Origin of the sequence: Stenotrophomonas mori (assembly GCF_023556335.1) — a bacterium.
Classification (GTDB): Bacteria; Pseudomonadota; Gammaproteobacteria; order Xanthomonadales; family Xanthomonadaceae; genus Stenotrophomonas; species Stenotrophomonas mori.
This window is the reverse complement of record NZ_JAIKTS010000001.1, coordinates 226,297-280,821: the sequence shown is the minus strand read 5'-3', so window position 1 is coordinate 280,821 and position 54,525 is coordinate 226,297. Positions and strand designations below refer to the sequence as shown.

Genomic DNA, 54,525 nt, shown 5'->3' with positions numbered 1-54,525 from the left:
AGCGCGATCACCGCCTTCTGCCCGAGTCCCCGCGGCGTGGCACGCCAGAGCACGTGCACCCACAGCCCGGCAAAGGCCAGCCAGGCCCCTGCCCAGGCGAACCGGTGGAAGCCGTGCCAGCGCCCATCGCGGGAAAAGCACCAGGCCTGCACCAGCATCGCCACGGTGGCGCACAGGAACGCCGTCTGCGCCGCCAGCGCATGCACCGCGATGGCCAGCACCGGCGCGCGCCCGGGCAGCCAGCTGTCGCCGATCGCCACCGCGGCCAGCCCCAGCGCTCCGGTGCAGAACAGCGCCAGCGGCAGGCCGCGCCGCGCCGGCCCCTGCGCCTGCACGTGCAGTGCCACGGCCAACAGCACGATCGCCGCGGCCAGCAGGCAGTACACCGCCCGCAGCCACCCCCCGTGCGGGCCGTGCAGGTAGAGGCTGAGCGTGGCATGGACCCAGTCCAGGTCGGTGCGCGCGACCTGCAGCCAGAGCGCGGTCGCGGCGAACAGCACGACCGCGGCCAGCGCCGTCAGCGCGGCCAGGCGCACGGACGTCCAGGCAGTCACGGGAGGGGCATCGGCCACGGGCGGCTCCAGGCGTCCGGCAGGACCCGCATTATCACCGCGTACACCGGCGCGGCCTCAGTCCGCGGCGTCCGGGTGCCGCTGCTTCCAGGCCGCCAGCGCCTGCCGGTAGCGCACCAGCTCATCGGCGTACAGGTCCAGCACGCACAGCGGGCAGCCACTGCCGCAGCATTCGTTGGGGCCCGGCTCCTCCGGCGGCACCGGCCGCGGGTCCGGATCGGGAATCTGGCTCGGAGTCATCACGTCGGCGGCACGGCCGCCAGCAAAACAGGGGGACCGTGGATTCTAGGCCATGCCGGCCACGGCCCCCGCCACCGCCCCCCGCACACGGCCGGCACCGCCGCCGCAGGCACCGCTCTCAGGCGGTGATCCGGCGCAGATTCGCGCGCGCCTGCGCGTCGTAACGCACATGGAAGAAATCACTGAAGAAGATGCGCGGCTGCGCCAGCACGCCCTTGAGGAAACGGCGCCGGTTGCGCCGGAACAGGAACCCCGGAAGCGTGCCGCGGTATTCCTCGGCGATGCCGCGGTCATAGGCATCGAACACCGCGTCCGGCGCGCCGAGGATGGCCATGTCGCTGTCCAGGAACAGGGCCGCATCGGCATCCAGTTCATCGCCACGCAGGCGGCCATGGCGTGCGGTCAGTTCGATCAGCGCCGCCACCCGGTCCACGTCCACGCCGGCACCGGGCAGCCAGTGCGCGATCGCGGTGCGCGCCATCCGCGCCGAGCGCAGCTCGTTGTCGCCGCGCCCGGCCTCGTACACCGCGTCGTGGTACAGCATCGCCAGCGCCACTTCGCGCGGCTGCCGCCAGCCGGGACCGGCGGCGACCTCGCGGTGATGGCGCAGCAGCGCCTGCACGTGGCCGAAGTTGTGGTAGGCGCGCGGCGGCTGCCGGTGCGCGGCTTCGATCTCGGCCAGCTGGCCCGGCGGCAGGGTCAGGGGAATCAGGTCCATGCGGCCATCTTCGCAGGCCGCAGCGGGCATGCAAACGCGGCACTCAGCCCAGCGGGAAACGCCCTTCCAGCTGGTAGCGGGTCTGCCCGAGGTAACTGCGGATCAGCACGAACTCGCGCACCAGCCAGCGCATCGGCTGCACCGGCTGCGGCGGCAGGCGCCGGCTGTCGTAGAGCAGGGTCAGGTGCGGGGTGAAGGCAGGCTCCGGGCGCAGGCCGAGGCCCTGCAGCCCGCGCGCCAGCGCCTGGTGCAGGCCCTGCAGCAGGTCCGCACCGTGTGCGCTGCGCAGCACGAACGGGTGCTGGCGGTTGCCGGCGAAGCTGCCCACCTCGTCGAAGCACACCTCGAACGCCGGCTGCCGCACCCGCGCCGCCGCCTGCCGTGCCTTGGCCAGCAGGCTCGGTGGCAGGCCGGCGTAATCGCCCAGGTGATGCAGGGTGACGTGCAGGCGCTCCTGCGCCAGCGGACGCCCGCCCAGGCCGTGGTCGCCGCGCAGCCCCTCGGCCAGCTCGGCGATGCGCCAGGCCGTGGCCGGATCCGGCATCACCGCGAAGAACAACCGCTCGGTGGGGATGTCGCCACCGAAGCCCAGCGACAGCTGCGCCTCGGCGGAAGGGGTGAACTTGGTCATGCTCGAAGGAAGCGCCGGCGGGCGCTCGCGTACCGGCGTATCGCGGGTCCGGCCCGCCTGGGGCGCGGATACTAGCAGACACCGGCCGGTGCGGGGCCGTCCCGCCGCCGCCCCCTGGCGAAAACATGACCAGTGCCGCGCAACCGCCGTGGCACAAGCGGTGCACGGAGTTATCCACATCTTTGCCAAGCGGCCGTCCACACCTTCTGTGGATGGCCGCCTCCCGGCCCGGAAGGGCGGCGGCCGGCACCGGCGGCGGCGGAGAGCGGCCGGCCACCGCCGGCGTCCGCGGGGCGTTCCTGCCCGGGCGGACAGGCCGCACGGGATGGCCGTGCGGCGGCGCCTGGGCCGGCGGCAATCAGGCCTTGCGCAGGAAGCAGGTCTTCAGCACCAGGCCCTTGATCTTGTCCGAATTGCCTTCGATGTGTTCGGCGTCGTCCTCGACCAGGCGGATGTTGCGGATCACCGTGCCCTGCTTGAGCGGGATCGACGAGCCCTTGACCTTCAGGTCCTTGATGACGGTGACGGTGTCGCCGCCGACCAGCACGTTGCCGTTGCTGTCGCGGACCACCAACGTGGATTCGCTGGCCTCGCCCGGCGTCCATTCGTGCGCGCAGTCGGCGCAGATCCACAGCGCGCCATCGGGGTAGACGTTCTCCGAGGGGCACTGCGGGCAGGAAGTGATGGGCATGGCGACTCCGTATTCAGGGTGGGACAGACCGGCCATTGTAGCCGCCCCGTCCCCGCGCCCCGGCGCGCGCCGGGGCGCCGGCAACGCAGGCCGCCCTCAACGGCGACCGAGGTCCACCCGCACGCTGCCCGAGTGCGAGCTGATGCTGATGTCGCCATCGCCGCTTCCGATGCGCGCATCCAGGCTGCTGCCCGGGCCGTAGCGGGGGCGCTCCACCTGGCCCACGTCGGACCGGATGCTGCCGCTGAAGCTGCTGGCCTTCAGCTGCGCCGAGGTGTCGGCCGGCAGGCCGAGCGTGATCGGCGCGCTCACCGTCTGCAGGCTGATGCGGCCACCCGGCCGCAGCCCCTGGCTGCGCACGCCAAGACTGCCGGACACGCTCTCGGCATTGAGCCGCTGTACCCCGCCCAGCGCCAGAGTGATCGCACCGGACACCGAATTGGCCTCGACTTCGCCGCCACTGCCACCGTCGGCGGTGATCGCACCGCTGACCGTGCGCAGGCTCAGCCGCGGGGTGCGCAGCTGCGAGCGGATCGCACCGCTCACCGTGGCCAGGGTGCCGTCGGTGGCGGTGCCGGCGGCCTCGATGCCGCCGCTCACGGTGCTGGCCTGGAGGCGGCGCAGATCGACCGCGGCGATGTCCAGCGCCGCGCTCACCGTATCGGCCTGCAGCTCGCTGCCCCGCGGCACCCGCAGTTCCAGCGTCGCGCCGCCGCTGCTGCGGCCGTTGCGGGGATACACCACCTTGAACTGCACGCGGTTGGCGCTGCTCTGCACGTCCAGCCGTTGGCCTTCGCCCAGGCTGCCGGTGAGGCGCACCTCGTCGCGGTCCCAGCCACGCACCGCCACCGAACCGGCGACGTTGCTGATCTCGACCCGCCCGCCGCCGGACAGCGCGCGGCGCTCGTCGACCGTGCTCTGGGCCAGCGCCGGCGCCAGCGGTGCCAGCAGGACGGCTGCCGCCAACAGCGACCGTAGGGAAACCCTCATGATGCGCGCTCCTTCAAGTAGATGATTCGGTGACGGCAAGTCCCTGCCGGGTGAGTTCCAGGCGCAGCGCATAGGTGCGCCGCAGTTGATCGAGCAGGAAGGCGGCCTCCGGGCTCTGCGCGATCGCCGAACGGATGCTGCCGGCGCTGGCGTCCAGCTCGTGCAGCGCCGGGACGTACTCGTCCGCGACCCGCTCCGGCGGAATCGCCGCCAGCGCGCCGTGGTAGGCATGGGCGAGGACGTCGGCCTGCTGCTGCAGCGACGGCGCCTGCGCCAGTGGCGGTGCCGGTGCCGGCGGTGCCTGTTCGTGCGTCCACCACCCGGCCCCCAGCAGCAGCGCGCCCACGGCCGCGGCGGCGGCGAGTGCGAACGGGCGACGGCGCCGCCGCGCGGGTGGCGGTACCGGCGGCCGTTCGCACTGCGCCTGCGCCATCGCCGTGGCGATGTGCTGCCAGGCCGCGGCCGGTGGCTGGCGCTCGCGTGGCAGCGCGCGCAGGCGCGCGGCCAGAGGATCGTGGATGTCGTCGTGGTTCATGCGGTTTCTCCCAGGCGCGCGCGCATCAGCGCCCGCGCACGGTGCAACTGGGCCTTGGAGCTGCCGACGGCCATCCGCAGCTCCTCGGCGATCTCCTGGTGTTTCCAGCCTTCGATGTCATGCAGCACCAGCACCGCACGGGCGCGGGGCGGCAGGGTCTCCAGGGCCCGTTCGAGGTCCATCCCGGTGGCCCGGCAGCGCGTGGCCGCGGGCATCCGCTCCAGCGCTTCCATCGCCTCCGCGCCGGCATCCAGCGCCTCGAACGGGGCACTGGCGCGCAGCTCCATCAGCGCCGTGTTCACCGCCAGCCGGTGCAGCCAGGTGCCCAGCGCGCTCTCGAAGCGGAACTGCGGCAGCCGGCGCCAGGCCAGGATGAAGGTGTCCTGCAGCGCATCCTCGGCGCGCGCGGCGCTGCCCCCGCACAGCCGCCACAGCAGCGCATACAGGCGCGGCGAGTGGCGGCGATAGATGCACTCGTAGGCATGGCGGTCGCCGCCGGCGGCAGCGCGCGCCAGCGTGGCGTCATCGGCGGCCGGCGGCGAAGGGGCGGTGGCGGTCACGGTGGCATCGAGCATACCCATTGGATGCGCCCCGCGCCGAAAAGGTTTAAACCGCCCGCACCGCAGGCCACGGAACGGCTGACAGCCACGCCGCGGTAGCCGACAATCAGCGCTTGGCCACGTCCCTCCCTGTTCCCATGCTCCGACTTTCCGCCCTGCTGCTGGGCACGCTCCTGGCGGCGGCCGGCTGTGCCGGCGTCCCCGCCCGGGCCCCTGCCGACAACGCCACCGCCACCGACACGGGGCTGCCGGCCAAGGCCGAGCAGCCGCTGCTGCTGGTGTCCATCGACGGGTTCCGCAACGACTACCTGGAACGCGGCCTCACCCCGACCCTGGACGCCCTGGCCCGGGACGGCGTGCGCGCCGCCTACATGCGGCCGTCCTATCCGTCGATCACCTTCCCCAACCACTACACCCTGGTCACCGGGCTGCGCCCGGACCGGCACGGGGTGATCGCCAACTTCATGACCGACCCGACCCTGCCCGGGGTGCGCTTCAGCATGTTCGACCCGGCCACGGTGGGCGATGCGCGCTGGTGGAACGACGGCACCCCGCTGTGGACCCGCGTGCGCATGCAGGGCGGCCGCGCCGCGGCGATGTTCTGGGTCGGCTCGGAAGCGCCGGTGCACGGTGCGCGCCCGGAATTCTGGCGGCCGTTCGACATCAAGGTCAGTTCCGCCGAGCGCGTCGCCCAGGTGCTGGAGTGGCTGGCCCTGCCGGCCGCCGAGCGCCCGCACTTCACCACCCTGTACTTCGACCGGGTCGACAGCATGGGCCATGCCCATGGGCCCGACTCCCCGGAGCTGGACCAGGCGCTGGTCGAGGTGGACCAGGCCCTGGACCAGCTGATGCGCGGCATCGATGCCCTCGGCCTGGCGCGACAGGTGAACCTGGTGGTGGTCTCCGACCACGGAATGATCGCCACCGGGCCCGAGAAGGAGGTCTTCCTCGACGACCTGGTGGACGTGGGCCGGCTGGACTTCACCTGGACCGGCGCCTATGCCGCGTTCAACGCCCTGCCCGGCGGCGAAGCCGCCGCCCGCCAGCTGCTGGGACGCCATGCGCACATGCAGTGCCTGCCGCGGGAACAGATACCGGCACGGTTCGACTATGGCCACCACCGCCGGGTTCCGGCCTACATCTGCATCGGCGAACCCGGCTGGCAGATCACCACCCGCGATGCGATGCAGCGCAAGGGCCACCGCCTGCTCGGCGAGCACGGCTACGACAACCTGCTCCCGGAAATGCGCGCACCGTTCATCGCCCATGGGCCGGCGTTCCGCCGCGGGGTGGTGATCCCGCCAATCGACAACGTCGACGTGTACCCGCTGCTCGCACGCGTGCTCGGCATCGACGCCGGCGACCACGACGGCGACCCCGCACAGACCGAGGCCGCCCTGCGCCCCTGAGCGCCGCGGCGCCGCCGACCGTCCTCCCGCAAGGAACCCGCCTGATGAAGAACTACCTGCCCGAATGGATGCACGCCTGGATCGGCCTGTTCGACACCGCGCTGATCATCCTGCTGATCCTGCTGGTGGCCTGGCTGCTGCGGCGGCTCACCCGACGGCTGCTGGCACGCCTGGGCACCCACTACACACTGCCGCCGCAGGTGGAGGTCGCCGCCCGCCGCCTGTCCAATTTCGTGATCTGGAGCGCCACGGTCGTGGCGATCCTGGACCAGCTGGGAATGTCGCCGACCATCCTGTGGACGGCGTTCACCGGCTTCGCCGCGGTCGGCGCCGTGGCGTTCTTCGCCGCCTGGAGCGTGCTGTCCAACATCTTCTGCGCGCTGCTGATCTTCACCAGCCGCCCGTTCCGCCTCGGCGACCGCCTGGAGGTACTGGAAAACGGCGAGAAACCCGGGCTGAAGGGTCTGGTGATCGACATCAACCTGGTCTACACCACGCTGCAGGAAATCGACGGGCCGGCCGAAGGCACCCTGATGCAGATCCCCAACAGCCTGTTCTTCCAGCGCGGCCTGCGCCGCTGGCCGCTTGGCGCGGCGCTGCCCGGCCAGGTCCAGGGCGACGGCTGAGCCCCCGGCCGCCGCGGACCACCGGCCACGCCGCTAGCGCAGCTGGCTGTCCTTGCTGCCACGGCGGTTGTAGCCGCTGTGCGCCGACTCCTCGGCGTCCAGCGCCTGCTGACAGGCCACGCACAGCCGCACCCCCGGCACCGCGCGCCGCCGTGCCTCGGGTATCGGCGCGTCGCATTCCTCGCACCGGCTCAGGCCCGGCCCGCTCGGCAGGCGGCTGCGTGCCCGCTTGATCGCGTCCTCGACGGTGGCGTCGATCTGATCCTGAACGGCGGTATCGCCCGCCCAACCGGTGGCCATGGCTGGCTGCTCCGTAGTGACCCGCGGCCAGCCTAGCGCAATCGCCCGCGCGCCGGTACACGGCGCCGGCGCGCGTTCACCACACCAGGTCGTCGGGCACCACGAACTGCGCGTAGTACGCGTCGTCCTCGGCGTTGCCGGTGGAGGCCTGGGCATCGTCAGGCTGCCCGTGGTCGAGCACGATCAGCGCGGCATCGCGCTCGCGCACCTTCTCGGCAGCCAGCCTTGGCAGCAGTTCGAAGCCGTCGCCGTGGCGGACAACCACCAGCATGCCCGCGGCCAGCTGCGTGCGCAGGGCCTCGTCCACCAGCAGGGTGCGGATCGCGGCGCCGTCGCTGAAGCGGTACTCCAGTTCGCCGCGGCGCGGCACCCTGCGGTCGGCGACGATCTGCCGCGCCTGCGCGCGCAGCTCCTCGGCGCGGCGCTGGGCGTTGCGCTCGGCCGCGAGCGCGCGGTCGCGCTCGGCCTTTTCCGCACGCGCGCGCTCGGCCTCGCGCTGGCCTTCGCTGGGCTCGGCCGGAGCGCCCTTGGCATGCCGCGCCTTGTTCTGCTCGCGCGCCACCTGGGCGACCTGCGACTTCTTGACCAGGCCGGCCTTGAGCAGCTGCTCCTGCAGGGGATTCGCCTTCGCCATCGTTCATGCCACGTGATCGGATCGATGCTGCCATGATACCGGCCCGCCCTTGTCCGCGCCCGCCGATGCCGCCCCTGACCTACCTCGCCGGCTACCCCGACCACCTGCAGCAGCGCGCCCGCGAGCTGCTGGCGCAGGGCGTGCTGGGCGAGACCGTGCGGCGCCGCTACCCGCAGGCGCATGCGGTGCGCAACGACCGCCAGCTCTACGACTACGTGCAGGCGCTCAAGGAGCGCCACCTGCGCCAGTCGGTGCCGCTGGGCAAGGTGTGCTACGACAGCAAGCTGCAGGTGCTCAAGCACGCACTGGGCCTGCACACCGCCGTGTCCCGCAACCATGGCGGCCGGCTCCGCGCCAGCCGCGAGATCCGCATCGCCAGCGTGTTCCGCGACGCGCCGGCGGAGTTCCTGCGGATGATCGTGGTGCACGAACTGGCGCACCTGAAGGAGGCCGAACACAACAAGGCCTTCTACCAGCTGTGCCTGCACATGGAGCCGGACTACCACCAGCTGGAGTTCGACCTGCGCCTGTACCTGACCGCCCTGGAACACGACGCGGACTGACGCCGGCATCGCTCCCCCGGCGCGGTGGCGCTACACTCGCCGCCCGCCGTCCCCGCCCGTCCCCATGACCCCGCCCATCCGCCTCGACAAGCACCTCGCCGCACAGCTGCAGTGCTCCCGCGCGCAGGCCCGCCACTACATCGAAGGCGGCTGGGTCAGCGTGGACGGCGTGGTGGTGGAAGCGCCGCAGACCCTGGTGGCCGGGGAAACCGTCACCCTTGCCGCCGGGGCCGCCAGCGAGCCGGCCGAGCCCGCGACGCTGCTGCTGAACAAGCCTGCCGGCTGCAGTGATGCGGAACTGTCCGACCTGCTGCGCGAGGACCGCCGCTTCGCCGACGACGCCTCCGGCATCCGCCTGCTGCACCGGCATTTCCAGCGCCTGGAGGTGCCGATGCCGCTGGACCCCGATGCCTGCGGCCTGCTGGTGCTCACCCAGGACTGGCGCGTGCGCCGCCACCTGCTCGAGGCCGGAGCGGCACTGGAGCAGGAATACATGGTCGACGTGGAAGGCGAAGCCGGCCCCTGGGCGCTGCCCCGGCTGGCCCACGGCCTGGACTACCGGGGACGCGCCCTGCCCGCCTGCAAGGTCAGCTGGCAGAGCGAACAGCGCCTGCGTTTCGCGATCAAGGACGTGCATCCCGGCCAGTTGCGGCACATGTGCGCCGACGTCGGCCTGCACGTCACCGGGCTGCGGCGGCTGCGCATCGGCCGCATCGGCCTGAACCGGATGCCGGATGGCCACTGGCGCTACCTCGCTTCCGGCCAGCGCTTCTGAACCACCCCCCGGCGCAGCCGCCCCGCCGGGGCGGATCGCCGGCCAGGCCCTGCCGGGCGAGGCCCGGCACTACCCGGCAACGACGCCTCCCCGTTCCGCAGCACGGCCCCCCGCCCCGCTGGAACGCTCCCCGTCCGACCGGCGCGACAACAGCCGCGACGGCCAGCCCCCCCCTCCCGGAACGACCGGCATCGCGGCGGCAGGCAACGATTGCCCGCACCCGCGCGACGCCCACCCGCGCCCGGCCGTAGCTTGGGGCCCTGCCCCGCTGCGACATTCCCCACCCGATCGGGTCCGTGGGCTGCAACAGCACGCACGGCAGGACCACCCCGGCCACCCCCAACCAAGAACGGCCGGCACCGACCACATGGGAGCCAGCCGCGCCTAGCCGTAGAGCGGGGCCACGCCCCTCCGGCGCCGGCCGGCGTCTCCCGGAGCCTGCCCTACGACAGCAGCCGCAGCAGGGCCGCCGCCGCCGCGCCGGCCAGCACCACCGCCAGGAACGGCAGGCGCACCGCCAGCGCCAGCGCCGCGGCCACCAGCGCCCCCAGCCGGGCGTCCAGGGCGATGCCCGGCCCGGCAGCCACCGCGTTCATCGTGGTCAGCGACGCCAGCAGGCCGATGGTCAGGGTGCCGGCCACGCGGCCCATGCGCGGCGACGCCATCCAGCGCACCGGCATCAGGTAGCCGCAGAACTTGATCGCCCAGGCCGCCACGCTGGCCAGCAGTACCCATCCCCACATCGTCATCGGCGCACCTCTTCGTGGTGCCCGGCCGCCACGCCGGGCGGTGGGCCGGCGGTGGCCGGGTCGCGCACGCATCCGCCCCAGACCGCGGCGACCGCGGCCGCCAGCAGGATCGGCACGCCGGCGGGCGTCCACGGCAATGCCAGCACCGTCACCAGCGCGCAGACCACGGCGATGGCCACCGGTTCGCGGGTGCGCAGGCGCGGCCACAGCAGGCCCAGGAAGGCCGCCACCGCGGCGCCGTCCAGGCCCCAGCGGCGCGGATCGCCCAGGGCATCGCCCAGCAGGGCGCCGGCCAGGGTGAACAGGTTCCACAGCAGGTAGACGCCCAGTCCCGCGGTCCAGAAGCCGCGGCGCTGCTCGTCCGCGTCGGTCTGGCTGGTGGCCGTGGCGGTGGATTCGTCGATGGTGATCTGCGCCGCCAATATCCGTCGGCCGCCGCGCGGCCGCAGCAGGCGGTTGATCTGCGCGCCGTAGACCGCATTGCGGATGCCCAGCAGCGTGGCCGCGCCGAACGCCGCCGCGCCGGTGCCGCCGGCACCGACCACGCCGATGAAGGCGAACTGCGAGCCGCCGGTGAACATCAGCAGGCTCAACGCCACGGTCTGGCCCACGCTGAACCCGGACGCCACCGCCAGCGCACCGAAGGAAATGCCGTACAGGCCGGTGGCCAGCGCGATGGACAGGCCGATGCGCATCGCCGGCGTCAGGCGCGCCGCGCCGGCCATCAGCCGCGTCCGCGCGCGTGTTCGGCGGCGGCCACGAACACCACGTCGGTGGAGGAGTTGAGCGCGGTCTCCGCCGAGTCCTGGACCACGCCGACGATGAAGCCGACCCCCACCACCTGCATCGCCACGTCGTTGGAGATCCCGAACAGGCTGCAGGCCAGCGGAATCAGCAGCACCGACCCGCCGGGTACGCCGGACGCGCCGCAGGCGCCGACCGCGGCCACCACGCTCAGCAGCAGCGCGGTCGGCAGGTCCACCGCGATGTCCAGCGTCGTGACCGCCGCCAGCGTCAACACCGAGATGGTGATCGCGGCACCGGCCATGTTGATGGTCGCGCCCAGCGGGATCGCCACCGAATAGGTTTCCTCGTGCAGGCCCAGCTTGCGGCACAGCTCCATGTTGACCGGGATGTTGGCCGCCGAGGACCGGGTGAAGAATGCGGTGACGCCGCTGTCGCGCAGGCAGCGCAGCACCAGCGGATACGGGTTGCGCCGCGTCACCGCCGCCACGATCAGCGGGTTGCCGACCAGGGCCATGAACAGCATCGCCCCGACCAGGACGCACAGCACGTGCAGGTAGTTCTTCAGGGCCGCCAGGCCGGATTCGGCCAGCAGCGCGGCGATGATGCCGAACACGCCCAGCGGCGCCAGCCGGATCACCATGCGCACGATCCAGGTGATCGCTTCGGACAGGTCGCCGAGCATCGCCCGGGTGCCGTCGCCGGCCCGGCGCAGTGCCAGGCCCAGGCCGACCGCCCAGGCGAGCAGGCCGATGTAGTTGGCGTCCAGCAGCGCGTTCACCGGGTTGTCGACGACCTGCATCAGCAGCGTCCGCAGCACTTCGCCGATGCCGCCCGGCGCGTTCAGGGCGGCGTCGGCCGGCGCCTTCAGGATCAGCGTGCTGGGAAACAGGTAGCTGGCCAGCACGCCCACCAGGGCGGCCGCGAGCGTACCGACCACGTACAGCAGCAGGATCGCGCCGAGATGGGTCTTCTGGCCCAGCCGGTGGTTGGCGATGGAGGCAGCCACCAGCACCAGGACCAGCAACGGCGCCACCGCCTTGAGCGCCGACACGAACACCGTGCCGAACAGGCCGGCGGCACGTGCGCCCTGTGGCCACAGCAGCGCCAGCACGATACCGGCGAGCAGGCCGATGACGATCTGCAGCACCAGGCTCGGGGCGCGGAAGGAGGTCGGAGAAGGATTCATCGGCGGGCTCGCTCGGGACAGGAGGCGATTCTCGCCCGGCCGCCGCATTCCCACACCCCCGGAACGTCATGCCCGGCGCTACGCCGGCGCACGCACTAGCGGTCGGCCTTCTCCAGGCGGATGCCCAGTGGCCCGGTCAGCGCCCCGTCGGCGCCGATGGTGAACTCCAGCGCATGCGCCTTCTGCGGCAGCGCCACCCTGAGCGTGTCGCGGTCGCGCACGTAGGTGGTCTCCTGGGCAATCCCCATGGCCTCGATCCGCACCGTGCCGGCGGCGGCGAAGTGGTAGCGGGTGACGCCCATGCTGTCGGTGTAGACGCCGCTGACGCCCGGACTGCAGGCCGCCAACAGGCATGGCAGAGCGACGAACAGGTACTTCTTCATCCTTCCCCCGGAAGCGGCGGACCGTGGCCGGCCGTCATGGCCCTCCCCTGCCCGCCGATTCTGCCACAGGCCGGCCGCCGCCATCGGTGCCTCAGCCCGCCGGGGAACGCCCGCGGCGCGGTGCCAGCCACAGGGCGAAGAACAGGCCCGCGCCCAGCGCCAGGCCGGCGCCGCCGGCGAAGGCCGCGGCCAGGCCGAACCGGGCGGCCACCGCACCGGCGAGCAGCATGCCGGCGCCGACGCCGACGTCCAGCGCACAGAAATAGGTGGCCACCGCGGTGCCGCGCTGGGCGTGGCTGCCGAGGCCGACCATCATCGTCTGGTACGCCGGGTAGACCACGCCGAATCCGAAGCCGGCCAGCAGCCCGGCCAGGTAGTAGGTGCCCGGCGTACCGGCGGCGGCCATCAGGCCCAGGCCGGCAACGATGGCCGCACTGCCCCCATGGGTGGCGGCCACCACCCGGCCACCGTCGATCAGGCGCCCGGAGAACGCCCGCGAGACCATCATGCCCAGCGCCATCAGGGTGAAGAAGATGCCGGTGTTGGCCGCGCCGAGCTGCTTGCCGTGGATCGCCGCGAACGCCAGCAGCATGCCGTAGCCCAGGCCGATCACGGCCAGGTTCAGCGCCAGCGGGATGCCGGGCAGCAGCAGGAAGCGGTCCAGCGACAGTACCGTGGCGGCCCCGGCCCGCGGCTTGCGCGGCGAGCGCACCAGCGTGGCCACCAGCAGGCCGGCCATGCCGGCGCCGAGCGCGGCCTTGAAGATCACCGGGAACGGGTAGCGGTCCATCAGCCACAATCCGGCCATCGGCCCCAGCGCCATCGCCAGGCTGCTCATCAGCCCGAAGAAGCCGATGCCCTCGCCACGCCGCGGCGACGGGACGATATCGATGGCCTGGGTATTGGCCGCGGTGCCCATCATCGCGAACGTCAGCCCGATCCCCCAGCGCACCAGCACGTAGGCCAGCACGGTGTGCGCCAGCAGGTAGCCGGAGGTGAACAGCACATAGGCGGCCAGCGCCACCAGGTAGACGTGCTTGGCGTTGAAGCGGTCGACGACGAAGCCGGAGAACGGACGCACCAGCAGCGCCGCGATCACGTAGCTGGACAGGATCACGCCGACGGTCGCCTCGCCGACCCGCAGCTGTTCCAGAAGGTGGAACGGCAGGGTCGGCATCAGCACGTAGAACGACATGCCCATCAGGAAGTTGGCCAGGCACGCCAGGACGAACCCCGGCGTCCACAGCCGCGGCCGTGGTGCGTTCATCGGCAGCCGCCTGCGCGGCGTTGCGCGCGGCCTGCGGCCGGCTCGCCCTGGCGGGCGCGAGGCGCTAGCCTGTCGCGCCCCCACCGCGGAAACCCACGACGATGAAACTGCAGCTGGCGCTTGAATGGTTCCTCAACCCCGATCATCTGCCCATGATCGCCGGGATCGAGCAGGGCTGGTACCGGGAGGCGGGGCTGGAGCTGGAGCTGCTGGCGCCGGACGACCATTACGACGGTCTGGCCGCCACCGTGGCCGGCGAGGTCGCGTTCTCCTGCAACGAGCCGCTGCACATGATCGACGAGCACCGTCCCGGGCTGAAGGCGCTGGGCTGCTTCTTCGAGACCGACGGCGGCATCGTGCTGCACCGCGACGCCGGCCGGCGCCTGCTGCAGGGCGGCACGGTGCGGCTGGCCTCGCCGGTGGCCGGCGGCGTCACCGACGCCATCGCCGTGGAGATCCTGGCGCGCTGGTGCCGCCAGCGCGGCGCCGCGTTCGCGGCGGACCAGGTGGTGATCGAAAGCGCCGGCTTCGCGCACCTGGACAACCTGCGCGCCGGCCATGACGGTGCCTGGCTGTGCTTCGCCAACTTCGAGGGCGTGGAGGTGCGCGAGCACGGCATCGATGCGGACTTCATCGCGACCGGCGAGGTCGGGCTGCACAACTTCTCGGCGCTGGAGCTGTTCACCGGCGAGCGCTTCTTGGCCGGAAACGCCGAAGTGGTGCGGACCGTCGGCGCGCTGATCGCCCGCGGCGCGGCGTTGTGCCGCGACGATCCGGCGCTGGCGGCCCGGCTGTGGTACCGCCACACCGGCGAGCGGCCGACGCCGATGATGGACGCGATCATCGCCGACACCTGCCCCCGCCTGGTGGCTCCGCTGCACCGCGACGCCGAGCGCTGGCGCGGCATGTGGCGCCAGTTCGCCGACCTCGGGCTCAGCGCAGTGGACGCTGCCGGCTACGACGCCTTGTACCGCTGAGCGGGCCGGCCGGCCCGGCCGTTCGCGCGCCGGGCCGAGGGCCGGCGTGCGGCCGCTCAACCCACGCCACGCAGCGCCAGGGTCAGCGCCAGCACGCTGAGGATCACGGCGATGGTGCCGTCCAACACCCGCCAGGTACCGGGCTTGTCGAACAGCGGCGCCAGCAGGCGCGCGCCCAGGCCCTGCGCGGTCAGCCACAGTGCGCTGGCGGTGACCACGCCGGCGGCGAACGCGGTGCGTGCATGGCCGAAGTTGTCGGCGATCGACCCGACTACCACCATGTCCAACCAGAAGTGCGGGTTGACCACCGAAAACCCGGCCGCGGCCAGCATTGCCGCGCGCCGCGAGGACTCGGCGCTGTCGTCCAGGTGCATGCCGCCACCGCCGGCCACCGCCCGCCGCGCCGACTGCAGGGCGTACCAGCCCAGGAAGGCGATGCCGCCCCACAGCAGGCCGGTGGTCAGCCACGGCAGCTGCTCGGTGAGCGTGCGCAGGCCGGCGACGCTGGCGAAGATGAAGGCCGCGTCGATGGCGAAGCAGGTGGCGATCACCGGGATCACGTGCTGGCGCAGGATGCCCTGGCGCAGGATGAAGGCGCTCTGTGCACCGACCACGGCGAACAGACCGATGCCGGTACCGGCGCCACTGAGCCAGGCGCTGCCGGCGCCCTGGGCGGCTACGAGGGAAAACATGGGAGGACTGCCTGTAATACGAGAAGGGGGAACGCAGCGGGTGCGTCGACGGCGGCGATTATTGCACTGCAACATCAGAAAGTAGAGCTAAACTTCTTAAACCCTCATTAGCAGGACTTAATCATGCGCATCGACCATGCCCAACTGCGCGCCCTGGCCGCGGTGATACGCGAGGGCAGCTTCGAGCGCGCGGCGCTGGCGTTGAACGTCACCCCCTCGGCGGTCTCGCAGCGGATCAAGGCCCTGGAGGAACGGGTCGGCAAGCTGCTGGTCAAGCGCTCCACGCCGTCGGAAGCCACCGCCGAAGGCCTGGTGCTGGTGCGGCTGGCCGAGCAGACCGCGCTGCTGGAGCGCGACGCCTTCGAGCGGATCGGCCTGTCCGACGCCGATCTGCCGCGGGCCAGCATCCCCGTGGCGGTGAACCACGACAGCATGGAAACCTGGTTCCCCGAAGCCGCGCTCGCCTTCGCCCGGCACAGCAGCACGCCGCTGGACCTGTACAGCGAGGACCAGGACCACACCGCGGCGCTGCTGCGCCAGGGGGCGGTGCTCGGGGCCGTCACCACCCTGTCCGAGCCGGTGCAGGGCTGCCAGATCCATCCCCTGGGCAGCATGCGCTATGCCGCCACCTGCACCCCGGACTTCCATGCCCGGCATTTCGCCCGCGGGGTCACCGCGCAGGCGCTGGCGCAGGCGCCGGTGCTGGTGTTCAACCGCAAGGACGACCTGCAGGCCCGCTACGCGCAGCGCCTGACCGGTTCGCAGCAGCCCCTGCAGGCCCCGACCTGGTGGATTCCCTCCACCCGCGCCTTCGTCCATGCCAACCTCGGCGGCCTGGGCTGGACCATGAACCCGCTGCCGCTGGTGCGCCGCCACCTGGAGAGCGGACGCCTGGTGTACGTCAAGCACCGCGCATGGGAGGACGTGCCGTTGTACTGGCAGCACTGGAAGGGCGAGGTCAAGACCATGGCCCTGCTCACCCGCGCCGTGGTGGAGGCCGCCGCGACCCTGGTGCGCCGCCGCCGGGCGGCCTGAGCCACGCGGCGGGACGGCGCGCGCGGCGCCGGTTCCATGATGTACATCGCCGCCGCCCGCGGCGTGACCGGCTCCGCAGGAGACCGCGCCGGCAGGCGGCCGGACGCGGCGCCGAGCGGCATGCCGGCGGCTATCCGGACGCAAGGAGCCGCGACATCCCACGGCTTACTCCGAGAGAGCGGCAGATCCTGCAGCTGATCCCCCGCCACGCCACGGTCGCACAGCAGGCCGTGCTGCTCGGCATCCGCCCCTGCACGGGGTGTCCGCGCGCAGCGGCCTGAACCTGGCTCTCAGAGCAAGGACAACAGTTTCTCCATCAGCGGCAGCGCATCGGGCATCGGGCATCGGGCATTCACAAGATGCTCGGCGAGGCCGGCGGCAAGGGGTCGTATGTCCGCACCAGCGCCACCAAGAGCACCGACAAGCATCTGTGGCCAAGCGAATCCAACTGCCTGCCCAGCAGCCCGGCGCCGGTCGCCTCCAGCTTCGCCCCCGTTCGATGGTCACCGGCTGCTGCCACGCCGGATCGCGCGGATCGGCGCCTACCGGCTGGTGTTCAGGGTGGCCGGGGGCGGCACCGGGCCGGTGATCGAACAGCGCAGCTGCACGTCCGCCCATTACCGGACGTTCTGCACCCTCGACCATTGAACCGCCCCCCGGACGCCATCCGGCGTCCGGGGGAGCACCGCCGGGCGGCTCAGGCCGCCAGCGCGAAATCCAGGCCGCCCCGCACCGCTGCCACCTGCGCGGCATCGCACTGCGCGGGCGTGGCCCGCGGGCTGTCCGGATAGACCTCGGTGGTGGTGGTGAAGCGCGCGCCGGTGATGCCGGCGCACAGGCCCAGCGCCTGCAGCGGGTACTCGATGACCCCGTGGGCGACGACCGGCGAGCCGATGATCCGCCCCTGCGCATCCGGCGGCGCGATATGGGTGACCCCGGCCACCGCGGCGATCACCGCCTGCTGGAACGCCGGCTGGCGGTTCTCGGTGTCGTCCACCAGGTAGAAGCCGTCGGGGATCTCTCCCGGCTCGAACGGCTTGCCGTCGCGCGCGGCCAAGGCCGGGCGGAACTCGCTCTCGTCGGTGTCGGTGGTTTCGTGCAGGTCGATGTGCATCAGGAAACGCCCGCGCAGCGGCGCCACGAGTGCCATCAGCGCGGCCGACTCCGGCGCCGGGCTGGCGGGGACGAAGTTGCGGTTCGGGTCCAGCGCCAGGGCATTCCAGCGCTGGATGCGCTCATAGCCCCACGGGCTCACGCACGGAGCCACCAGCAGGTTGCAACGGCCGGCGTAGTCGTCCGCATGCCGGTCGACGAAGGCCAGCGCGCCCTGGACGCCACTGGTCTCGTAGCCATGCACGCCACCGGTGACCAGCGCCACCGGCAGTGCGTCGTCCCAACCGCGGCTGCGGATCGCCAGCAGCGGGTAGCGCCCCTGCGGATATTCCAGCTCGCCGTAGGCGGCCACGTCGAAGCGTCCGCGCAGGGCATCGATCTTGCCCAGCACCTCCCCGGCATAGCTGCGCTGTACGGCCTGGCGTGCCAGCCACTGCGCCCTTTCCGGCGCACCCCATGGCTGGCCCGGGGTCCCGATGGGATAGAAAGCGGCGGTCATGACGGCTCCTCGTGGCGGCGGACAAACGCGCACTCTACACCGCACGGCATTCCGGCGAATGCGCCCGCGGCGGCTCCCGCCGGCGCGCGCGCCTCCGCGCGCGCGGAACGGCCTCAGTGCCCGGCGTCGCCGCGCAGCTCGCCGATGTCCGCGTCCTTCTGCTGCCAGAGGCCGTTCATCCACTGCTGGAAGCGGATGCGGAAGGCGCGGTCGGCCTGGTAGTCGCCGCCGGCGAGCTCGGCCGGAATCGGCCGCTGCCGCACCCGCACCTTCACTTCCGGGATGCGGTCGGCCATCAGGTCCAGCATCGACGGGATGCCGTGCGGGTAGACCACGGTCACGTCCAGCAGCGCATGCAGGCCGGTGCCCATGGCGTCGAGCACGAACGCCACGCCGCCGGACTTGGGCTTGAGCAGGTGCGCGAACGGCGAGGCCTGGGCCGCATGCTTGGCCGGCGTGAAACGGGTGCCCTCGACGAAGTTCATCACGGCCACCGGCATGTCGCGGAACTTCTCGCAGGCGCGCCGCGTGACCTCCATGTCGCGCCGGCCCAGCTCCGGGTTCCGGGCGATCTGGCGGCGGCTGTAGCGGCCCATGAACGGGAAATCCAGCGCCCACCAGGCCAGGCCCAGCACCGGCACCCAGAACAGCGAGCGCTTGAGGAAGAAGCGCAGCAGCGGGATGCGCCGGTTGAACACGTTCTGCAGCACCAGGATGTCCACCCAGCTCTGGTGGTTGGCCAGCACCAGGTAGTGGCCGTCGCGTGCCAGCGCGGTGTCGCCGTCGACCACCAGGCGGGTACGGGTGAAGGCGCCCATCATGGCGCTGTTCACCCCGATCCAGCTCTCGGCCAGCCCGGTCAGCAGCGGGTTGCAGGCGCGCCGCACCGCACGCAGCGGCAGCAGCGCCTTGAACAGTGCGACCGCGAACAGCGGCAGGCAGTGCAGCAGCGTGTTGAGCGCGATCAACAGCAGGATCGGGATGATGCGGAACCATTTCATGGAGGAATAACTCGCGAAGTCCGGGCCGGTCGCCGCCCTCGGAAGGCGGCACAGGGTAGCAGAGGCCGGGGCGCGGCCGGCGCCGGCGCGCGCCATTCCAGGCCCGGCCGGCGCGGCCAGGGCGGCCATCCCGCTCTGCTACCCTGTGGCGATGGATCATCCCGCTGCCCCCCCGCCCGCTCCCGCCCCGTTCACGCCGATGGCGCAACGCTTCCGCGGCTTCCTGCCCGTGGTCGTGGACGTGGAGACCGGCGGCTTCGACTGCAGCCGGCACGCGCTGCTGGAAATCGCCGTCATCCCGCTGGAAATGGACGAGACCGGCCAGCTGCTGCCCGGCCAGACCTCGTGCGCGCACGTGGTGCCGGCCGACGGCACCGACATCGACCCGAAATCGCTGGAAGTCACCGGCATCGTCCTGGACCACCCGTTCCGCCTGGCCAAGCCCGAGCGCGAAGCGCTCGAGCATGTGTTCGCGCCGGTGCGCGCGGCACTGAAGAAGCACAACTGCCAGCGTGCGATCCTGGTCGGGCACAACGCCCATTTCGACCTGGGCTTCGTCAACGCCGCGGTCGCCCGCAGCGGCCACAAGCGCAATCCCTTCCACCCCTTCAGCGTCTTCGACACGGTCACCCTGGCCGGCGTCGCCTACGGCCAGACGGTGCTCGCACGGGCGGTCCAGGCCGCCGGCTTCGACTGGGACGCCAGCCAGGCGCACAGCGCGGTGTACGACACCGAGCAGACCGCGCGGCTGTTCTGCCAGATCGTCAACCGCTGGCCACGCACCTAGCCGTCCCGGCTCCGTGCCGCCACCCGGCCGGCCAGCGGCTCAGCGGCGCGGCACGCTCCAGGCCGGCGTCCGCCAGGTGACCACCGCCTCCAGCCCGCCGCCACCGTCGGACGGCGCGCGCAGGACCAGCCGGGCGCCGTTCTTCTCGGCCAGGGTACGGGCGATGGTCAGGCCCAGCCCGGCCCCACCGGTCTGGCGCGAACGCGAGGTCTCCAGCCGCAGGAACGGGGTGAACACCGCTTCCAGCTCATCCGCGGCGAGCCCCGGGCCATGGTCGCGGATGCACACCTCCACCTGGCCGTCGCGCACCCGGGCGTCGATGCGCGCCGATTGCGCGTACTTGACGGCGTTGTCCACCAGGTTGGAGAACAGCCGGTGCATGGCCAACGGCCGCAGCAGCAGCACCGCGCCGCAGCCCTGCCCGAACACCACCTCGTGCCCGGCCTCGGCCGCGTCCTCGGCCACGCTCTGCAGCAGCGAATCCAGATCCAGCGCGACCCGCTGTTCGGCGCTCTCGGCGCTGCGCGCCAGCTCCAGGCCCTCGCGGATCAGCGCCTGCATCGCCGCCAGGTCGTTGACCAGGCGCTCGCGCAGCGGGACGTCGGCCACGTTCTCCAGCCGCAGCCGCAGCCGCGTGAGCGGCGTCTGCAGGTCGTGGGTGATCGCCGCCAGCATCTGCGTGCGCTCGCCGAGGTGGCGCTGCAGGCGCTGCTGCATGGCGTTGAAGGCCTCGGCCGCGCGCCGCACCTCGCGCGGCCCGGCCACCGGCAGCGGTTCGCGCTGCAGGTCCTGGCCCAGCTCGGTGGCCGCGTCCGCCAGCCGCTGCAGCGGTGCACAGGCGATGCGCGCCACCGCGTAGGCCAGCGCGGCGATGGCCAGTGCCAACAGCGACAGGAACAACGGGTCGAACGCGAAGCTGCCGCTGCGTGCCACCGAGGGGTACTGCAGCGCCAGCTTCAGCGGCGTGCCGTCGCCAAGCTCCAGCTCCACCAGCCGGCAGCGCGGCGGCAGGTAACCGGCATCGCGGCGGCGCGCCGGCGGCGGCGCCGACGTCCGTTCCGGCGGCGGCAGGAATTCCGGGAACGGCGGCAGGCAGGCACGGAAGCTGGTGGCGCGCACCCGGGCGCCGGCGACCGACCCTTCGCGCTCGGCGAGGATCTGCATCAGGCCGGTGTCGGCCTCGCCGACCCGGAAGGCCCCCTTGACCTCGCGCACGTTGGCGCCGCCGACGGCCAGCAGCCGCGAGCGCAGCTCCGGGTTGGCGTCGAGCAGGTTGACGAACCCCTGCAGGCGGTCGGCGATGCGCGCCAGGTTCTGGCGTTCGAAGTCCTGGCGGCGGTGGGCCTCGGCCAGCAGGGTCACGCCGACCGCCGCGGCCATCATGCCCAGCAGCAGGATCACGAACAGGCGCCCGGCCATCGACCCCAGGAAGGTCCGCAGCCGTGTCATTCCAGGTTCACCGCGGCGGCGAACACATAGCCCTCGTTGCGCACCGTCTTGATCGGCCCGCCGGCGCCGCCGGCATCGCCCAGCTTCTGCCGCAGCCGGCTCACCTGCAGGTCGATGGCGCGGTCCTGCGCCTCGTACCGGCGGCCGCTGCTCAGCGCCACCAGCTGCTCGCGCGACAGCACCTTGTTGGCATGGCCGACGAACACCCGCAGCAGCCGGAACTCGGCGCCGGACAGCATCACCACCCGCCGCGCCGGGTCCACCAGGTGCCGCCGTTCCAGGTCGAACACCCAGCCGGCGAAGGCCGCCCGCCGCATCGCCAGCGGTTCCAGGTTGGCCGGCAGCGCCTCGGCCCGGCGCAGTACGTTGCGGATGCGCGCCAGCAGCTCGCGCGGCTCGAACGGCTTGGCCAGGTAGTCGTCGGCGCCCATCTCCAGGCCCAGCACGCGGTCGATCGGCTCGGCGCGGGCGGTGAGCATGATCACCGGGGTGTTGGAGCGCGCGCGCAGGTCCCGGCACAGCGCCAGGCCGTCCTCGCGCGGCAGGTTGAGGTCGAGCACGATCAGGTCGACGTGCTCGCGCGCCAGCACCTGGCGCATCTGCGCGCCATCGCCGGCGGTGCTCACCGCATAGCCGGCGCGGCCGAGCTGCTCGGCCAGCAGGGTACGGATGTCGCTGTCGTCGTCGACCACCAGCAGGCGGTGCATGTCCGGAGTGTCCTTCATGGGCCGATGATCCATGCTAACGGAGCGCGCCGCGCGCCGGGCATGTATCGCACTGTATCGAAACAGGCGCCCGATACCGGCCGCTACACGCACCCGCGCGGCCGACACATACCGACACACGCCGTGCGTTGAGCGCACCGGCGCCACCGGCCACACTGTCCGCCGACGCCGCACCCGCGGCCGCCACAGAGTGCGAGACCCCATCGTGAAGCCGTTCCTGCCCACCTCCCGACGCAACCGCCTCCTGCTTGCCGTCCTCGCCGTCGCACTGGCCGGCGGCGCCATCGCCTGGAGCCTGCGCACGCCCGGCGCGCCCTCGCTGGCCAGTTCGCCGGTGGTCCGCGGCGACCTGGAACAGACCGTGGACGCCACCGGCGTGATCGACGCCTACAAGCTGGTCAGCGTCGGCGCCCAGGCCTCGGGCCAGATCAAGTCGCTGAAGGTGCAGCTGGGCGACGTGGTGGCCGAGGGCGACCTGATCGCCGAGATCGACTCCACCACCCAGCAGAACAGCCTGCTCAACGCCGAGGCCGCGCTGGAGAACATCCGCGCCCAGCGCGCGGTGCAGCAGGCCACCCTGCGCGAGGCCGAGCTGGCCTTCCAGCGGCAGACGCAGATGCTGGCCGAAGAGGCGACCTCGCGCGCGGACTTCGACAGCGCCGAGGCCAAGCTGGCCACCGCCCAGGCGCAGACCCGCGCCCTGGACGCGCAGATCCGCCAGCGCGAGACCGAGCTGGGCACCGCCCGCGCCAACCTCGGCTACACCCGCATCACCGCACCGATCGACGGCACCGTGGTGGCGGTGGTGGCCGAGGAAGGCCGCACCGTCAACGCCATGCAGTCCGCGCCGACCATCGTCAAGCTGGCGCGCCTGGACCTGGTGACGGTCAACGCCGAGATCTCCGAGGCCGACGTGGTCAAGATCACCCCGGGCATGCCGGTGTACTTCACCATCCTCGGCCAGCCCGACCGCAAGTACCGCGCCACCCTGCGCACGGTCAATCCGGCCCCGGCCTCGATCAGCTCGGACAGCACCGGCAGCAGCACCTCCTCGTCCAGCTCCAGTTCGGCGGTGTACTACAACGCGCTGTTCGACGTCGAGAATCCCGACGGCACCCTGCGCATCGACATGACCGCGCAGGTCTCGGTGATGCTGGCCGAGGCCCGCAATGCGCTGCTGATCCCGACCGTCGCGCTCGGCGCCCGGCTGCCGGCCGGGGACGCGGACGGCACCGGCACCGGCAGCGGCCGCCGCGGCACCGCCCAGGCACGCGGCGGCAAGGACGGCGAGCGCACGCGCCGCGCACCCGGAGCCGATGCCGAGACCGGGGCCGACGCAGGAGCCGCTGCCGCCCCTGCCACCGCCAGCAACCGCTACCTGGTCCGCGTGGTCGGCAGCAACGGCCAGCCGGAACCGCGGCGCATCACGGTCGGCCTGAACAACGGCTCCAACGTCGAAGTGCTGGAAGGCCTGGAGGAAGGCGAGCGGGTCGTGGTCGGCGAGGTTTCCGACGCCCAGCGCGCGGGCGCCGGCGCCCGCGGCGCCACCCGCAACCCGATGATGATGGGCGGACCGCGCCGATGAGCCCGCCGCTGCTGCAGCTGCGCGACCTGCGCCGCGAATTCCCGGCCGGCGAGGAGACCATCGCCGTGCTCAAGGACGTCAACCTGGACATCCACGCCGGCGAGATGGTCGCCATCGTCGGCCAGTCCGGCTCGGGCAAGTCGACGCTGATGAACATCCTCGGCTGCCTGGACCGCCCCACCGTCGGCTCCTACACCGTCGCCGGGCGCGCGACCGGGCGCATGCAGCCCGACGAGCTGGCCGAGCTGCGGCGCGAACACTTCGGCTTCATCTTCCAGCGCTACCACCTGCTCGGCGACCTGGACGCGCGTGGCAATGTGGAAGTGCCGGCGATCTACGCCGGCACCCCGTCGGAGGCGCGCCGTGCCCGCGCCGAGGCGCTGCTGGAACGGCTGGGCCTCGACGACCGCATGGGCCACAAGCCCGGCCAGCTGTCCGGCGGCCAGCAGCAGCGCGTGTCGATCGCGCGCGCGCTGATGAACGGCGGCGAGGTGATCCTCGCCGACGAGCCCACCGGCGCGCTGGACAGCGCCTCCGGCGAGGAGGTGATGAAGATCCTCGGCGAGCTGCACGCCGAAGGCCACACCATCATCATCGTCACCCACGACATGCACGTGGCCGAGCACGCCCAGCGGATCATCGAGATCCGCGACGGCGAGATCATCGCCGACCGCCGCAACGACAAGGTGCCGGCATTGCAGAAGCCGCCGCGCCCGGCGCCGGTGAAGACCGGCGGCAGCGCCTTCCAGGCCGCGCGCGACCGTTTCGTCGAGGCCTTCCGCATGGCCCTGCTGGCGATGAACGCGCACCGCCTGCGCACCTTCCTGACCATGCTCGGCATCATCATCGGCATCGCCTCGGTGGTCTCGGTGGTGGCGATGGGCAACGGCTCCCAGCAGCAGATCCTGCAGAACATCTCGGCGCTGGGCACCAACACCATCGACGTCTACCCCGGCCGCGGCTTCGGCGACATGCGCTCGGCACGGGTGCAGACGCTCAAGAGCAGCGACGCCGACGCGCTGGCGACGCAGAGCTACATCGACAGCGCCACCCCCAGCGTGTCCAGCTCGGTCACCGCGCGGGTCGGCAACCAGGCCGCCTCGGCCCAGGTCAGCGGCGTCGGCGACCAGTACTTCCGGGTCAAGGGCATGAGCCTGGTGACCGGGCGCTACTTCGAGGCCGGCGAGGTCAAGGACCTGGCACAGGTGGTGGTGATCGACGAGAACACCGCGACCCAGCTGTTCCCGGACGGCGCGCCGCTCGGCCAGGTGATCCTGCTGGGCAACGTGCCGGCACGGGTGATCGGCGTGGCCAAGCGCCAGTCGATGGGCTTCGGCGGCAGCACCAGCCTCAACGTCTGGGTGCCCTACACCACGGTGATGGCGCGCATGCTGGGGCAGAGCCACCTGGGCAGCATCACCCTGCGGGTGCACGACGACACCCCGATGGATGCGGCGCAGGCCGCCATCACCCGGCTGCTGACCCTGCGCCACGGCACCGAGGACTTCTTCCTCAGCAACACCGCCGAGATCCGCGAGACCATCGAGTCCACCACCCGGACCATGACCCTGCTGATCGGCGCCATCGCCGCCATCGCGCTGGTGGTCGGCGGCATCGGGGTGATGAACATCATGCTGGTCTCGGTCACCGAGCGCACCCGCGAGATCGGCGTGCGCATGGCCGTGGGCGCACGCCAGAGCGACATCCGCCAGCAGTTCCTGATCGAGGCGGTGCTGGTATGCCTGCTCGGCGGCCTGCTCGGCATCGCCCTCGCGCTGGCCATCGGCTGGGCGTTCAAGAGCTTCGGCGCCAGCTTCACCCTGCTGTTCTCCACCGGCTCGATCGCCGCCGCCTTCGCTTGCTCGACCCTGATCGGCGTGGCGTTCGGCTTCCTGCCGGCCCGCAACGCCGCCCAGCTCGACCCGGTCGAGGCCCTGGCACGCGAATGAAGACGACCATGACCGCACCCCGCTTCCTGCTGCTCTCCAGCGCGCTGGCCACCCTGCTGGGCGGCTGCGCCACCCTGCCCAGTGCCGACCCCGCCGCCGACCTGCAGGTGCCCGCCGGCTACGGCCGCGGCGACCCCGTGGCCAACCTGCCGGTGCAGGCCGTGCCACGTGCGTCCACCGCGCCCGTGGGCGATGTCCGCGACGATGCGTGGTGGCAGGGCTTCGCCGACCCGCGCCTGGACCGCCTGGTCGCCGGCGTGCTGGAACGCAACACCGACATGGCCTCGGCCGGACTGCGGCTGGCGCGCGCCGGCGCCCAGGCCGGGCTGGCCGGCGCCGACCTGTGGCCGCTGGCCTCCGGCTCGGCCAGCGCCAGCGGCAACCGCCGCATCGACAGCGGCGACGACTGGTCGCGCAGCCACAGCGCCAGCGTGTCGCTGGGCTGGGAGCTGGACCTGTGGGGCAAGCTGCGCGGCCAGCGCGACATCGCCCGCTGGGAAGCGCAGGCCACCGCTCAGGACCTGCAGAACACCGCGCTCAGCCTGGTCGGCCAGAGCTGCGAGCTGTACTGGCAGCTGGGCTACCTCAACCAGGCCATCGCCACCGGCCAGGCCAACCTGGAGCGGCTGGAACGCACCGCCACCCTGGTGCAGTCGCAGTTCAATGCCGGCGCGGTGTCGCGGCTGGAAGTGCGCCAGGCACAGCAGAACATCGAGAGCCAGCGCGCCGCGCAGGCGCAGCTGGAGCAGCAGCGGGTGGAAACCCGCAATGCCCTGACCGTGCTGCTCGACGGCCAGCCCTGGCCGCTGGACGACGAGCCGCAGAACCTGGACATCGCCCACAGCCCGGAGGTGGCCGAAGGGCTGCCGGCCGACCTGCTGGCGCGCCGCCCCGACCTGCGCGCGGCCGAGCTGCGCCTGCGCCAGTCGCTGGCCGGGATCAAGGTCACCGCCACCAGCTACTACCCGAGCCTGAGCCTGACCGGCTCGGTCGGCAGCGCCAGCACCAGCCTGGGCCAGGTCCTGAGCAATCCGGTGGCGACCCTGGGGGCCGGCCTGAGCCTGCCGTTCCTGAAATTCCGGCAGATGCAGCTGAACATCACGTCGGCGGACCTGGCCTACCAGATCGCCGCCAACGACTTCCGCCGGACCCTGTACACCGCGCTGTCCGAGGTGGACAACGCGCTGTCCGCACGCACGCGGCTGGCCGAGCAGGCCGACGCCGCCCAGGCCTCCTACGAGGAGGCGGTGGAGATCGCGCGCCTGTACGAGGTCCGCTACCGCGCCGGTGCCACCGACCTGCGCACCTGGCTGGAAGCGCAGCAGACCCGGCGCAACGCCGAGCTGTCGCTGGCCCAGGCCCGGCGCAGCCAGCTGGTCAACGACGTGACCCTGTACAAGGCGCTGGGCGGCGGCACCGCCGGCTGAGCGGCGGCGCCGGACATGGCGCCCGCCGGCAGCCTCAGTCGGCGTTCTTGACGACCTTGCCGTCCTTGACGATGACCGCGAAGTTGCGCGCCGGGTCGGCGATCACCTGCAGGTCCTGCAGCGGGTCGCCCTCGACCAGCAGCAGGTCGGCCAGCGCGCCCTCCTCGACCACGCCCAGGCGCCCGCTGTAGGGACTACGCAGGCCCGACAGCGCCAGCAGTTCGGCATTGTCGTGGGTGACCATCTTCAGGATCTCGGCCGGCGTGAACCATTCGCGCAGGCCCAGGATGAAGGCGTTCTGCTCGGCATTGAGCGCCGGCTCGAACAGGAAATCGGTGCCCCAGGCCAGCCGCACCCCGGCCTGCTTGGCCATCGCCCACATCCGCGCCTGACCCTCCAGGACCGGCTTGCGCTTTTCGCGGCGCAGCGGATCCATGCTCTCGGTGCTGGGCCGCAGGGTCTGGCTGGACAGCCACACGCCGCGCCGGGCCATCAGCTCCAGGGTCTCCCTGTCCAGCAGCTGCCCGTGCTCGACGCACTTCACGCCGGCCTCGATGGCGCGGCGCACCGCACGCACCGTGTAGGCGTGCACGGTGACGTAGGTCCCCCAGTCCTCGGCCGCCTCGACCGCCGCGCGCATCTCGTCCAGGGTGTACTGGGTGACATCCACCGGATCGTAGGCCGAGGAAGTACCGCCGCCGGCCATCAGCTTGATCTGGCTGGCGCCCATGCGCAGGTTCTCGCGCACCGCGGTCAGCACTTCGTCGCGGCCGTCGGCGATGAAGGTGGCGCCCATTTCCTCGGCCAGCGCCGGCTTGCCGAAGAACCGGCGCGAGCGCTCGTGCGGCTGGCGCATGTCGCCATGCCCGGCGGTCTGGCTGATGGTGGCGCCTGCGGGCCAGATGCGCGGCCCGCGCACCTGACCGGCGTCGATCGCCCGCTTGAGCTCGAAGACCGGGCCGCCGACATCGCGCACGCTGGTGAACCCGCGCAGCAGGGTCTGTTCGGACTCGGCCGCCACCTTGGCCGCCAGGGCGTCCGGAGCGCCGGCCGACGCCACCAGGTCCGCCTGCGACAGCGCGGTGAAGGTGCTGTGCCAGTGCGCGTCGATCAGCCCCGGCATCAGCGTGCGGCCGCGGCCCTCGATGACCCGTGCGGCGCCCGCGGAATCGGCCGCGACGGCGCCGATGCGCGCGATGCGGTTGCCGCGCACCAGCACGTCGGTGCGCGCGCCCAGCCGTCCGTGCGCCGTGTCCAGCACCCGCACGTCGCGGAACAGCAGGTCCGCATCCGCCGGCACCGGTGCGGTGCCCTGCGCCAGCGCGGGAACGGCCAGGCACAGGGCCCACAGCAACGACAAGGGACGCATCAGGCGGGCAAGCGGCATGGCGGAATCTCCTGGAGGGGACGGCGCCGGATCCGGCGCAGCCGCCAGTATAGAAGCCCGTCCCGCCGGCCCGGGTGCAGAGCGCCACACAACGTGCGCCCGCGCACGGAACCGTGCCCCGGGCCGCCCTCCCCGGGCCGGCTCCGCGGCGCCTTGCCCCGGACGCCCCCTCGGCGGGCCGACGTCCGGCAGCGGCGGCACCGCGATGGCGCCGTCGCGGTCCCTGCCGCACGGCGCCTGGACACGCCTCAGGGGGCGGCGAGCACCGGGTCGAGCAGCCGGAAGCTGCCGGCGTCGGCGTCCAGCTCCACGCGGCCGCCCATCGGCACGATGAACTGCTCGCGGATGTGGCCGATCATCGCCCCGCGGTAGGCCGGGATCTTCAGCGGCGCGATGAAGTCCGCGAAGATCTGGTCCAGGGTCAGCGAGCCGTAGCCATCGCCGGGGCTGCAGTCGGTGCATTCGCCGAAGACGAAGCCGGCGATCTGGTCCAGCGCCCCCATCAGCTTCAAGGTGCTGAACATGCGGTCCACCCGGTAGGGCGCCTCGGACACCTCTTCCAGGAACAGGATCTTGCCGGCGAAGTCGGGCAGGTAGGACGAGCCGGCCAGCGCCGTGAGCACCGTGAGGTTGCCGCCCACCAGCTCGCCGCGCACCTTGCCGCCGGTGATGGTGCGGGTGCGGTTCTTGCGCGGCACCAGTTCGTCCCCGGCCTCCACGCGGTTGCGGTAGTCCATCAGCTCGCGCCCGAAGAACAGGCGCTCGAACTGGTCGGCGTTGAAAGCGTTCCAGCTGCCCGAGCCGACCTGCCCGTGGAAGGTCACCAGCCCGGTGCGGGCCTGGATCGCGCAGTGCAGCGCGGTGATGTCCGAATAGCCCAGCAGGATCTTCGGGTTGGCGCGGATGGCGGCATAGTCCAGCAGCGGCAGCAGGCGCGCCGCGCCGGAGCCGCCACGCACGCAGACGATGGCCTTGACCTCGCGGTCGGCGAACATCGCGTTCAGGTCGCCGGCGCGCTCGGCATCGGTGCCCGCCAGGTGCCCGTAGCGGGCGCCGTAGTGCGCCCCGGTCTTCACCTTCAGCCCGAACGCCTCCATGGCTTCCTGCGCCAGTTGCAGGCTGAGCTCCTCGCTGCTGGCCGCCGACGGGCTGACCAGCCCCACGGTATCGCCCTTCCGGAGCCCGGCCGCGAGCAGCCGTCCAGCACCCGTACGCGGCGACGCCGCCTGCGCGGCGCCCACGCCCACCAGGGGCAACAAGGCTCCCGCCAACGCCGTACCGCCAATGAACCGCCGTCTGTCCATGCCATCACCTGTAGGGGAAACGTCCGTTCGAGAGTAGCAATCGCTTCGTCCGCCCGACAGTACGGTCCGATGGCAGGGAAAGCCGGCATCGCGCATGGGGAAAGCGCGTGATGCAAGGCATTGGATACATTTCGCGATGATGGCATCGCACTGCATCCATAACCGCACGGCATGGATTCCGCACGTTCTGTCATGGCCCATCGCGGTGGCGCTTCCACTGCTTGCGCGCGGCGCGCAGCGCACCGCGCGCCCCGTCCTCCACCGCGCGGTTGTGGCGCCCTGTACCTGGATCAGCCGGCGCAGGATGTTGATCACTGCGTCGTGGCCATCGAACAGGCTGGCGGCGGTGACGACACGCAACGGATGACCTTCCTTGGCGGGGCGCGGGAAGGCGGCGGCGGGAGAAGTCATGGCCAGGCAGCCCCCAGCTTCCAACGGACCCGATGGCGGGTCCGGCACCGCCGCAGGTCCGGTTGCAGCGCGGCGTGACAGGACCGCCGTGCCCTGCGCGCCAGGTGAAGGCCGGGCCGCGGCCCGATGCAGTAGAATGCCGCCACGCGACCCCGTCACCCCATGGACGATGTCGCATTTTTGTTTTCTGGCCCGCCCGTTGCCTGCAGGATCAAGGACGTTGTCGCAGCAACGCCCATCGGAGCTTCCATGCTTTTCGAAACCCTTGCCACTTCCGGCCACGAACAGGTCGTGTTCTGCCACAACCCCGACGCCGGCCTGAAGGCGATCATCGCCCTGCACAGCACCGTCCTCGGCCCCGCCCTCGGGGGGGTGCGCATGCGCCCCTACGGCAACAGCGACGACGCCCTGCGCGACGTGCTGCGCCTGAGCCGCACCATGACCTACAAGAACGCCCTGGCAGGCCTGAACATCGGCGGTGGCAAGGCGGTGATCATCGGCGACCCGCGCACCGACAAGAGCGAAGTGCTGTTCCGCGCCTTCGGCCGCTGCGTCGATGCCCTGGGCGGCCGCTACATCACCGCCGAGGACGTCGGCACCGACGTCAACGACATGGAGCAGATCTACCTGGAGACCGGCTCGGTCACCGGCGTGCACCAGGTCCACGGCGGCTCCGGCGACCCGGCGCCGTTCACCGCCTACGGAGCGCTGCAGGCGCTGATGGCCTCGGTCAACCGCCGGTTCGGCCATGAGGAAGTGGGCAAGGTCAGCATCGCCGTGCAGGGCCTGGGCCATATCGGCATGGAGCTGGTGAAGCTGCTGCGCGAACGGGGCGCCAAGTTGTACGTGACCGACCTGGACCCGGTGCTGCTGCAGCGCGCGGTCGAGGACTACGGCTGCGAAGCGGTCAAGCCCGACGCCATCTACGACGTCGCCGCCGACGTGCTCGCGCCCTGCGCGATGGAGGGAGGGATCGGCCTGGACACGCTGGAACGGCTCAAGGTGAAGATCGTCTGCGGCACCGCCAACAACCAGCTGGCCAGCCACGAGGTCGGCGATGCCCTGCACCAGCGCGGCATCCTCTGGGCGCCGGACTACGCGGTCAACGCCGGGGGCGTGATGAATGTCTCGCTGGAGATCGACGGCTACAACCGCGAGCGCGCCATGCGCCTGATCCGCAGCATCTACCACAACCTCGGCAGGATCTTCGACCTGTCCGAGCGCGACGGCATCTCCCCGCAGCGCGCGGCCGACCGCATCGCCGAGACCCGCATCGCATCGATCGGCAAGTTGAAGCTGCCGCTGGGCCGCACCGCGCCGCGCATGAGCCGGCTGCGCGGCGAGTAGCCCGGCCGCCACGGCGCGCGCTGGCCGGCTCCTCGCCATCGCATCCGCTTCGCGGCCGCCTCAGAACGCCCGGGAAAGCTGCAGCGAGACCTGGCGCTGGCCGGCGCGCGGGCCGATGCGCTGGTCGTAGCCCAGCGCCAGCCGCGCACCGCCCGGCAGCCCGGCCTGCGCCGACACCCCGAACAACCCGCCCGACCCGGCCGGCTGCAGGCCGGCCAGCGGCGCCCAGGCATCCACGCCCACGAAGCCGGCCTCCAGCACCCCGCCCTGGCCGGACAGCGCCCGCTGCCACTCCGCATAGCCGTTGAAGGCGACGGTCCGCCACCGGTACTGGCCACGCAGGCCCGCCAGCCCCTGCAGGCGGCGGCTGCTCCAGCCACCGGCACGCAGCCCGAACCCGTCGCCGCCCTGCTCGCGGAACCCCGCGCTGTCGATGCGCCCGTAGTCGGCGCCCAGATACGGCGTGAGCGACGCCCGGTCCTGGCCGAGGCGGTAGCCGCCCTCCACGCTGCCCGCCAGGAAACGGCCGCTGTAGCGCGCCTGCGTACCGGTACGCATATCGCCCAGCAGCAGCCCGCGGTCGATCTCGCGCTGATAGTGGCCGACCCCGGCCTGCCCCAGCACATGGAACCGGCCGAACCGCCCGCCCGCGTACAGCTGCGACTGTGTCTGGCGGTCGCGACCGCGGTCCTGCCAGTCCGCGGCGAACAGGCTGGCATGGGCTTCCCCGAAGGCGATGCCGAGCACACCGGTGCGGCCGAGGCCCCTTTCATGGCCCAGCATCCAGCCGCCCACCCGGTAGTCGCCCCCCAGGTAGCCGCCTTGTCCACCGCCGCCCAGCGCGCGCATCCAGCTGCCGGACGGCGGCGGACCGGCGGCACGCTCGGCGAACTGCGCGGACAGCGCGCGACGGTGCAGGTCGATGCTGTCGAAGGTCATCGCCGCCGCCGTGGCATGCGCCCGGCCGGACAGGCTTTCCAGACGGCGGCCCAGTCCGTCGAAGCCGCCGCCGCCCCGCTGCAGTGCGGCGGCCGCCGCCGCGAAGGTGCTGCCCTGCAGCTGCGCATCGCCATCGAGCAGCTCGAATGCCCGGTCCACCTGCCGCGCCACCGCCAGCGCGCGGGCGCCACCGGCCGCGGCCGCCTGTACCGCCTCGACCCGCTCCAGCCGCAGCCAGGCCGTGTGGGCGTCATAGTCGTACTGCGCGTCCAGCAGCGCCACGCCGGCGTCCCGGGTCACTTCCACCGGGTCCGTGAACGCGCCGCTCACCCCGCCGTCGGCATGCACCAGGTCCTGGCGCTTGCCGTCCTGCGGCACATAGCCGCCGACCATGCCGTTGATCAGCACGCCTCCGCCGAGCGTGGCGGTGCCCTCGACCTGCAAGGCCTTCGCCCCCAGCGCGATCAGCAACCGCGCGCCGGCGCGCTGGAGGTAGTCGCCCGCGACGGTGCCGCTGCTGCCGCCGCCCGGCAGGATCACGCTGCCGCCGTTGTCCAGGTCGCCCACGATACGCGGGTCGCCATCCATGAACTGCAGCGCGGCCGCCAGCGGATCGGCCTGTGCCGTGATCGTGACCGCGGAGCGGATCGAGCCGCCGCCACGCAGTGCCAGGGTTCCCTGTTCGATGCGGGTGGCGCCGGCATAGGTATTGGCGCCGGACAGGCTGAGCGCGCCCACCCCCCGTTTCACCAGCCCGCCCCGGCCGCCGATCGCGTTGCTCCATACCGAGTCGAGCCCGGTCCGGTCGACATTCACCACCACGTCGCCCCAGTCGAACCGCGCCGGCCCCCTCACGGCCTTGCCGACATTCAGCAGCCCGTAGCCGAACACCGCATCCGGGCCCGGGGCGCCCAGGTCGGTGGCCGTGCCCAGCAGGGTCTGCCGCACCAGATCGTTGTCGAAGTAGGGAAATGCCTGCCACACCAGCGCCGCGGCGCCGGACACCAGCGGCGCGGCAAACGAGGTGCCGCTGTTGTACACGTAGTCCAGGTTGCCGGCGGTGCTGTCGTGGCTGATGAAGGCCGCTGTGCCCGGCGCCACCAGGCAGTAGTCCTTGGCCACGCCACAGGCGTTGGAGTAGTCGGCCAGCTGCGTGGGCACGGCGGTGTCCAGGGCCGCCACCGCCAGCCAGCCGCGCGCCAGGTCGGCGGCCGGGCGCGTGCCGCCGGGTCCCGGCTGGCTGGGCAGCGCGGCCATGTCCGACGGATCGGCGCGCGATTCGTTGCCGGTGGCGAAGACCACCAACCCGCCGTGGTCGCGGATGAACGGCCGGTACTCGGCGGCGATCGGCGCGGTCGCGTCGGGCCGGGTCCAGTACAGCCCGCCCCACGAGTTGTTCATGATGCGTACGCCGGCGCGGACCAGGTCGTCATGGATCGGCGCGAAGCCCAAGGCTCCCTGCACCTCGTTGCCCTGCCCCGAGCCATCGTCGGTGGGGCGCTTGTCGGCGATGATCCGCGCCGAGACGATTTCCGCGCCCGGCGCGATCCCCCCGGGCCAGGCGCCGACCGCCGCGCCCGCCGCCAGCTCGGCCACCGCCGTGCCATGACCGACGACGTCGTCCACCCCGGCGTCGTTCTGCGCCGGGTCCAGGTAGAAATAGCTGACCGGCACACGCCCGGCCAGCGCCGGGTGCCGGCGCATCACGCCCGAATCGACGATGCCGATGCGGCTGCCGGCGCCGGTCAGCCCCCGGGCATGAGCCGCGGCGGCATGGGTCAGGGCCAGGTGGGCATCGATGGCCGGCTGCGCCGGTGGCGGGGCGGGGGGTGGCGCCGGAGGCGGCGACGGTGCAGGCGGCGGGGGCGTGGACTTGCTGCCACCGCCACCGCCACATCCCGCCAGCAGCACCAGCAGCACCAGCAGCGCCACGGCTCCTGCGTTGCGTCGCGCCTTCGTCCCCATGCCCCTGCCCTCCGGTTGTGCCCTCACCGCGCCCGATGGCCGCCGCCGCAGCGGCGACGCGCCGACCTTCTATACTGCAACAACATCCCCCCGTCTGCCGGTATGTGCCGTTGGTCCACTGGGCATGCGGTATCCGGCTTTCGATAATCCGCAAGATACAACCGAGACCGCACATGTCCGACATCGTCATCGCCGCCGCCAAGCGCACTGCCATCGGCTCTTTCCTCGGCCAGTTCAACGGCGTCCCCACCCCGACCCTCGGCGCCACCGCGATCCGCGCGGCCATGGCGCAGTCCGGCATCGCCGCGGACGATGTCTCCGAAGTCATCATGGGCTGCGTGCTGCCGGCCAACCTCGGCCAGGCGCCGGCGCGCCAGGCGGCGCTGGGTGCCGGTCTGCCGCCGCGGGTGGGCTGCACCACGCTCAACAAGGTCTGCGGCTCAGGCATGAAGGCGATCATGCTCGGCCACGACCTGATCAAGGCCGGCTCGGCCGGCATCGTCGTCGCCGGCGGCATGGAGTCCATGTCCAATGCGCCGCACCTGCTCCCCAATTCGCGCACCGGCAACCGCTACGGCAACTTCCAGGCCGTGGACCACATGGCCTGGGACGGCCTGACCAATCCGTACGACGGCCAGGCCATGGGCGTGTTCGCCGAGGCCACCGTGACCCGGTTCGGCTTCACCCGCGAGGAGCAGGATGCCTATGCGATCGAGTCGGTGCGCCGCGCCCAGGCCGCGCAGGCCGACGGCGGCTTCGAAGGCGAGATCGCCGCGGTCACGGTCGCCACCCGCAAGGGCGAAGCCCGCTTCGACCAGGACGAACAGCCGGGCCGCTCGGACATCGCCAAGATCCCGACCCTGCGGCCGGCGTTCAAGAAGGACGGCAGCGTCACCGCGGCCAGCTCCTCCAGCATCTCCGACGGTGCCGCCGCCGTGGTGCTGCTGTCCGCCGACGATGCCGCGCGCCGCGGCGTGCAGCCGCTGGCCCGCATCGTCGCCCATGCGACCTTCGCGCAGGAACCGGAATGGTTCACCACCGCACCGATCGGCGCGATCCGCAGCGTGCTCGACAAGGCCGGCTGGCAGATCGCCGACGTGGACCTGTTCGAGATCAACGAAGCGTTCGCCGTGGTGGCGATGGCGCCGATCCGCGAACTGGGCATCGACCCCGCCAAGGTGAACGTCAACGGAGGCGCCTGCGCACTGGGCCATCCGATCGGCGCATCGGGCGCACGGCTGGTGGTCACACTGGCCAATGCCCTGCGCAAGCGCGGCCTGAAGCGTGGCATCGCGTCTTTGTGCATTGGTGGCGGCGAAGCGACGGCCATTGCCATCGAATTGATCTAAAAGGGTTTAATGCCTTTTTTTCAAATATGAATGCGCGATCGCTTGACAGTCGAAATGGGCTTGTCATCATGTTTGCGGCGCGCAATGGCGCGTTGCCTAATCTAACGACGAGGATTCACACAATGAGCATCAACAAGCTGCTGATCGCCATGGTTCTTGGCTTGGCTCTGGCCGCCTGCTCGAAGCAGGAAGCTGCCCAGGACGCCGCCGCCGCTGCCAATGAAGCCGCCACCGACGCCCAGGCCGCCGCCGACCAGGCCGTTGCCGCCGGTGCCGAGACCGCCGACGCTGCCCAGGCTGCCGCCGACACCGCCGCCACCGCCGCCGACGCTGCGGGCGAAGCCGCTGCCGACGCCGCCGGTGCCGCCACCGACGCTGCCGCCGACGCTGCTGCCGATGCCGCCAAGGCTGCCGAAGACGTGGCCGACAAGGCCAAGGACGCTGCCGAAGAAGCCAAGAAGTAATCACTTCTGCTTCGACGCGAGTCGGAAAGCCGCTGGTTCGCCAGCGGCTTTTTTCATGCCCGCGGGAAGCGTCCGTCGTGCCCGGGCGTGCGCGGCGCCGGCCGTGGCCGTGCCGTCCACCGGCGTACCGGTGTTGACGCGACCTGCATCCCGGCGCTCTTACGCTGGTTGTGCCATCCGGCATATTTCCAGGAGAGCACCATGAAGTTCCTCATCCCCCTGTTGGCCAGTGGCCTGATGCTGACCGTGGCCGCCTGCAACAATCCCAACACCGAACAGGCCAAGCGCGACGCGGAGGCGGCCGCCGACCACGCCCGCGACGCCGCGCGCGATGCGGCCGACCGCGCCGCCGACGCCACCCGCGACGCCGCCGCGCGCTCCGAGCGCGCCCTGGACCGCGCCGCCGATGCGACCGCCGCGGCCGCCGGCGACGCCTCCGTCAAGGCCCGCGAGGCCGCCGCGAACGCCAGTGCCGCCACCGCCGATGCGGCGCAGAAGATGGCCGACCATGCCCATGACACCGCCGAGAAGGCCCGCGAGAAGGCCGACGAGGCCAAGCGCTGATAAGCGCTGATGCACGTGCCCCTTCCCGTTGCCGCGGGAAGGGGCCGGGCCGCACCGCCGCCGTCAGTCCTCCGGAAGCGCCCGCTCCAGCAACGCCCCGAACGGCACCCCGGGAGCGAGCATGCCGTAGGCCGGCGGCAACCGCGCTCCGAGCCGGGCGGCAATGAACGCCGGGGCGGCCGGACTGCCGGCACGCAGCAGCATCGCCGCCTGCAGCAACTGCGCCAGGCTCGCGGTGATGCGGCGCGCATCGGCCTCGCCGGGGGGCGAGGCGCCGTCCAGCTCCCGCAGCAGTCCCCCGAGCGCGGCGTCGTAGGCGGGCTCGGCTCCCCGCGCCGGCTCCAGCTCGCCCAGCAGCGCCTGTCGCGCCAGCGGTTCCCGCGACAGCGTGCGCAGCACGTCCAGGCACTGCACGTTGCCGCTGCCTTCCCAGATCGAGTTGAGCGGTGCCTGCCGGTACAGCCGCGGCAGCATCGACTCCTCGATGTAGCCGGCACCGCCCAGGCATTCCTGCGCCTCGTTGACCGCAGCCACCGCACGCCGGCACACCCAGAACTTGCCGACCGCGGTGGCCAGGCGCGCGAAGGCCGCCTGCCCGGCATCCGCGGACGCCGCCTCCACCGCACCGGCCACGCGCAGCGCCAGCGCGGTGGACGCCTCCGATTCCAGCGCCAGGTCGGCCAGCACGTTGGCCATCAGCGGCTGTTCCACCAGACGCCGGCCGAACGCCGCGCGGTGGCGCACATGGTGCAGGGCCTGGGCCAGCGCCATGCGCATCTCCGCGGCCGCGGCGAGCATGCAGTCCAGCCGGGTCAGCATCACCATCTCGATGATGGTCGCCACCCCGCGCCCTTCCTCGCCGATGCGGCGGGCCCAGGCGCCGCAGAACTCGACCTCGCTGGACGCGTTGGCCCAGTCGCCGAGCTTGTCCTTCAGGCGCAGCAGCCGGAATGCGTTGCGCGACCCGTCCGGCAGGCGCCGCGGCAGCAGGAAGCAGCCCAGGCCGCCCGGCGCCTGCGCCAGCACCAGCCAGCCGTCGGCCATCGGCGCGGAAAGGAACCACTTGTGCCCGACCAGGCGGTATTCGCCGTCGGCCGCCAGCGGCGTCGCCCGGGTGGTGTTGCTGCGCACGTCCGACCCGCCCTGCTTTTCGGTCATGCCCATGCCCAGCAGCAGGCCGGGCTTGTCGGCAACCGGCACGTCACGCGGATCGTAGTGTGGTGCGGCGGCCTTGGCCGCCCACTCGGCCAACGCCGGTTCGCGCCGCAGCACCGGCACCGCGGCATGGGTCATGGTCAGCGGGCAGCTGCTGCCGGCCTCGGCCTGGTGGTGCAGGAAGCTCAACGCCGCGCGTGCCACCTGCGCCCCCGGCCCGGTGTGCCGCCACGACAGTCCGGCCACCCCGTGCGCCTTGGCCACCTCCAGCAGCCGGTGCCAGGCGGGATGGAAGTCCACGGTATCGATGCGATGGCCCTGCGCATCGTGGGTGCGCAGCTGCGGGCGCTGCCGGTTGGCCTCGAAGCCCAGCCGGTACAGCTCGCCGCCGGCCAGCGCCCCGTAGGCGTCCAGCGCCGGCGCATGCGCCGCGCCGCCCTCGCGCGCCACCGCCTCGCGCAGGACGCGGTCGTCGCGCCACAGGTTGCACGTCGGAAACGGCGGCGGCTGGTTATCGACCCGGTGGGTCTCGAACGGCGGCACGATCGCATCGGTCATGGGGCGGCTTCCAGTGACGGCGGCACCTGCATTGTGCCGCAGTGCGGTGGACGCCCCACGACGGCGCCGCGTCAGTCCCCGCCGTGCAGCGCCTCCACGAACGCCTCCGCCAACCGCATCTGCCCGAACACGCCCTGCTGGGTGCCGCTGAGCACGCGCAGCATGTGCCCGCGGCCGCCCGGCATCCGGCCCATCGGCTTGAACAGCAGGTCGCGCGCCCGTGCGACCCAGTCGCGGTCGGACTGGAACACCGGGGTCAGCCAGCGGCTCCAGAACTGGTACAGGCGCACATGCGCCTGGCGCGCCGCCTGGTACTGCGCCAGTGCGCCGTCGATGTTCGCGCCGGTGCGCAGTGCATCGCGCAGCGCGATGGCGTCGAGCACCGCCATGTTGACACCCTGCCCCAGCTGCGGGCTCATCGAGTGCGCGGCATCGCCGGCCAGCACCAGCCGGCCGCGGTACCAGCGGTCCATCACGGCGTCGCGGTAGCTGGCGCGCGCCAGCTGGCCGTGCTCGACGATGCCCTGCAGGCGTGCGCGCGCCTCCGGCCACAGCTGCGCCACCTCGTCCAGCCATGGCTCCAGCCCGGCCTGCTCCCAGGCCGGGAAGCCGTCGCGCGGCAGGCTCCAGAAAAAGCTCAGCCGCGGCGTGGCGTCGCCCGGCCGCGTTCCCACCGGCAACAGGCCGATCATCTTGCGCGCGGCGACATAGCGCTGGCGCAGCTCATCGGCGAACGCCCAGTCGTCCGCCGGCAGCAGGCACCACAGTGCCCCCCAGGGATAGGGCCGGTCGAGCCGGGTGCCACGCACCTGCGCACGCAGGGCCGACGCCGCGCCGTCGGTGGCGATGACCAGGTCGAACGGCCCATGCCATCGTCCCTGCTGGTCGCGCACCCGCCGCAGACCGTCGTCGATGCCGGTGATCCGGCAGTCGGCCTGCAGCGCTCCCTGCGGCTGCCAGGCCGCGTCCAGCACCGAGAACAGCGCGCCACGCTGCATGCCCACGCCGTACAGCCGCCGGTCCAGTCCGGCATAGCGCATGTCCATGACCGCCCGTCCACAAGGCGTCTCGCCGTACAGCCGGTGCACCCGCGCGCCATGCGCGAGCACCTGCGGCAGCAGGTCCATCTGCCACAGCGCCTGCAGGCCGCTGGGCTGCAGCAGGAATCCCGCGCCCACCGGGCCGGGACGGGCCGCCTGCTCGAACACCTGCACCCGGTGGCCGTCGCGTGTCAGCAGCACCGCCAGCGCCTGCCCGGCGGTGCCGTAGCCGACGATGGCCACGTCCAATGTCGCGTTCATCACTCACCCTCTGCGCGGACCGGCGCCGCAAAAAAAAGAACCCCGCCGAAGCGGGGCTCTTCCGGCACAGCCGAGCGGGATCACTCGACCGGCGTGATATTGGAAGCCTGCGCGCCCTTGGGACCCTGCGTCACGTCATAGCTGACGCGCTGGCCTTCCTGAAGGCTGCGGAACCCCTTGGAGTTGATCGCGGAGAAGTGCGCGAAGACGTCGGCGCTGCCGTCCTCCGGTGAGATGAAGCCAAATCCCTTGGCGTCGTTGAACCACTTGACGGTACCGTTCGGCATGGTGATGCGTGACCTTGTTCGATGAATGGATTGATGCACGCTGAATGAGGCGTACTGGCGGAGTATGCAAACCTTGAGCCGCGATGACAATCACCCCAGGGCCAAAGCTGCCACCAGATCCGGCAAACCCGCCGACGCCGCCGCGACGTTGCCCAGCACCTCGTCCATGGTGATCTCGGCATCATCGCCGCAGCCGGCCGCCCAGTTGGCGACGATCGCCAGGCAGGCGTAGTCCAGGCCCAGTTCCCGCGCCAGGCCGGCTTCGGGCATGCCGGTCATGCCGACCAGGTCGCAGCCGTCGCGGCGCATCCGCGCGATCTCCGCGGCCGTCTCCAGGCGCGGCCCCTGGGTGGCGCCGTAGCAGCCGCCATCGTGCACCGCCACGCCGCGCGCGCGCGCGGCGGCCAGCACCCGGGCGCGGAAGGACGGCGTGTACGGCTGGCCGAAATCCACATGCAGCACGTCGCTGCCGGCGTCCTCGCACAGCGTCGAGATCCGCCCCCAGGTGTAGTCGATCAACTGGTCCGGGCAGGCCAGCACCCGCGGGCCGAACGGCCCGGTGATACCGCCGACGGTGTTCAGTGCCAGCACCCGGCCCGCGCCCAGCTCCGCCAGCGCGGCCAGGTTGGCACGGTAGTTGATCTTGTGCGGCGGGATCGAATGGCCTTCGCCGTGGCGGGCCAGGAAGGCCACGCGCCGCCCCTGCAGCCGGCCGACGCGGACCGGCCCGGAGGGCGCCCCGTAGCGGGTCTGGACATCATGGGTCTGGATGTCGTCCAGCGTGGCCAGTGCGTAGACACCGGTGCCGCCGATCACGGCCAGTTCGATATCGTCCATCGTTGTTTCCTGATCTGTTTTCGCAAGCAAGCCACCTCCCGGCCCCAGCAGATCGTGACCGGAGGCGCGGGGTGTGGCGGGCGGGACGCGGGGCCCGTGGTTTGCAACGCACCCCAGGGACGGCAGCGCGAAGCGACGGTGCGTGCCGGCCGACGGCCGGCCGAACCCTTACTGCTTCATCGCATAGATGGCCGGCAGCGAACGCAGCGATTCGCCCACGTCCATGCCGAACCCGAACACGAAGCGGTCCGGCAGCTCGATGCCGGCATAGTCGGCCTTGACGCCGGCCAGGCAGCGGTCGTGCTGCTTGACCGTCAACACCGCGATCCGCACATCCGTGGCGCCCTGCTCCAGGCACCAGTCGCGCACGCCCTGCAGGGTGAAGCCCTCGTCGAGGATGTCGTCCACCAGCAGCACCCGGCGCCCGAACAGCGCCGACACCGGGCGGTGCTTCCATACCAGCTCGCCGCCGGTCTCGCCGTGGTAGCGCGAGGCCTGCATGTAGTCGAACTGCGCGTCCTGGCCGCGCGCGCCCAGTTCCAGCGCCAGCTGGCCGGCAAACGGCAGCGCGCCGTTCATGATCGACAGGAACACCGGCACTTCGCCCGCGTAGTCGCGTGCGATGGCATCGGCGATGCCGGCGATGGCGCGGTCGATGGTGGGGCGGTCGACCAGCAGGTCGGCCTGGGCCACGGCTTGTTCGAGAGTGAGTTTGGACATCAGGCGGTTCTTCCGAGAGTTTCCAGCAGACGGTGTTGGGTGTCGCCGTGGCGGGCATCGGCCAGCAGCCCCCCCCAGCCCATCGCGCCGTGGGCGATCAGCCCCAGCAGCGCGGCGGTGTTGAGGCTGCGGCCGGCGACGGCCTGCAGCGATTCTTCGACCAGCTCCGGGTGGCAGACCAGCACCACGTCGCAACCGGCATCCAGGTGGGCATCGACCCGGGCCTTGACGCCACCGGCGGCGAACGACGCCGCCATGCCGATATCGTCGGAGAACACCACGCCACGGAAGCCCATCTCCCGGCGCAGGATCTGCTCGATCCAGCGCGGTGCGTAGCCGGCCGGTTCCGGCGCGACCTGCGGGTAGACCACGTGGGCCATCATCACCGCATCGGCGCCCGCGGCGATGCCGGCCCGGAACGGTAGCAGATCCTGCGCCTCGAGCACGTGCAGCGGGCGCGGATCGATGGCGGTGTCCACGTGGGTGTCCTCGCGCACCGTGCCGTGCCCCGGGAAGTGCTTGAGCGTGGCGGCCATGCCCGCGGCGTGCATGCCGCGCACATAGGCGCCGGCCAGCGCCGCGACCACCTCCGGCTGCCCGGCGAAGGCCCGGTCGCCGATCGCCAGGTTGCCGCGCCCCAGGTCCACGACCGGGGCGAAGCTCAGGTCCAGGCCGCTGGCGCGGATCTCGCTGGCCATCAGCCAGGCATGCTCGCCGGCCAGCGCCAGCGCGGCCTCCGGATCGCGCGCGTACAGCGCACCGAAACCTTCCAGCGGCGGCAGCGCGCTGTAGCCCTCGCGGAAGCGCTGCACCCGCCCGCCTTCCTGGTCCACCGCGATCAGCAGCGGGCGCGCGGTGGCGCCCCGGATCGCCGCGGTCAGCTCGACCACCTGCTCGCGCGAGGCGAAATTGCGCGCGAACAGCACCACCCCGGCCACGGCGTCATGCTGCAGCCAGTCGCGTTCGCGGGAGGTCAGTTCAGTGCCGGCGACGCCGATCAGAAGCATGTGCGGATTCCCATACAGCCGAGCCGCGCATTGTCGCAGATGGCGGCGGCCGCGTCAGACGCCGCGGTGCCGGCCGGACGGCCACCCCGGCCCGACCGTCCAGGGACTGTAACCGGATCATCACCTGCGCATGGAACCCTGCGGCGGTCCCAGGGCCCGGAAACCGGCACCGGGCGCCCCTCCCTGCCGCCCCGGCGGCCCTTTACCAGGCCTGCTACTCCATGGATGCCCATTCCCAAAGCATCGCGGCGTGGGTTACCCGCGAGATCCTCCCCCACGAACCGATGGTCCGCGGGTGGCTGGTCCGCCACTGGGGCGGATCGGTCGATATCGACGACGTGATCCAGGAAGCGTATTGCCGCCTGTCCGAGCTCGCATCGGTGGACCATATCCAGAACGGGCGGGCCTATTTCTTCACGACGGTCCGCGCGGTGGCCATCGACATGGTCCGCGGCACCCGCACGGCGAACATCAGGCCGTTGACGGAAAACGACTGGTTGAACGTCATGGATGATGCCCCGCCGCCGGACCGGGCGGCCGAGGCCGGCCAGACGCTGCTGCGGGTCGAGGCGACGCTGTCACGGCTATCCTTGACCTGCCGGCAGGTCATCGAGCTGCGGCGCGTGCACGGCCTGTCGCAGGCCGAGACCGCGCGGCGCCTGGGCGTCACTGAGAACGTCGTCGAAAACCATATCGTGCGTGGCTTGCGCAGCCTGCTGAAGGCGATCGAGCAGGACCCGCAGACAGCGCAGGAAGGTACTCCAGCTTGGACGCCGAGCACGGGAAAAATCGCAGAGATGGACAGGCCGCTCGATGGGCGGCGCGGGCGGCGCACGGGGCGATGACCGGGACGGACCGCGCCGGACTGGCGGCGTGGCTCGCGGAAAGCAGGCTCAACCGTGGCGCCTACCTGCGCGCCCAGGCCGCGCTGCTGGCGCTGGAGACGGCCGTGCGCAGCGCCCCTGCGGCCATATCCGGCAACGACGCCGAGTACGGGGCCGCCCCCGCGCAGGTGCGCGGCCGGCGCGCCCGGCACGCCGCGCTGGCCGCCGCGCTCGCCCTGGTCGCGACCCTGGGCCTGCTCCTGTTCCTGCTGCCGCACCAGGGCGCCGGGCCGGCGCAGCGCCAGCTGACCCTGCAGGACGGCTCGCGGGTCATGCTGCAGGACGACGCCCGCATCCACGTGGCGCTGGACGGCCAGGCGCGCCGGGTGACCCTGCTCAGTGGCCGGGCGACCTTCCATGTGGCCAAGGACCGGACGCGCCCCTTCGTGGTGAATGCCGGCCAGGTATCCGCCCAGGCGACCGGCACGGTGTACTCGGTCACCCGCGAGGGCCCAGCCGGCGGCACGGTCGAGGTCGACGAGGGCAGCGTGCTGGTGTGGGCCGGCAACGAACGCGACCAGGCGGTGCTGCTGCGGGCCGGCGGACGGTTGACGCTGGAGCCGGGTCCCGGCGGCCCGGTGTCGCCGGGACCCGGGCGGGCGCAGATATCGCTGGACAACGCGTCCATCAGCGAGGCAGTCGCCCGTTTCAACCGCATCAACCGGACACAGATCGTGATCGCCGATCCGGCGATCGGCCAGGTGGGCATCGTCGGCCTGTTCCATGCCGACGATCCGGAGCAGTTCGCCCAGGCCGCCGCCGCGGTGGCGGGCGGAAAGGTCGTCAAGCACGACGGCATGCTCGTCCTCCAGGCACGGTGACCAGCGGCGCAGGGGGCCGGGAAGGCCCCTGAGGCGCGGCCGGCGGTGGTGCACGCGCGGACCCGCACTCCACGACGCTCCTGCCGGGCTGCCGCCCGGCGCCAAGGCCCGGCGGCCGGGCACTGCAACAAAAGATTCATCGCATGAATGGAAGGAAAACGCGCCGTGCGACGTCCTGCTGGTGATCCTCATCACCCTGCAGGAGTACCACCATGCGTTTCATCCTCTCCCCCCTGGCCGCCAGCATCGCCGCGACGGTGCTGGCCCTGCAGGCCGCGCCCGCGGCCTTCGCGCAGGGCCCGGCCTTCGACGTGCCGACGCAACCCGCCGCCAGCGGGGTGCGCCAGTTCGCCGAGCAGGCCGGCATCCAGGCGATCATCTCCAGCTCCGATGCGCTGGGCCGCACGGTCAACCCGGTGCACGGGGCGCTCGACACCCGCCTGGCCCTGAACGAACTGGTCCAGGGCACCGGACTGTCGGTGCGCTCCTTCGACGGCAACGTCGCGGTGCTGGCTGTCGACCCGGACGGGCAGGACGCTGCGCGCACCGGCGACGCCCCGCAGACGCTGGACCGGATGGTCGTCACCGGCTCGCGCATCGCACGCCCGGAACTCGAGCAACCGATGCCGATCAGCGTCGTCCGCATGGACGAGGCCCTGCGCTTCGGCAACAACGACCTGTACAGCGTGCTGCAGCAGAACCCCGCGATGGGCATCGGCAACAGCCTCTCCAGCAGCGTGACCGGCTGGGATGCCGGCGCCTCGTTCCTCAACCTGCGCAACCTGGGCACCAACCGCTCGCTGACGCTGATCGACGGCAAACGCCGCGTCTCGGCCTCGGCGCGCTCCTCGGCGGTGGACATCGGCACCATCCCGCTGGGCATGATCGACCGCGTGGAGATCGTCACCGGCGGTGCCGCCGCCGTGTACGGCGCCGATGCCGTCACCGGCGCGGTGAACATCATCACCCGCAAGGACATCGAGGAGACCACCCTGTCCGTCACCGGCGGCATGTCCGAGCAGGGCGATGCCGGCCAGCGGATGGTGTCGCTGTCCAGCGGCTTCAAGTTCGCCGACGGCCGCGGCCGGGTCTCGCTGGGCGGCACCTGGACGCGGACCGATCCGTTGTACATGTACGACCGCTACCCGTGGACATGGCAGCCGTTCAACCTGGCCAACCCGGACAACACCGGCGTGGACGACGGCATCCACGACAACCTCACCCTCTACAACTACCGGCAGCACTATTACGCCTATGAGCCGAACTTCTGGCTGGGAACGGTCAACGGGCAGGCGATCAACACCCGCTACATGCTCGAAAGCGGCGGCACCGTGCGCCCCATGTACCACGATGTCTACTACTCCAGCGGCATCGCCCAGTTCGCCACCGGCAATGGCGGCGACGGCCGCAACCTGACCGACCACTACCAGCTGCGCGGCGGCAACACGAACGCCTCGGTGATGGGCCGGGCCGAGTTCGACTTCAACGAGAACCTCACCTGGAGCGGCTGGTTCGACTACGCCAAGACGGACTACGCCGGCAACTACTACCCGTGGCGCGACGATACCCGCACCACGTTCTTCTCCAGCCAGGGCACCGCGCCCGGCGGCGCCAAGGCCTACCTGGACAACCCGTTCCTGCCCGACGCGATCCGCGCGGTCATGGAGCAGCACGGCCTGACCAGCCTGAGCATCGACCGCACCTACGGCAATTTCCCGGTGATGACCATGGATCACCACCGCCGCAGCTTCACCCTCGGCACGGACGTCTCCGGCGACCTCGGCGACTACCTGGGGTGGAACGCGTTCTACCAGTACGGCAAGGTGACCGACCGCGTCGTCGACGGCAACCTGCCGTGGAAGTCGCATTGGCTGGCCGCCCGCGACGTCATCTCGGTCGATGGCCAGCCCGTGTGCCGCAGCGAGGCCGCCCGCGCCGAGGGCTGCGTGCCGCTGAACATCTTCAGCACCGCACCGGCGAGCAAGGCGCTGGTCGACTACGTGATGGGCGACCGCCACGAGTTCCGCGAGACCACCCAGCAGCTGGCCGGCGCGGGGATCAGCGGCTCGGCGTTCCAGCTGCCCGCCGGCAACCTGCAGTTCGCCGCCGGCCTCGAGTACCGCAGGGACACGCTGGTCAACCGCGACGACCCGCTGGCGGTGGCCGGGGAACTGGCCTATGGCGGCGGCATCGCCCTGCGTTCGCAGCTGGACGTCACCACCAGCGTGAGAGAGGCCTACGTCGAGACGATGGCGCCGCTGCTGGCCGACCGGGCCTTCGCCAGGCGCCTGGACGTGGAGGCGGCTTACCGCTACTCGGACTACAGCACGGTCGGCAGCACCCAGGCGTGGAAGTACGGCGTGGTGTGGGAGCCCCTCGAAGGGCTGGCCATCCGCGGCGTGAAGTCGCGCAGCGTGCGCACCCCCAATTTCGGCGAGCTGTACGAGCCGATCAGCGAAACCCGCCAGGGGTCGATCGCCGACCCCTGCATGGTCGGCAACTACCACGCCTCGCCGACCCGGGCGGCCAACTGCGCCGCCTCCGGCGTGCCGGCGCCGTTCGTGGATCCCAAGCTGGGCCCGGTCACGACGTCCGGCGGCAACCCGGACCTGCGCCCGGAGGTGTCCGACAGCACGACCATCGGCTTCGTGTGGCGCCCGCGCAGGAACTTCGACCTGACGGTGGACTACTGGAACATCGACATCGACGACGTGATCTACACGCTCAGCTACCTGCAGATCATGAACCTGTGCGTCGACCTGCCGAGCATCGACAACCCGTACTGCGCATCGGTGACCCGCAACCACGACGCGCAGAACGTCAATCCGACCGTCGGCATCGCCCTGCCGCTGGGCGCCGGCGTCGCGGTGAACGCGCAGACGGCCAACATCGCGCGCATGCATGCCCGCGGCGTGGACCTGGGCGCCAACTGGAGCGTCGATGCCGGCCCCGGCCGGCTTGGCCTGAAGCTGGCCGGCACCTACCTGATCAAGCAGGTGCTGGAGACCACGCCCGGCGTCCCGGCCGGCGACCAGCTCGTCGACGGCGCCTATTCGAGCCCGAACCTGCGTGCCAGCCTGACCACCACCTATGACGTCGGCCGCTTCGGCGTGGCCCTGAACAGCCGCTACTGGGGCCATGGCAAGGGCAACGTCAATGCGACGTCCAAGGAGCAGTACGACAACAACAACGTGCCGTCACGCACGTACTACGACCTCTCCGGACGCTACGGCGTCGGCCGCCATGTGTTCAACCTGAGCGTGAACAACCTGCTGGACACCAAGCCGCCGCAGATGGGCTTCGGCGAGCCGGGCATCTACGCCAACAGCAGCGTGTACGACCTGCTGGGCCGGTACTACAGCCTCAACTACACCTTCACGTTCTGAGCCGTCCCGCCTCCGGCATGCCGGACGCCGCGCCCCGGGGCTCCATGCCCGGGGGCGGCGCTCCCCGCGCCTCCCCCTTCCCGAAGAGAACTCCCATGATCCAGAAACTTTCCCGGATAACCGCGACCGCCCGGTCCGGCGCACTCGTCCTGTCCACCGCACTGGCCCTGCTGGCCGCCCCCGGCGCACAGGCCGCGGACGAACGCAGGCCGGCCGTGCTGCTGATCTCCGTCGATGGCCTCAGCCCGGACTACGTCCTCGATGCGGACCGCCTCGGGCTGCAGATACCGGTGCTGCGCGGCTTCGTGCAGAACGGCGCCTATGCCAGCCGCGTGGTCAACGTCACCCCGACCGTGACCTACCCCAACCACACCGCGCTGGTCACCGGCGTGGGGCCCCGGGAGCACGGCATCCACACCAACACCCTGTTCGATCCGGAGGGCGTGGAGAAAGGGGCCTGGAACTGGTACGGCGAGCAGATCAAGGCGCACACACTGTGGGCGGCCGCCAAGGACCAGGGGCTGACCACCGCCGCGGTGCTCTGGCCGGTGTCCGTGGCGCACCCGGCCATCGACTACAACGTGCCCGAGTACTGGCGGGTGAAGCGCCCCTCGGACGACTTCCTGCTGCAGGCGGTCTCGACCCCGCGCGGCTTCCTGCAGTCGGTCCGGGCCGTGGACTCGCTGTTCGTCAACGGCGGCAAGGAGGACAACGAGTGGGCCTTCGATGCGAAGCTGACCGAGATCGCGCTGGCGATGATCGAACAGGCGCGCCCGCACCTGCTCACCGTCCACCTCGTCGGCCTGGACGGCGCCCAGCACGGCGACGGCCCGCTGCCGTCCAGCCGCCTCGCCCGCGAGACCCTGGAACACCTCGACACCCTGATCGGCCGCCTCATCGCCGCCGAACGCAAGGCGCACCCGGACGCGGTCATCGCCATCGCCTCGGACCACGGTTTCCTGCCGGTGGATGCGACCGTCAACCTCAATGCCGCCTTCGCCAGGGCCGGCCTGATCACCCTGAACGGTGACGGCACGCTCGCCTCATGGAAGGCCTATGCCTGGAACTCCGGCGGCAGCGCGTCGGTGGTGCTGAAGGACCCCGCCGACAGCGGCGTCGCCGCGGCGGTGGAGCGGATCCTCACCGACCTGGCCGCCACCCCCGCGAACGGCATCGCCGCCGTCCTGCGCGGCGCGGAGGCCCTCGCCGAGGGCGCCCTGCCGCAGGCTTCTTTCATGGTCGACTGCCGAAGCGGGTTCGCAATGGGCGGCGCATTGCAGGGCGAGGTGATCCAGCGCCAGGACAAGACCACCGGCACCCACGGCTACCGCAACACCCACCCGGAGATGCACTCGGCCTTCTTCGTCATGGGGCCGGGCATCGAGGCGGGCAGGAACCTGGGCGTGATCGACATCCGCAGCATCGCCCCGACCCTGGCCGGCGAACTGGGCGCGCAGTTGCCGGAGGCCCGGCAGCCGGCCTTGCCGCTGCGCCGCTGAGGGCGGCACCGCCCGGCAGGCGGTTCATCCGGGGCGGCACAGGACGATGGTGGCCGCCGGGCCGCCCCGCTCCGGACGAACCCGGATGCCCGGGCGGTCCCGGTGCCCACGCCGGAGCCACACGGCGGCACCGACCACCCCCGGCTGTGGAAACACGGCGGCCATGCCGCGCAGCGTCACGGGGACCGCGGCCTCCTCAGAGGTCGCAGCCCTCCGCCGTACAGGCCGGGTCGTCCTTGCCCGGCACCGAGGGCGCCTGTTCGGCGGCCACCTTCTCCAGCACCTGGACGAACACCTCCGGCGCCTGCCCGCCCTGCACCGCATAGCGGCCGTTGATGACGAAAGTGGGCACCGACTGGATGCCCAGCGCCTGCGCCTGGCCCAGCCCGGCGCGGACCTCGGCCAGCCCTTCGTCGGACGCCAGCATCGCGGCCACCCGCTCGGCCGCGATGCCGCCGGCAGCGCCGGCCTCGGCCAGCACCTGCGGATCGGCGAGATTGCGCCCGTGCTCGAAATGGGCACGGAACAGCGTCTCGCCCACCGCCTCCTGTACGCCTTCGCGCCCGGCCAGCCACAGCAGGCGGTGCGCCGGCAGCGTGGTGACCCGCACCTGGTTACGGTCGAAATCCATCGGCAGGCCCTCGGCACGCGCCGTGGCCTGGGTCTGCGCCAGCATCTGCGCGCTGCGCTCGGCGCCGCCGAACTTGGCCGCATAGGCCTCGCGCAGCGGCACCGGCGTGGCATCGGCCTCGGGGTCGAGCAGGAACGGGTGCCAATGCACCTCCACCGGCGGCGCCTTGTCGCCCATCAGCGCCAGCGCGCGCTGGAAACGGTGCTTGCCGATCCAGCACCAGGGACAGACGACGTCGGACCAGATATCGATGCGCATGGGGGAACTCCTGAAAGTATCGGAACGCGCGCGGCCACCCACGGCCCCACGCCTTGTGGACACAGTGTAGAGCCGGGCCCTGCCCGGCGGGCCTGCGCGGGAACGCCCCGGCGGAGCACGGCTCCGCTCTACAGGGACACCGTCCAGGCGCGGGCGGCTGTAGCGCCGGGCCCTGCCCGGCGGGGCCTGTGCGGGAACGCCCCGGCGGAGAAGGGCTCCGCTCTACAAGGACACCGTCCAAGCGCAGGCGGTTGTAGCGCCGGGCCCTGCCCGGCGGGGCCTGTGCGGGAACGCCCCGGCGGAGAAGGGCTCCGCTCTACAAGGATGCCGTCCAAGCGCAGGCGGTTGTAGCGCCGGGCCCTGCCCGGCGGGGCCTGTGCGGGAACGCTCCAGCGGAGCACGGCTCCGCTCTACAAGGATGCCGTCCAGGCGCGGGCGGTTGTAGCGCCGGGCCCTGCCCGGCGGGGCCTGTGCGGGAACGCCTCAGCGGAGCATGGCTCCGCTCTACAGGGACGCTGTCCAGGCGCGGGCGGCTGTAGCGCCGGGCCCTGCCCGGCGGGGCCTGCGCGGGAACGCCCCGGCGGAGCATGGCTCCGCTCTACAGGGACACCGTCCAGGCGCGGGCGGTTGTAGCGCCGGGCCCTGCCCGGCGGGGCCTGTGCGGGAACGCCCCGGCGGAGCAGGGCTCCGCTCTACAAGGATGCCGTCCAGGCGCGGGCGGTTGTAGCGCCGGGCCCTGCCCGGCGGGGCCTGCGCGGGAACGCCCCGGCGGAGCACGGCTCCGCTCTACAGGGACGCCGTCCAGGCGCGGGCGGCTGTAGCGCCGGGCCCTGCCCGGCGGGGCCTGCGCGGGAACGCCCCAGCGGAGCACGGCTCCGCTCTACAGGGACACCGTCCAGGCGCGGGCGGTTGTAGCGCCGGGTCCTGCCCGGCGGGGGCAGGGCTCCGCGCTACCGGGGGGCCGTCCACCGGCTGTAGGGATGCGAAGCCAGTGCGAGGTTGTAGTAGCGCAGTTCGTCGGTGACTTCTGCACCGATCCATTGGGGGCGTTCGAAGGGCTGGTCGGGGCTGTCCAGTTCGATCTCGGCCACCACCAGGCCGGCGTTGTCGCCCAGGAACTCGTCCACCTCCCACAGGCGCCCGCCGTGGTGTACCAGGTGGCGGCGCTTGTCGATCAGCCCGCCCACGCACAGTGCCAGCAGCGCCCGTGCATCGGCCACCGGGATCGGGTAGTCGAACTCCTGGCGGGTGGTGCCGGTCTCGCGCGACTTGATGTTCAGGCGGGCGGTGTCGCCCTCGATGCGCACCCGCACCGAGGCCTTCTGGCCGCCCTCGTCCAGGGCCGCCAGGTCGTTGACATACCCCTGCGCCATCGGCACGACGGCGTGTGCGGCGGTGCGCCAACCGTCGCCGGTGACCAGGAACTTGCGCTCGATCTCGATGCCCATCTGCGGATCCGTTGGTAGGGGGTGTCCTGCCGTGCGGCGGCATGCGCCATGTCACCGCCACCGTCCCGCCATGCGCGGGTCAGCCGCGCTCGAACACGGCGATGCTTTCCACGTGCGCGGTGTGCGGGAACATGTCCATCGCCCCGGCCGACACCAGGGTGAAGCCCTGGTCGTTGACCAGGTAGCCCGCGTCGCGCGCCAGCGAGCCGGGATGGCAGCTGACGTAGACGATGCGCTTGAACTGTTTCAGCGGCAGTTGCTGCAGCACGTCGATGGCCCCGGAACGCGGCGGGTCCAGCAACAGCTTGTCGAACCCCTGCCGCATCCACGGGGCTTCGCGCTGGTCCTGGGTCAGGTCGGCGGCGAAGAACCGCGCATTGTCCAGGCCGTTGCGCTGCGCGTTCTCCTTCGCCCGCGCCACCAGCCCGGCCTCGCCCTCCACGCCCACCACTTCGCGCACGCTGCGCGCCAGCGGCAGGGTGAAGTTGCCCAGGCCGCAGAACAGGTCCAGCACGCGCTCGTCCGGGCGCGCGTCCAGCAGCGCCAGCGCATGGGCGATCATCTTCTGGTTGAGCTTGGCGTTGACCTGGATGAAGTCCAATGGCCGGAACGCCAGTTCCACGTCCCATTGCGGCAGGGCGAAGGACAGCGGCACGCCTTCGGCCGGCCACAGCGGATGCACCGACTCCAGTCCGCCGGGCTGCAGGTAGATGGCGAAACCATGCGCCTGGCCGAACGCCGTCCATGCCTGGCGGTCGGCCTCGGACAATGGCTGCAGGTGGCGCACGGTCAGGGCGATGGCCGCATCGCCGCCGATGAACTCCACCTGCGGGATGTCGCGGCGGCCGTCCAGGCCCTCGATGAAGGCCGCCAGCACCGCCACCCGGCTGCCGATCTCGGGGATCACGGTCAGGCACTGCGACAGGTCGGCGACGAAGCGCGGATCCTGCTCGCGGAAACCGACCAGGGTCTTGTCCTTCTTCTCGACGCGGCGCACCGAGAACCGGCCCTTGCGGCGGTAGCCCCAGCTGTCGCCGACCAGCGGTGGCAATACCGCGGCCGGGCTGACATGGCCGATGCGCGCCAGGTTGTCCATCAGCACCTGCTGCTTGGCCACGATCTGCTGGCCCTCTTCCAGGTGCTGCAGCACGCAGCCGGCGCAGACGCCGAAATGCGGGCAGCGCGGCTGCACGCGGTGCGGCGAGGCCTGCAGGACTTCCAGGGTCCGGGCCTCGTCGAAGTGGCGGCTCTTGCCGGTCTGCTCGGCCATCACCGTCTCGCCGGCCAATGCGCCGGCGACGAAGGTCACCTTGCCGCCCTCGCCTTCGCGGCGGGCGACGCCACGGCCATCGTGGCTGAGGTCGAGGATGTCGGTCTGGAACGGGGTCTTGTCTATGCGGGAGCGGGATCGGGCCACGTGGCGGACGGCTGCGGGCTGAAAAGGGGGGCGCCATTGTCGCAGATGCGCATCGGCGTGACTTCCGCCGCTTGCGCGGCCGCCGCACATCGCCAATCATGCCGCCATGGCTGACATGGAGGCAGCGGATGAATACGCAGCAGCAGGCGACCCCCCCTCGTTTGTTGCTGGTCGAGGATGATGCGACCAGCCAGGGATTTTTCCGCAGCGCGCTGGAGGCGCTGCCGGCCACGGTGGATGTGGCCGGCTCCGTCGCCGATGCCCTGCGCCTGTGCGAGTCGGTGCGCCACGACCTGTGGCTGATCGACGTCAACCTTCCCGACGGCAGCGGCCAGGAGCTGCTGCGGCAGCTGCGCCGGCGGCATGCGGGAGTGCCTGCAGTGGCGCACACCGCCGACGACCGCATCGAGACCCGCGACGCACTGCGCGAGGCCGGCTGCGAGCGGGTGCTGGTCAAGCCCATGAGCCGCGCCCAGCTGCTGGACGCCATCGGCGAGAGTCTCGGCCGGGCGCCCGCCGCGGGCGACGATCCGGCACCACCGGACTGGGATGAACGGGCCGCCCTGGACGCGCTCAACGGCCAGCGGGCCCACGTCATCGCGCTGCGCGAACTGTTCCTGTCCGAACTGCCGGTCGCCCGCGACGCGGTCGGCGTCGCCCTGCGCCAGCACGACGACGGCGCGCTGCGGCAACAGCTGCACCGGTTGCAGGCCAGTTGCGGCTTCGTCGGCGCCTCCCGTCTCGGGCGGGCGGTGCGGCAGCTGCACCAGTCGCCGGAATCGGACCGCGCCCGGCGCCAGTTCGATGCCGCGGTCAGCGCCCTGCTGCACTGAACGCGGGCCGCCCGCGCTCAGCCACCGCGGGCCGCCAGGTCGCCCAGCAGCTCCCAGGATTTCAGGCCGCGCCCGCCCAGATGGTGCAGCAGCACCGCGCGCATCTGTGGCCGCAGGCTGGCCAGGTCGGCGGCGGCGGGTCGGCGGTCGCCGCCCAGCGCCAGCAGGGCGCTGCCGGTGGCCAGGCCACGCCGCTCACCGGCGCTGCGCTCGCTGAGCAGGCGCAGCGGCCCCTCCTGCGGGTCCAGCCGGTAACGCGCCGCCGGGTCGATGGGCTGCCCGTCGGCGGCACGGCTCCAGTCGAACCCCACCCCCAGCGCATCGAGCAGGTCACGCTCGAAACGGCGCAGCGTCCACGCCAGCCCGTCGGCCTCGGCCAAGCGTGCGCGGACCTGCCCGTAGGCCTGGTACAGCTCGGGCGCGGGATCGTGGCGCGGCGCCAGCCGCAGCACCAGTTCGTTGATGTAGAAGGCGGCCAGCATCGTCTGCCCCTGCAGGCGCGGCGCCGCGTCCTGGCTCTCGGCACGGCGCAGCTGCGCCAGCTCACCGGCCTGGACCGCGTCCAGGCGGATCCACTGCAGCGGCTGCAGCGCGGCCCGCAACGCCTGCTTCTTTCCCCCCTGCACACCGCGCGCCAACAGGCCGATCCGGCCGTGCTCGCGGGTCAGCACTTCCACCAGCAGGCTGGTCTCGCGCCAGGGGCGCGCGTGCAGGACATAGGCCGGTTCGTCGTCGATGCGCATGCGGGAGGGGTCGCGGGGACAGGGGCGGACACGGCCGGCGCTCGGTCCGGGCTCCGCCTACAGGGTGTCAGAGCCGACGGCAGACGCCCAGCCCGCCCTCGGCGCAGTCGCCTGCAGGCCGCGCCCGGCCCGCTACGGCAGCTCAGTCGCCGTAACCGAACGCCTTGAGCGCGGACTCGTCGTCGGACCAGCCTT

53 protein-coding genes (2 of these 53 cut by a window edge) are annotated in these 54,525 nt (G+C 71.9%); 19 read left to right on the top strand and 34 right to left on the bottom strand.

Going from position 1 to position 54,525, the window contains the following annotated elements; all coding sequences use genetic code 11:
- The 8 genes from K5L01_RS01275 to K5L01_RS01240 all read right to left on the bottom strand — a co-directional run.
- On the bottom strand, positions 1-554 hold the 5' portion of the coding sequence (locus K5L01_RS01275; protein ID WP_250061216.1) for a DUF998 domain-containing protein. It extends 64 nt beyond the left edge of the window; the window shows 554 of its 618 coding nt (coding positions 1-554); it begins with the start codon at positions 552-554; the stop codon falls past the left edge of the window.
- Positions 555-629: 75 nt separating this feature from the next.
- The gene (locus K5L01_RS01270; protein WP_250061214.1) at positions 630-812 is read right to left on the bottom strand and encodes an oxidoreductase-like domain-containing protein; all 183 of its coding nucleotides are present in this window, start codon (positions 810-812) and stop codon (positions 630-632) included.
- Between the two features lie 118 nt (positions 813-930).
- Entirely contained in the window at positions 931-1,530 is a 600-nt protein-coding gene (locus tag K5L01_RS01265; RefSeq protein ID WP_250061212.1) for an HD domain-containing protein, read from the bottom strand.
- 43 nt (positions 1,531-1,573) lie between these two features.
- Entirely contained in the window at positions 1,574-2,161 is a 588-nt protein-coding gene (thpR, locus tag K5L01_RS01260; protein WP_250061210.1) for an RNA 2',3'-cyclic phosphodiesterase, read from the bottom strand.
- Between the two features lie 358 nt (positions 2,162-2,519).
- On the bottom strand, positions 2,520-2,852 hold the full coding sequence (locus tag K5L01_RS01255; protein ID WP_250061209.1) for a zinc ribbon domain-containing protein YjdM: 333 nt from the start codon (positions 2,850-2,852) through the stop codon (positions 2,520-2,522).
- A gap of 96 nt (positions 2,853-2,948) precedes the next feature.
- Positions 2,949-3,842 (bottom strand): DUF4097 family beta strand repeat-containing protein, encoded by an 894-nt coding sequence (locus tag K5L01_RS01250; protein WP_250061208.1) that lies wholly within the window; start codon positions 3,840-3,842, stop codon positions 2,949-2,951.
- 13 nt (positions 3,843-3,855) lie between these two features.
- The gene (locus K5L01_RS01245; protein ID WP_250061206.1) at positions 3,856-4,377 is read right to left on the bottom strand and encodes a hypothetical protein; all 522 of its coding nucleotides are present in this window, start codon (positions 4,375-4,377) and stop codon (positions 3,856-3,858) included.
- Complete coding sequence (locus tag K5L01_RS01240; protein WP_250063399.1) at positions 4,374-4,952, bottom strand: RNA polymerase sigma factor; 579 nt, start codon at positions 4,950-4,952, stop codon at positions 4,374-4,376. Before K5L01_RS01240 ends, K5L01_RS01245 begins: the two co-directional genes overlap by 4 nt.
- Positions 4,953-5,074: 122 nt before the next feature.
- Here K5L01_RS01240 and K5L01_RS01235 point away from each other — a divergent pair, with 122 nt between their 5' ends.
- Positions 5,075-6,346 (top strand): alkaline phosphatase family protein, encoded by a 1,272-nt coding sequence (locus K5L01_RS01235; RefSeq protein ID WP_250061204.1) that lies wholly within the window; start codon positions 5,075-5,077, stop codon positions 6,344-6,346.
- Between the two features lie 44 nt (positions 6,347-6,390).
- Positions 6,391-6,972 (top strand): mechanosensitive ion channel domain-containing protein, encoded by a 582-nt coding sequence (locus K5L01_RS01230; protein WP_250061198.1) that lies wholly within the window; start codon positions 6,391-6,393, stop codon positions 6,970-6,972.
- 33 nt (positions 6,973-7,005) lie between these two features.
- Here K5L01_RS01230 and K5L01_RS01225 read toward each other — a convergent pair whose 3' ends face one another.
- Both K5L01_RS01225 and K5L01_RS01220 read right to left on the bottom strand, forming a co-directional pair.
- On the bottom strand, positions 7,006-7,272 hold the full coding sequence (locus K5L01_RS01225; protein ID WP_250061196.1) for a DksA/TraR family C4-type zinc finger protein: 267 nt from the start codon (positions 7,270-7,272) through the stop codon (positions 7,006-7,008).
- A 76-nt stretch (positions 7,273-7,348) separates the two neighbouring features.
- Positions 7,349-7,906: a DUF2058 domain-containing protein gene (locus K5L01_RS01220; RefSeq protein WP_250061195.1), complete on the bottom strand. Its 558-nt coding sequence runs from the start codon at positions 7,904-7,906 to the stop codon at positions 7,349-7,351.
- Between the two features lie 65 nt (positions 7,907-7,971).
- Between K5L01_RS01220 and K5L01_RS01215 the strand changes: the two genes are divergently transcribed.
- Positions 7,972-8,469: a M48 metallopeptidase family protein gene (locus K5L01_RS01215; protein WP_250061193.1), complete on the top strand. Its 498-nt coding sequence runs from the start codon at positions 7,972-7,974 to the stop codon at positions 8,467-8,469.
- A 64-nt stretch (positions 8,470-8,533) separates the two neighbouring features.
- Positions 8,534-9,244, top strand: coding sequence for an rRNA pseudouridine synthase (locus tag K5L01_RS01210; protein WP_250061191.1), 711 nt, complete (start codon positions 8,534-8,536; stop codon positions 9,242-9,244).
- A 443-nt stretch (positions 9,245-9,687) separates the two neighbouring features.
- Here the strand turns inward: K5L01_RS01210 and K5L01_RS01205 are convergent, their stop codons facing one another.
- From K5L01_RS01205 to K5L01_RS01185, 5 genes are all read right to left on the bottom strand, one after another.
- Positions 9,688-9,993: an AzlD domain-containing protein gene (locus tag K5L01_RS01205; protein WP_250061189.1), complete on the bottom strand. Its 306-nt coding sequence runs from the start codon at positions 9,991-9,993 to the stop codon at positions 9,688-9,690.
- Positions 9,990-10,718, bottom strand: a complete 729-nt coding sequence (locus tag K5L01_RS01200) for an AzlC family ABC transporter permease (RefSeq protein WP_250061187.1) — start codon at positions 10,716-10,718, stop codon at positions 9,990-9,992. Before K5L01_RS01200 ends, K5L01_RS01205 begins: the two co-directional genes overlap by 4 nt.
- The gene (sstT, locus tag K5L01_RS01195; RefSeq protein ID WP_250061186.1) at positions 10,718-11,926 is read right to left on the bottom strand and encodes a serine/threonine transporter SstT; all 1,209 of its coding nucleotides are present in this window, start codon (positions 11,924-11,926) and stop codon (positions 10,718-10,720) included. The genes K5L01_RS01200 and sstT overlap by 1 nt, the downstream gene beginning before the upstream one ends.
- A 95-nt stretch (positions 11,927-12,021) precedes the next feature.
- Positions 12,022-12,309, bottom strand: a complete 288-nt coding sequence (locus tag K5L01_RS01190; RefSeq protein WP_250061185.1) for a hypothetical protein — start codon at positions 12,307-12,309, stop codon at positions 12,022-12,024.
- A 91-nt stretch (positions 12,310-12,400) separates the two neighbouring features.
- Entirely contained in the window at positions 12,401-13,576 is a 1,176-nt protein-coding gene (locus tag K5L01_RS01185) for an MFS transporter (RefSeq protein ID WP_250061182.1), read from the bottom strand.
- A 101-nt stretch (positions 13,577-13,677) separates the two neighbouring features.
- Here K5L01_RS01185 and K5L01_RS01180 point away from each other — a divergent pair, with 101 nt between their 5' ends.
- The gene (locus K5L01_RS01180; protein ID WP_250061180.1) at positions 13,678-14,553 is read left to right on the top strand and encodes an ABC transporter substrate-binding protein; all 876 of its coding nucleotides are present in this window, start codon (positions 13,678-13,680) and stop codon (positions 14,551-14,553) included.
- Between the two features lie 56 nt (positions 14,554-14,609).
- Here the strand turns inward: K5L01_RS01180 and K5L01_RS01175 are convergent, their stop codons facing one another.
- Positions 14,610-15,245, bottom strand: a complete 636-nt coding sequence (locus K5L01_RS01175; RefSeq protein WP_250061177.1) for a LysE/ArgO family amino acid transporter — start codon at positions 15,243-15,245, stop codon at positions 14,610-14,612.
- 123 nt (positions 15,246-15,368) lie between these two features.
- Between K5L01_RS01175 and K5L01_RS01170 the strand changes: the two genes are divergently transcribed.
- Positions 15,369-16,280 (top strand): LysR family transcriptional regulator ArgP, encoded by a 912-nt coding sequence (locus K5L01_RS01170; RefSeq protein ID WP_250061175.1) that lies wholly within the window; start codon positions 15,369-15,371, stop codon positions 16,278-16,280.
- A 697-nt stretch (positions 16,281-16,977) separates the two neighbouring features.
- On the opposite strand, the gene K5L01_RS01165 is transcribed toward K5L01_RS01170, so the two are convergent.
- Both K5L01_RS01165 and K5L01_RS01160 read right to left on the bottom strand, forming a co-directional pair.
- On the bottom strand, positions 16,978-17,892 hold the full coding sequence (locus tag K5L01_RS01165; RefSeq protein ID WP_250061173.1) for a M14 family metallopeptidase: 915 nt from the start codon (positions 17,890-17,892) through the stop codon (positions 16,978-16,980).
- 113 nt (positions 17,893-18,005) lie between these two features.
- A complete protein-coding gene (locus K5L01_RS01160; RefSeq protein WP_250061171.1) occupies positions 18,006-18,893 on the bottom strand; it encodes a 1-acylglycerol-3-phosphate O-acyltransferase, YihG family in 888 nt (295 codons plus the stop codon).
- A gap of 151 nt (positions 18,894-19,044) precedes the next feature.
- Here K5L01_RS01160 and rnt point away from each other — a divergent pair, with 151 nt between their 5' ends.
- Positions 19,045-19,680, top strand: coding sequence for a ribonuclease T (rnt, locus tag K5L01_RS01155; RefSeq protein WP_250061170.1), 636 nt, complete (start codon positions 19,045-19,047; stop codon positions 19,678-19,680).
- A gap of 39 nt (positions 19,681-19,719) precedes the next feature.
- Here rnt and K5L01_RS01150 read toward each other — a convergent pair whose 3' ends face one another.
- Together K5L01_RS01150 and K5L01_RS01145 are read right to left on the bottom strand one after the other, a co-directional pair.
- Positions 19,720-21,129, bottom strand: a complete 1,410-nt coding sequence (locus tag K5L01_RS01150; RefSeq protein ID WP_250061168.1) for an ATP-binding protein — start codon at positions 21,127-21,129, stop codon at positions 19,720-19,722.
- Positions 21,126-21,836 carry a response regulator gene (locus tag K5L01_RS01145; RefSeq protein ID WP_250063397.1) on the bottom strand — a complete coding sequence of 237 codons (711 nt, stop codon included), beginning with the start codon at positions 21,834-21,836 and terminating at the stop codon, positions 21,126-21,128. The genes K5L01_RS01150 and K5L01_RS01145 overlap by 4 nt, the downstream gene beginning before the upstream one ends.
- A gap of 220 nt (positions 21,837-22,056) precedes the next feature.
- On the opposite strand from K5L01_RS01145, the gene K5L01_RS01140 reads away from it, so the two are divergent.
- The 3 genes from K5L01_RS01140 to K5L01_RS01130 are packed head-to-tail and all read left to right on the top strand — an operon-like array spanning position 22,057 to position 26,815.
- Positions 22,057-23,439, top strand: a complete 1,383-nt coding sequence (locus tag K5L01_RS01140; RefSeq protein ID WP_425603848.1) for an efflux RND transporter periplasmic adaptor subunit — start codon at positions 22,057-22,059, stop codon at positions 23,437-23,439.
- The gene (locus K5L01_RS01135; RefSeq protein WP_250061163.1) at positions 23,436-25,388 is read left to right on the top strand and encodes a MacB family efflux pump subunit; all 1,953 of its coding nucleotides are present in this window, start codon (positions 23,436-23,438) and stop codon (positions 25,386-25,388) included. The genes K5L01_RS01140 and K5L01_RS01135 overlap by 4 nt, the downstream gene beginning before the upstream one ends.
- An 8-nt stretch (positions 25,389-25,396) precedes the next feature.
- Entirely contained in the window at positions 25,397-26,815 is a 1,419-nt protein-coding gene (locus tag K5L01_RS01130) for an efflux transporter outer membrane subunit (protein WP_250061161.1), read from the top strand.
- Between the two features lie 34 nt (positions 26,816-26,849).
- Here the strand turns inward: K5L01_RS01130 and K5L01_RS01125 are convergent, their stop codons facing one another.
- A complete protein-coding gene (locus K5L01_RS01125) occupies positions 26,850-28,202 on the bottom strand; it encodes a metal-dependent hydrolase family protein (RefSeq protein ID WP_250061159.1) in 1,353 nt (450 codons plus the stop codon).
- 248 nt (positions 28,203-28,450) lie between these two features.
- A complete protein-coding gene (locus K5L01_RS01120; protein ID WP_250063395.1) occupies positions 28,451-29,449 on the bottom strand; it encodes a S66 peptidase family protein in 999 nt (332 codons plus the stop codon).
- 717 nt (positions 29,450-30,166) lie between these two features.
- Here K5L01_RS01120 and K5L01_RS01115 point away from each other — a divergent pair.
- A complete protein-coding gene (locus tag K5L01_RS01115; protein ID WP_250061157.1) occupies positions 30,167-31,264 on the top strand; it encodes a Glu/Leu/Phe/Val dehydrogenase dimerization domain-containing protein in 1,098 nt (365 codons plus the stop codon).
- A 60-nt stretch (positions 31,265-31,324) separates the two neighbouring features.
- On the opposite strand, the gene K5L01_RS01110 is transcribed toward K5L01_RS01115, so the two are convergent.
- On the bottom strand, positions 31,325-34,168 hold the full coding sequence (locus tag K5L01_RS01110) for a S8 family serine peptidase (RefSeq protein ID WP_250061154.1): 2,844 nt from the start codon (positions 34,166-34,168) through the stop codon (positions 31,325-31,327).
- Positions 34,169-34,341: 173 nt separating this feature from the next.
- On the opposite strand from K5L01_RS01110, the gene K5L01_RS01105 reads away from it, so the two are divergent.
- From K5L01_RS01105 to K5L01_RS01095, 3 genes are all read left to right on the top strand, one after another.
- Complete coding sequence (locus K5L01_RS01105; protein WP_250061152.1) at positions 34,342-35,517, top strand: thiolase family protein; 1,176 nt, start codon at positions 34,342-34,344, stop codon at positions 35,515-35,517.
- 122 nt (positions 35,518-35,639) lie between these two features.
- The gene (locus tag K5L01_RS01100) at positions 35,640-35,981 is read left to right on the top strand and encodes a hypothetical protein (RefSeq protein WP_250061150.1); all 342 of its coding nucleotides are present in this window, start codon (positions 35,640-35,642) and stop codon (positions 35,979-35,981) included.
- Positions 35,982-36,182: 201 nt separating this feature from the next.
- Positions 36,183-36,545: a hypothetical protein gene (locus tag K5L01_RS01095; protein ID WP_250061148.1), complete on the top strand. Its 363-nt coding sequence runs from the start codon at positions 36,183-36,185 to the stop codon at positions 36,543-36,545.
- Positions 36,546-36,608: 63 nt separating this feature from the next.
- Here the strand turns inward: K5L01_RS01095 and K5L01_RS01090 are convergent, their stop codons facing one another.
- From K5L01_RS01090 to nagZ, 6 genes are all read right to left on the bottom strand, one after another.
- The gene (locus K5L01_RS01090; RefSeq protein ID WP_250061146.1) at positions 36,609-38,258 is read right to left on the bottom strand and encodes an acyl-CoA dehydrogenase family protein; all 1,650 of its coding nucleotides are present in this window, start codon (positions 38,256-38,258) and stop codon (positions 36,609-36,611) included.
- Positions 38,259-38,329: 71 nt separating this feature from the next.
- The gene (locus tag K5L01_RS01085; RefSeq protein WP_250061145.1) at positions 38,330-39,559 is read right to left on the bottom strand and encodes an FAD-dependent oxidoreductase; all 1,230 of its coding nucleotides are present in this window, start codon (positions 39,557-39,559) and stop codon (positions 38,330-38,332) included.
- Between the two features lie 80 nt (positions 39,560-39,639).
- Complete coding sequence (cspE, locus tag K5L01_RS01080; RefSeq protein WP_003488188.1) at positions 39,640-39,846, bottom strand: transcription antiterminator/RNA stability regulator CspE; 207 nt, start codon at positions 39,844-39,846, stop codon at positions 39,640-39,642.
- A gap of 90 nt (positions 39,847-39,936) precedes the next feature.
- Positions 39,937-40,683 (bottom strand): S-methyl-5'-thioinosine phosphorylase, encoded by a 747-nt coding sequence (locus tag K5L01_RS01075; protein ID WP_250061144.1) that lies wholly within the window; start codon positions 40,681-40,683, stop codon positions 39,937-39,939.
- A 168-nt stretch (positions 40,684-40,851) separates the two neighbouring features.
- Positions 40,852-41,403: a hypoxanthine-guanine phosphoribosyltransferase gene (locus tag K5L01_RS01070; RefSeq protein ID WP_250061143.1), complete on the bottom strand. Its 552-nt coding sequence runs from the start codon at positions 41,401-41,403 to the stop codon at positions 40,852-40,854.
- Positions 41,403-42,410, bottom strand: a complete 1,008-nt coding sequence (gene nagZ / locus K5L01_RS01065) for a beta-N-acetylhexosaminidase (protein ID WP_250061142.1) — start codon at positions 42,408-42,410, stop codon at positions 41,403-41,405. The genes K5L01_RS01070 and nagZ overlap by 1 nt, the downstream gene beginning before the upstream one ends.
- Positions 42,411-42,631: 221 nt before the next feature.
- Between nagZ and K5L01_RS01060 the strand changes: the two genes are divergently transcribed.
- The 4 genes from K5L01_RS01060 to K5L01_RS01045 all read left to right on the top strand — a co-directional run bounded on the left by K5L01_RS01060 (position 42,632) and on the right by K5L01_RS01045 (position 49,000).
- Positions 42,632-43,255, top strand: a complete 624-nt coding sequence (locus tag K5L01_RS01060; protein WP_250061141.1) for an RNA polymerase sigma factor — start codon at positions 42,632-42,634, stop codon at positions 43,253-43,255.
- Positions 43,252-44,115, top strand: a complete 864-nt coding sequence (locus K5L01_RS01055; protein ID WP_250061140.1) for a FecR family protein — start codon at positions 43,252-43,254, stop codon at positions 44,113-44,115. Before K5L01_RS01060 ends, K5L01_RS01055 begins: the two co-directional genes overlap by 4 nt.
- Positions 44,116-44,327: 212 nt before the next feature.
- Positions 44,328-47,501, top strand: coding sequence for a TonB-dependent receptor (locus K5L01_RS01050; RefSeq protein ID WP_250061138.1), 3,174 nt, complete (start codon positions 44,328-44,330; stop codon positions 47,499-47,501).
- 95 nt (positions 47,502-47,596) lie between these two features.
- Positions 47,597-49,000, top strand: coding sequence for an alkaline phosphatase family protein (locus tag K5L01_RS01045; RefSeq protein ID WP_250061136.1), 1,404 nt, complete (start codon positions 47,597-47,599; stop codon positions 48,998-49,000).
- A 196-nt stretch (positions 49,001-49,196) separates the two neighbouring features.
- Here the strand turns inward: K5L01_RS01045 and K5L01_RS01040 are convergent, their stop codons facing one another.
- The 3 genes from K5L01_RS01040 to rlmD all read right to left on the bottom strand — a co-directional run bounded on the left by K5L01_RS01040 (position 49,197) and on the right by rlmD (position 52,754).
- Entirely contained in the window at positions 49,197-49,889 is a 693-nt protein-coding gene (locus K5L01_RS01040) for a DsbA family oxidoreductase (protein WP_250061134.1), read from the bottom strand.
- Between the two features lie 950 nt (positions 49,890-50,839).
- Positions 50,840-51,337: a CYTH domain-containing protein gene (locus tag K5L01_RS01035; RefSeq protein WP_250061132.1), complete on the bottom strand. Its 498-nt coding sequence runs from the start codon at positions 51,335-51,337 to the stop codon at positions 50,840-50,842.
- A 79-nt stretch (positions 51,338-51,416) separates the two neighbouring features.
- Positions 51,417-52,754, bottom strand: a complete 1,338-nt coding sequence (gene rlmD, locus K5L01_RS01030; RefSeq protein WP_250061129.1) for a 23S rRNA (uracil(1939)-C(5))-methyltransferase RlmD — start codon at positions 52,752-52,754, stop codon at positions 51,417-51,419.
- 128 nt (positions 52,755-52,882) lie between these two features.
- Here rlmD and K5L01_RS01025 point away from each other — a divergent pair, with 128 nt between their 5' ends.
- Positions 52,883-53,587, top strand: a complete 705-nt coding sequence (locus K5L01_RS01025; RefSeq protein WP_250061127.1) for an Hpt domain-containing response regulator — start codon at positions 52,883-52,885, stop codon at positions 53,585-53,587.
- A gap of 17 nt (positions 53,588-53,604) precedes the next feature.
- Here K5L01_RS01025 and recO read toward each other — a convergent pair whose 3' ends face one another.
- Both recO and era read right to left on the bottom strand, forming a co-directional pair.
- Positions 53,605-54,330, bottom strand: a complete 726-nt coding sequence (gene recO / locus K5L01_RS01020; RefSeq protein WP_250061125.1) for a DNA repair protein RecO — start codon at positions 54,328-54,330, stop codon at positions 53,605-53,607.
- A gap of 142 nt (positions 54,331-54,472) precedes the next feature.
- Positions 54,473-54,525: the final stretch of a GTPase Era gene (era, locus tag K5L01_RS01015; RefSeq protein WP_250061123.1), read on the bottom strand. The gene runs 847 nt beyond the window's last position; 53 of the gene's 900 nt are visible here — the last part of the coding sequence; its start codon lies off the right edge, out of view; its stop codon occupies positions 54,473-54,475.

Excerpts from the sequence above, each read along its gene's own strand:
- K5L01_RS01270 (WP_250061214.1), bottom strand. The coding sequence starts at position 812 with ATGACTCCGAGCCAGATTCCCGATCCGGACCCGCGGCCGGTGCCGCCG.
- K5L01_RS01265 (WP_250061212.1), bottom strand. The coding sequence starts at position 1,530 with ATGGACCTGATTCCCCTGACCCTGCCGCCGGGCCAGCTGGCCGAGATC.
- thpR (WP_250061210.1), bottom strand. The coding sequence starts at position 2,161 with ATGACCAAGTTCACCCCTTCCGCCGAGGCGCAGCTGTCGCTGGGCTTC.
- K5L01_RS01255 (WP_250061209.1), bottom strand. The coding sequence starts at position 2,852 with ATGCCCATCACTTCCTGCCCGCAGTGCCCCTCGGAGAACGTCTACCCC.
- K5L01_RS01250 (WP_250061208.1), bottom strand. The coding sequence starts at position 3,842 with ATGAGGGTTTCCCTACGGTCGCTGTTGGCGGCAGCCGTCCTGCTGGCA.
- K5L01_RS01245 (WP_250061206.1), bottom strand. The coding sequence starts at position 4,377 with ATGAACCACGACGACATCCACGATCCTCTGGCCGCGCGCCTGCGCGCG.
- K5L01_RS01240 (WP_250063399.1), bottom strand. The coding sequence starts at position 4,952 with ATGCTCGATGCCACCGTGACCGCCACCGCCCCTTCGCCGCCGGCCGCC.
- K5L01_RS01235 (WP_250061204.1), top strand. The coding sequence starts at position 5,075 with ATGCTCCGACTTTCCGCCCTGCTGCTGGGCACGCTCCTGGCGGCGGCC.
- K5L01_RS01230 (WP_250061198.1), top strand. The coding sequence starts at position 6,391 with ATGAAGAACTACCTGCCCGAATGGATGCACGCCTGGATCGGCCTGTTC.
- K5L01_RS01225 (WP_250061196.1), bottom strand. The coding sequence starts at position 7,272 with ATGGCCACCGGTTGGGCGGGCGATACCGCCGTTCAGGATCAGATCGAC.
- K5L01_RS01220 (WP_250061195.1), bottom strand. The coding sequence starts at position 7,906 with ATGGCGAAGGCGAATCCCCTGCAGGAGCAGCTGCTCAAGGCCGGCCTG.
- K5L01_RS01215 (WP_250061193.1), top strand. The coding sequence starts at position 7,972 with ATGCCGCCCCTGACCTACCTCGCCGGCTACCCCGACCACCTGCAGCAG.
- K5L01_RS01210 (WP_250061191.1), top strand. The coding sequence starts at position 8,534 with ATGACCCCGCCCATCCGCCTCGACAAGCACCTCGCCGCACAGCTGCAG.
- K5L01_RS01205 (WP_250061189.1), bottom strand. The coding sequence starts at position 9,993 with ATGACGATGTGGGGATGGGTACTGCTGGCCAGCGTGGCGGCCTGGGCG.
- K5L01_RS01200 (WP_250061187.1), bottom strand. The coding sequence starts at position 10,718 with ATGGCCGGCGCGGCGCGCCTGACGCCGGCGATGCGCATCGGCCTGTCC.
- sstT (WP_250061186.1), bottom strand. The coding sequence starts at position 11,926 with ATGAATCCTTCTCCGACCTCCTTCCGCGCCCCGAGCCTGGTGCTGCAG.
- K5L01_RS01190 (WP_250061185.1), bottom strand. The coding sequence starts at position 12,309 with ATGAAGAAGTACCTGTTCGTCGCTCTGCCATGCCTGTTGGCGGCCTGC.
- K5L01_RS01185 (WP_250061182.1), bottom strand. The coding sequence starts at position 13,576 with ATGAACGCACCACGGCCGCGGCTGTGGACGCCGGGGTTCGTCCTGGCG.
- K5L01_RS01180 (WP_250061180.1), top strand. The coding sequence starts at position 13,678 with ATGAAACTGCAGCTGGCGCTTGAATGGTTCCTCAACCCCGATCATCTG.
- K5L01_RS01175 (WP_250061177.1), bottom strand. The coding sequence starts at position 15,245 with ATGTTTTCCCTCGTAGCCGCCCAGGGCGCCGGCAGCGCCTGGCTCAGT.
- K5L01_RS01170 (WP_250061175.1), top strand. The coding sequence starts at position 15,369 with ATGCGCATCGACCATGCCCAACTGCGCGCCCTGGCCGCGGTGATACGC.
- K5L01_RS01165 (WP_250061173.1), bottom strand. The coding sequence starts at position 17,892 with ATGACCGCCGCTTTCTATCCCATCGGGACCCCGGGCCAGCCATGGGGT.
- K5L01_RS01160 (WP_250061171.1), bottom strand. The coding sequence starts at position 18,893 with ATGAAATGGTTCCGCATCATCCCGATCCTGCTGTTGATCGCGCTCAAC.
- rnt (WP_250061170.1), top strand. The coding sequence starts at position 19,045 with ATGGATCATCCCGCTGCCCCCCCGCCCGCTCCCGCCCCGTTCACGCCG.
- K5L01_RS01150 (WP_250061168.1), bottom strand. The coding sequence starts at position 21,129 with ATGACACGGCTGCGGACCTTCCTGGGGTCGATGGCCGGGCGCCTGTTC.
- K5L01_RS01145 (WP_250063397.1), bottom strand. The coding sequence starts at position 21,836 with ATGCACCGCCTGCTGGTGGTCGACGACGACAGCGACATCCGTACCCTG.
- K5L01_RS01135 (WP_250061163.1), top strand. The coding sequence starts at position 23,436 with ATGAGCCCGCCGCTGCTGCAGCTGCGCGACCTGCGCCGCGAATTCCCG.
- K5L01_RS01130 (WP_250061161.1), top strand. The coding sequence starts at position 25,397 with ATGACCGCACCCCGCTTCCTGCTGCTCTCCAGCGCGCTGGCCACCCTG.
- K5L01_RS01125 (WP_250061159.1), bottom strand. The coding sequence starts at position 28,202 with ATGCCGCTTGCCCGCCTGATGCGTCCCTTGTCGTTGCTGTGGGCCCTG.
- K5L01_RS01115 (WP_250061157.1), top strand. The coding sequence starts at position 30,167 with ATGCTTTTCGAAACCCTTGCCACTTCCGGCCACGAACAGGTCGTGTTC.
- K5L01_RS01110 (WP_250061154.1), bottom strand. The coding sequence starts at position 34,168 with ATGGGGACGAAGGCGCGACGCAACGCAGGAGCCGTGGCGCTGCTGGTG.
- K5L01_RS01105 (WP_250061152.1), top strand. The coding sequence starts at position 34,342 with ATGTCCGACATCGTCATCGCCGCCGCCAAGCGCACTGCCATCGGCTCT.
- K5L01_RS01100 (WP_250061150.1), top strand. The coding sequence starts at position 35,640 with ATGAGCATCAACAAGCTGCTGATCGCCATGGTTCTTGGCTTGGCTCTG.
- K5L01_RS01095 (WP_250061148.1), top strand. The coding sequence starts at position 36,183 with ATGAAGTTCCTCATCCCCCTGTTGGCCAGTGGCCTGATGCTGACCGTG.
- K5L01_RS01090 (WP_250061146.1), bottom strand. The coding sequence starts at position 38,258 with ATGACCGATGCGATCGTGCCGCCGTTCGAGACCCACCGGGTCGATAAC.
- K5L01_RS01085 (WP_250061145.1), bottom strand. The coding sequence starts at position 39,559 with ATGAACGCGACATTGGACGTGGCCATCGTCGGCTACGGCACCGCCGGG.
- cspE (WP_003488188.1), bottom strand. The coding sequence starts at position 39,846 with ATGCCGAACGGTACCGTCAAGTGGTTCAACGACGCCAAGGGATTTGGC.
- K5L01_RS01075 (WP_250061144.1), bottom strand. The coding sequence starts at position 40,683 with ATGGACGATATCGAACTGGCCGTGATCGGCGGCACCGGTGTCTACGCA.
- K5L01_RS01070 (WP_250061143.1), bottom strand. The coding sequence starts at position 41,403 with ATGTCCAAACTCACTCTCGAACAAGCCGTGGCCCAGGCCGACCTGCTG.
- nagZ (WP_250061142.1), bottom strand. The coding sequence starts at position 42,410 with ATGCTTCTGATCGGCGTCGCCGGCACTGAACTGACCTCCCGCGAACGC.
- K5L01_RS01060 (WP_250061141.1), top strand. The coding sequence starts at position 42,632 with ATGGATGCCCATTCCCAAAGCATCGCGGCGTGGGTTACCCGCGAGATC.
- K5L01_RS01055 (WP_250061140.1), top strand. The coding sequence starts at position 43,252 with ATGACCGGGACGGACCGCGCCGGACTGGCGGCGTGGCTCGCGGAAAGC.
- K5L01_RS01050 (WP_250061138.1), top strand. The coding sequence starts at position 44,328 with ATGCGTTTCATCCTCTCCCCCCTGGCCGCCAGCATCGCCGCGACGGTG.
- K5L01_RS01045 (WP_250061136.1), top strand. The coding sequence starts at position 47,597 with ATGATCCAGAAACTTTCCCGGATAACCGCGACCGCCCGGTCCGGCGCA.
- K5L01_RS01040 (WP_250061134.1), bottom strand. The coding sequence starts at position 49,889 with ATGCGCATCGATATCTGGTCCGACGTCGTCTGTCCCTGGTGCTGGATC.
- K5L01_RS01035 (WP_250061132.1), bottom strand. The coding sequence starts at position 51,337 with ATGGGCATCGAGATCGAGCGCAAGTTCCTGGTCACCGGCGACGGTTGG.
- K5L01_RS01025 (WP_250061127.1), top strand. The coding sequence starts at position 52,883 with ATGAATACGCAGCAGCAGGCGACCCCCCCTCGTTTGTTGCTGGTCGAG.
- recO (WP_250061125.1), bottom strand. The coding sequence starts at position 54,330 with ATGCGCATCGACGACGAACCGGCCTATGTCCTGCACGCGCGCCCCTGG.